A 57,671-nucleotide genomic window follows, 5' to 3' on the forward strand; every position below is an offset into this window, starting at 1 on the left:
AAGGAAGCAAGCCCCTTGGCGATATCGGCGCTCGATATGCCGAGCCGGTTGGCAACGGCAATCGCCGCCGTGGCGTTGGAAATATTATGCCGGCCGGGCATCGGCATGACCAGCCCCTTGAGCTCGATCACCTGGCCGGTGCGGCGGCGGCGGATTTCGACGTCGAAGATCGAGCGCGTGCCGTCGATGCGCACATTCGTGAAGCGCACGTCGGCCTGCGGATTCTCGCCATAGGTGATGATCTTGCGGTCCTCGATGCGGCCGACCAGCGACTGCACCTCCGGATGGTCGAGGCACATGACGCCGAAACCGTAGAACGGCACATTCTCGACGAACTGCCGGAAGGCGGCGCGCACCGCATCGAAATTGCCGTAATGGTCGAGATGTTCCGGGTCGATATTGGTGATGACGGCGACATCGGCCGGAAGCTTCAGGAAGGTGCCGTCCGATTCATCGGCCTCGACCACCATCCACTCGCCCTCGCCCATGCGGGCATTGGTGCCGTAGGCGTTGATGATGCCGCCATTGATGACGGTCGGGTCGAGCCCGCCGGCTTCGAGCAGCGTCGCGACCAGCGAGGTGGTCGTCGTCTTGCCATGCGTGCCGCCGATGGCGATCGCATTGCGGAAGCGCATGAGCTCTGCCAGCATTTCGGCGCGGCGCACCACCGGCAGCAGCTTTTCGCGCGCGGCGATGAGCTCCGGATTGCTCTTCTTGATCGCCGTCGAGACGACGACGACTTCGGCGTCACCCAGGTTTTCCGCCCGATGGCCGACGGACACCTCGATGCCCTTCTCGCGCAGGCGCTGGACATTGGCGCTGTCGGCCTGGTCCGATCCCTGCACCTTGTGGCCGAGATTGTGCAGCACCTCGGCAATGCCGCTCATGCCGATGCCGCCAATGCCGATGAAATGGACGAGACCGATCGCCTTTGGCAGTTTCATGCGCGTGTCCTCTTGAATTCCGCAATTGTCCGTCCGGCGGCAATAGCCTCAACCATGTCGGCAAGCAAGTTCGCGGCATCGGGTTTGCCGGCGAGTTTCGCCGCCGCTGCCATGTGCGAAAGCTTTTCCGGATCGTTCATGACAGCCGTCAGGATCGCCGCGATTTTCTCCGGCGATAGTTCCGACTGGGCAATCACCTTCGCCCCGCCGGTCGCAGCGAGTGCTGCGGCATTGGCCGCCTGATCGTGATCGAGAGCATGCGGGTAAGGCACGAGCACCGCCGGCCGGCCGATGACCGAGATTTCCGAAACCGTCGAGGCGCCCGAACGGCAGATGACGAGATGCGCTTTCGCCAGCCGTTCGGCCATGTCGGTGAAGAAGGGAGCGATATCGGCCCCCATCTCCAGCTTGGCGACGCAGCCGCTGACCATTTCCATATCTTCGGGACGCACCTGCTGGGTGATACGCAGCCGCACGCGAAGCGCATCGTCGAGCAGGCTGATCGCCGTCGGCAGCGCCTTGGAGAAATATTGCGCGCCCTGGCTGCCGCCGAAGACGACGAGGTTGAAGGCCTCACCGGGATGCGATGGCGTGTAAGGTACCTCGGCCGCGGCGATGATCGCCGGGCGGACCGGATTGCCCGTGGTCACCGTCTTGTCCGGGAAAGCGGCGCCGCCTTCGGGCAGAAAACCGCCGGCGATGGCCTGCACGCGGGTTGCTAAGGCCTTGTTGGCGCGGCCCATCACGGCGTTCTGCTCATGGATCATCGAGGGCACGCCGAGCCGGGTGGCGGCAAGCAGCGGCGGCACGGTGGGATAACCGCCGAAACCGACGACGATCACAGGCCGCAGCCGCTGGATCAGCTTCTTCGCCGCGCGCATGCCGCTCCACAGGGTCCACAGCGAACGGGCGACGGCAACCGGGTTCTTCGAGCCGATCGTCGCCGACGGCACGACATGGATTTCCTCGGCCGGGAACTTGCCGGCGTAACGCTCGGCCCGGCTATCCGTGACGAGATGCACCGAATAGCCGCGCTCCTTCAGCTTGAAGGCCAGCGCCTCAGCCGGGAATACATGGCCGCCGGTTCCCCCGGCGGCAAGCAGCACGATGCCTTTACTCATGGTCCTCTACTCCGCCGGCATGCCGTGCGGGACGCGGAAGAGGCTCCGGTCCTGCGCACGTTTTTCCGGTCGATGGCGCGTCAGCGCCAGAATGAAGCCGGCAGTGACGCAGATCGCCACCATGGACGAGCCACCGTAGGAAATCAGCGGCAGCGTCATGCCCTTGGCCGGCAGCAGTTCGAGATTGACGCCGATATTGATGATCGACTGGATGCCCATCTGCAGCACCAGGCCGGCGACGGCGAAACGGTTGAAATCGTTGCGCTCGCGATAGGCATGCGAGAGGCCGCGCAAGACCAGCACGGTAAACAGCGCAACGAGCGCCATGCAGAAGACGATGCCGAACTCCTCGGCCGCGACCGAGAAGATGAAGTCGGTATGGGCATCCGGGATGATGCGCTTGACGATACCTTCGCCCGGTCCCTGGCCGAACCAGCTGCCGCGGATGATCGCTTCGCGGGCGGTATCGATCTGGAACGTGTCCCCCTCGCCGGTCATGAACTTGTCTATTCGGCCGGCGACGTGCGGGAAGACGTAATAGGCGCTGAGCAGGCCGCCGGCGCCCCCGATGCCGAGCAGCATGATCCAGATCCACGGCATGCCGGCCATGAAGAACATCCCGCCCCAGACGGCCGTCGTCAGGATGGTCTGGCCGAGGTCGGGTTGCGCGATGAGAAGGGCGGCGACGATGCCGAACAGGATGATGGCGAAGAGATTGCCGGGGATTTCCGGCTGGCGCGCATGTTCGGCAAACAGCCAGGCGCAGACGACGACGAAGGCCGGCTTCATGAATTCCGACGGCTGGATGGAAAGGCCAGCGATCCAGATCCAGCGCCTGCCGCCCTTGACCTCCTGGCCGACGAACAGCACCAGCACCATCATGGCGATCGAGATGATCAGGATCAGGATCGCGGTTCGCCGCACCTGGCGTGGCGTCAGGAACGACAGCCCGAGCATGACGGCGATCGAGGGGATCATGAAGGCTGCGTGGCGCTTGACGAAATGGAAGGGTTCGAGCCCGATGCGCTCGGCAACCGCCGGAGAAGCCGCGAACGACAGCATGAAACCGATGCCCATCAGGAAGATGAACATCGCCAGGAAGAAGCGGTCGATGGTCCAGAACCAATCGGCCAGAGGCCCACGCTCCGCACGGCTTACCATGTCATTTCTCTCCTGTTGCCGGACCGATCAGCATCGCAATCCCGTCAAGCGCTGCCACGTGGCCGACGAAGGCATCGCCCCTGACTTCGAAATTCTTATACTGATCGAAGCTTGCGCAAGCCGGGGATAACATCACGGCCGAAGCACCGCTTTCGTCGCGCTCGGCATCGGCTGCAGCGTGCGCGACGGCGCGCTCCAGCGTACCCGAGATCTCGTAAGGCACGGCCTCGCCGAGCGTCGCAGCGAATTCCGCCGCCGCCTCACCAATCAGATAGGCCTTGGCGATGCGTGGAAAATAGGGAGCAAGCGTCGTAATGCCACCTGCCTTCGGCAGACCGCCGGCGATCCAGTAGATGCGATCGTAGCTCGAGAGCGCGGGTGCGGCGGCATCGGCATTGGTGGCTTTGGAATCGTTGACGAAAACGACGCGGCCACGCTGGCCGACCGGCTGCATGCGGTGTTTCAGTCCCGGAAACGAGGCGAGCCCGGCGCGGATGTCGGCGGCGGAAACTCCCACGGCAAGGCAGGCGGCGACGGCGGCGGCGGCATTCTGCGCATTATGGCTGCCGCGCAGCGTCTGGATGCCGTCGAGATCGGCGAAAGGCAGCATGGCGCCGCCGGCGGCCTGGATGAGCCTCGTGCCCTCGGCATAAATGCCGTCAGCCACCACGTTCCGGCGCGAAATGCGGACCACCTTGACACCCGCCCGCTCGACGCGGTCGGCGATCAAGACAGAATGGCTGTCGTCGGCACCGACGATCGCGACATCGCTGCCGGCGACCAGCCGTTCCTTGATATCGGCATAATGCTGCATCGTGCCGTGACGGTCGAGATGATCGGGCGTCAGGTTGAGCAGGATTCCGGCCGAAGGGTTCAGCGTCGGCGCCAGATCGATCTGGTAGGAGGAGCATTCGACGACGTAGTAGCGCCCGGTCTTCGGCGGATCGAGCGTCAGCACGGCCGTGCCGATATTACCGCCGAGCTGCGTGTCGTAGCCTGATGATTTCAGGATATGGGCGATCAGCGCCGTGGTGGTCGACTTGCCGTTGGTGCCTGTTATGGCGATGAAGGGGCAATCGGGCGCATGGACGCGGCGCTCGCGCACGAAGAGCTCGACATCGCCGACGATATCGACGCCCGCCGCGCGCGCAAGATCGACGGTCCAATGCGGCTTCGGATGGGTGAGCGGCACGCCGGGCGACAGCACGAACAGCGCCTGCTGGCTCCAATCGATGGTGTGCAGGTCTTCCGTCCGGATGCCTTCGGCCGCGGCCTTGGCGACGCTGTCGGGATTGTCGTCCCAGGCGGTCACATCGGCGCCGCCTGATATCAGAGCCCGGGCGGTGGCAAAGCCGGAGCCGCCGAGCCCGAAGAGCGCGACCTTCCTGTCCTTGAGCGTCGTGACCGGGATCATCGCCGCCTCACCGCAGCTTCAGCGTCGAGAGGCCGAGCATGGCAAGGCCGACGGCGACGATCCAGAAGCGGATCACCACCTGGCTTTCGGTCCAGCCCTTCTTCTCGAAGTGATGATGGATCGGCGCCATCAGGAAGACGCGCCGGCCGGTCATCTTGAAGAAGCCGACCTGGATGATGACCGAAAGCGTTTCGATGACGAAGAGGCCGCCGATGATCGCCATGACGATCTCGTGTTTGGTGGCGACGGCGACGGTGCCGATCGTGCCGCCGAGCGCCAGCGACCCGGTGTCACCCATGAAGATGGCGGCCGGCGGCGCATTGAACCAGAGAAAGCCGAGGCCGGCGCCGATGACGGCGCCAAGCACGACGGCAAGCTCGCCGGTGCCGGGCACGAAATTGATCTGCAGGTAGTTGGCAAACACCACGTTGCCGGCGAGATAGGCGATGACGCCGAAGGAGGCGGCGGCGATCATGACAGGCACGATGGCAAGCCCGTCGAGGCCGTCCGTCAGGTTGACGGCATTGCCGGCGCCGACGATGACGAAACCGCCGAAGACGACGAACATGATGCCGATATTGATCATGAAGTCCTTGAAGAAGGGAAACGCGATCGAGGAGCCGAAGGTCGAACCGGCAATTCCCGAGGCAAGAGCGGTGCGCATCATGAAATAGACGGCGATGCCGGCAATGACGAATTCGATGCCGAGACGCGCCTTGCCGGAAAAGCCCATATGGCTCTGCTTCGTGACCTTCAGATAATCGTCGTAGAAGCCGATCGCACCGAAGCCCAGCGTCACCAGCAAGGTGGCGACGACGTAGACGTTGGAAAGATCGGCCCAGAGCAGCGACGCGCCGACGATGCCGGCGAGGATCATCAGCCCGCCCATGGTCGGCGTGCCGGCCTTCTTGAAATGCGTCTGCGGCCCGTCGGCGCGGATCGGCTGGCCCTTGCCCTGCCGGATGCGCAGCGAGTTGATGATCGTCGGTCCGAACAGGAAGACGATCAGCGCTGAGGTGAAGAGAGCGGCCCCTGTGCGGAAGGTAATATATCTGAACAGGTTCAGAAACTTGAAATATTCCGACAGTTCGACAAGCCAGATCAGCATTCAGGGCCCCTTGTTTACCCGATCAAAGTTCGCGTTGCGTGTCGGCAAATGACGGGAACTTGTCAAGGAGCGCGGCGACGATCTTGCCGAAACCGATGCCCAGAGACGATTTCACCATCAACACGTCGCCTGGCGCGACCGAGTTCAATACATAATCCGTCAATTCGCTCGTGTTCTCGCGATATTCGACATGGACGCTCTCCGGCAGCGATTCCTTGAGCGCAGCCATCTCGGCTCCAGCGAGCCAGACATATTCGATGCCGGCAGCAAGCAGCGGCACGGCGAGGTCGGTATGGACCTTCTGCGCATAGTCGCCCATCTCCAGCATGTCGCCGAGCACGGCGATACGGCGTCCGCGGCCGGTCGGCTCGGAGGCAGCCAAGAGTGCGATCGCCGCACGCATCGAGGCCGGATTGGCATTGTAGCTCTCGTCGATCAGCGTGAAGCTGCCGCCGCCGATCGAAAGCCGGTGGCGCTTGCCCCTGCCCTTTTCCGGCTTCAGCGTCGCAAGCGCTTCGATCGCCTTCTCCATGTCGGCGCCGACGATCCTGACGACCCCGAGGGCTGCCAGCGCATTCTCGGCGATATGGCGGCCGGGCGCGCCGATCGCGACCTCCAGCGTCTCGCCGCCGATCGTCAGCCACAGCGTCGAATTCTCGTCGGAGCCATTGAACTCTGCGAGCCGGAATTCGGCCTTGGCATGCTGGCCAAAGGAATGGATATGCTCGATGCCGAGCGACTGCGCCGTGCGGTCGAGGAAATTGAACTGGTCGTTGTCGCGGTTGAGCACAACATGGCCGCCGGGTTCAAGTCCTTCAAAGATCTCGGCCTTGGCGGCGGCGATTTCCTTGATGTTCTTGAAATTGCCGAGATGCGCCGGCGCGATCGTCGTGATGATGGCGACATCGGGACGGATCATCGCCACCAGCGGCCGGATCTCGCCAGGATGGTTCATTCCGACTTCGAAGACGCCGTAATCCGTATCCGCAGGCATGCGCGCCAGCGTCAGCGGCACGCCCCAATGATTGTTGAAGGAGGCGACGGAAGCATGCACCTTGCCGGAAGGCGACAGCACATGCCGCAGCATTTCCTTGGTGGTCGTCTTGCCCACAGATCCCGTCACCGCGATGATCCGGGCCTTCGAGCGCTCGCGCGAGGCAAGGCCGAGACGGCCGAGTGCCGCAAGCACATCTTCCACGACGATCATCGGCACCGTCAGCCGACCCATGGCCGGAAGCCTCGCCTCGCTGACGACAAGAAGGGAGGCACCGTTCGCCATCGCCATCGACGCGTAATCGTGACCGTCGACACGATCGCCCTTGATCGCGAAGAAAGCCTCTCCTGGAGTAATCGAGCGGCTGTCGATGGAAATGCCGGTGATGCCTTCGGGCAGAGTGCCGAAGGGGCGCCCCGCCATCGCTGCGATCATGTCTTCGGTCGTCCAGAGCCAGCTCAAGATTTCAGTTCCTCCAAGGCCTTGCGCACCTCCGCATGATCGGAAAACGGCAAGGTGACGCCGCCGATCGTCTGCCCCTCCTCATGCCCCTTGCCGGCGACGATCAGCGTATCGCCGGATCTCAGCATGCTGACCGCCTCGCGGATCGCCGTGGCGCGATCGGCGATTTCCGAGGCGCAGCCGGCTGCCGCCATGATCTCCGCCCGGATCGAAGCCGGTTCCTCCGAACGCGGATTGTCGTCGGTGACGATAACGACGTCGGCAAGCCGGCAGGCGATTTCGCCCATGATCGGCCGCTTGCCGCGATCACGATCGCCGCCGCAGCCGAAGACGACGACGACGCGGCCGGTGGTGAAGGGCCGGACCGAGCCCAGCACGTTTTCCAGTGCATCCGGCTTGTGGGCGTAGTCGACATAGGCGAGAGCGCCGTCTTTCGTATGACCGACGAGTTCGAGACGGCCGGAGGCGCCGACGAGCTTCTCCAGCGCCGCCATCGCAACCTTCGCGGCCACGCCGGTCGACATGGCAAGCGCTGCCGCAACAAGCGCGTTGGCGACCTGGAAATCGCCGGCCAGCGGAATGTCCACCTCGAAGATCTCGCTGCCGATATGGATCTCGGCCGTCTGCTTGTGGCGGAAGTGCTCGACGCGCTTCAAGGAAAGATAATTGCCCTTTCGCCCGACGGTACGAACGTCGTGACCGGCATCGGTCGCTGCCTTGATCGCCTGCGCCGACCATGGATCGTCGGCGAAGATCACCGCCGGCGACCCCTTCGGCAACAGCGTATCGAAAAGCCGCATCTTGGCGGCCATATAGGCCTCGACGGTCGGATGATAATCCATGTGGTCGCGGCCGAGATTGGTGAAGGCGGCGGCGGCAAGCTTGACGCCGTCGAGCCGGCACTGGTCGAGGCCGTGGCTGGAAGCTTCCATGGCGGCATGCGTCACGCCTTCTTCGGCGAGTTCCGCCAGCAGCTCGTGCAGCGACACCGGATCGGGCGTCGTCAGCGAGCCATATTCGTTGCGCGTCGGCGAGACGACCCCCGTAGTACCGATCATCGCGGCCGCATGGCCCGCATGCGCCCAGATCTGCCTGACGAAGGAGGCAACGGAAGTCTTGCCCGCCGTGCCGGTGACGGCGACCATGGTATCGGGCTGCCTGCCGTGGAAACGCGAGGCGGCGATGGAAAGGAAGCGGCGCGGTTCCTTGACCGCAAGCACCGGGATGGAAGCATCGATAGCTTGAGAGGCGATCGCGACAACAGCGCCGCGGCCGGCGGCATCCGCGATGAAACCCACGCCGTCCGCCTTGGTGCCGGCGACTGCGACGAAGGCATTGCCCGGCGTCACCTTGCGGCTATCCGAAGACAGGCCTGAGATATCAATCAAGCCTGCCGGGCCTTCGAGCTGTGCTTCAAGTTCCGGAAACTGATCTCCGGCCAGGTCTCGCAATTTCATCGAATGCACTTTTCTCTCTTGAAGCCGGTTCACCCCTCGCGAATCGGCGTCGATATTCATTCACACTCAATAAGACACCAGCAAGGCCGAACCGCCCTCCCCGAATTTCGGCTCGATGCCGAGAATGGGGGCTGCGCGGCTGATGATCTCACGAGCGATCGGGCCGGCAGTACCGGCAGAGATCGTTCCGCCATATTGCTTCTCACCGGTCTTCGGCTCGTCGCAGAAGGTGATCACGGCGTATCTGGGATCATTGATCGGGAATGCGGCAATGAAGGAATTGAAATTCAGCGTCGCCGAATAACGCCCGTTCACCACCTTGTCGGCGGTACCGGTCTTGCTGCCGACGGCAAAGCCCGGCACGCGGGCGACACGTCCGGATCCCTTGTATCCGTTGAAGTCGAGGAGATAGCGGATGTTGTCGCTGGTCGACTTCTTGATCACCTGCGTGGCGATCTGATCGGCCTGTTCGCGCGTGCGCGGCAGGAACGTCGGCTCGATCAGCTTGCCGCCATTGACGAGGGCGGCGGCGGCGACCCCTGTCTGCAGGGCTGTCGTCGAGACGCCGTGGCCAAAGGAAATCGTGATCGAATTGATCTTCTTCCAGACACGCGGCTGGCTCGGCATCTTCACTTCGGGCAGCTCGGTCTGCATCTTCGTCAACAGGCCGAACTTGGTCAGATAGTCCTTCTGCGCGTCGATGCCGACGATGTCGATGACGCGCGCCGTACCGATATTCGAAGAATACTGGAAAATCTCGGGGACGGTCAGCCAGCGGCGCTGCCCGTGAAAATCGTGGATGGTGAAGCCGCCGATATAGATCGATTTGCTGGCGTCGAAACTGTCGGTCATCTTGACCTTGCCGGTGTCGAGCGCCATGGCCAGCGAAAAGGTCTTGAAGGTCGAACCCATTTCGAAGGTGCCGTTGGTCATCCGGTTGAGCCAACCTTCCTTGGCGCCTTCCTGCGGATCGTTCGGATCGAAATCCGGCGCCGACGCCATCGCCAGCACTTCTCCCGTGTGCACGTCGATGACGGCGGCTCCCGCCCCCTTGGACTGGAAGTTGTTGACGGCGTTGACGACCGCGTCGCGGACGATGTTCTGCACGCGCAGGTCGATCGAAAGCCGCACCGGCTCGAGCGGCTGGTCGCTGGTCATGCCGACCGAGGCGAGGTCGGCAAGTCCCTGGTCGTCGATATATTTCTCCATGCCGGCGACGCCGCGGTTGTCGATGTTGACGTAGCCAAGGATATGCGCGGCGGTCGAGCCGCCCGGATAGAAACGGCGCTTCTCCGGACGGAAGCCGATGCCGGGAATGCCGAGCGCCAGGATCTGGCTCTGCTGCTTCGGCGTCAGCTGCCGGCGCAGCCAGGCAAAATGCGAGGTCTTGACCGAGAGCTTCTTATAGGTGTCCCTGACGTCGAGTTCGGGCAGCACCGTTGCAAGTTTCTCGACCGCCTCATCGGCATCGACGATCTTGTTGGGCTCGGCAAACAGCGAGACGGTGCGGATGTCGGTCGCCAGCACCTCGCCGTTGCGGTCGAGAATGTCGGGGCGCGAGGCCATCAGCCGGTCGGGCGGCAGGATGCTGGAGACGACCTCCTGATCCTTCATCGCATATTCGACGAGACGTCCGCCGATAATGACGTAGACACCCATGAAGCCAAGAATCAGCAGGCCGACGCGGCTTTTCGCCTGTCCTGATTTTTTCTTGCGCGATCCCTCGATCGCCAGGCCGGCGGGCGAAGGACCGCCGAACCGGTTATAGACGCCGGCGGAGAAATGCGCCTGGCTCTTCAAAACCATGATGCGGGAAAGAAACGACATTATTCCACCGACCCCGTTTCGATCTCGTCTGCGCCTGCGTCGTCCTCCGCCCCGCCATCAGGCGCCACTGCGCCGTGCGGCTCCGCCGCGCCACGCGGCGCAGGCTGGGGAATGGGCTGTATCTTGGAGGTACCAGTCGCGCCTTTGGCGCTGGCCACGGCCGCGCCGTTGGCTTTGGCCTCCGTCACGTCGGGCACGGGAACCTCGGATTTCAGCATCGGCAATTCCTTGGCATGCACCAGCGCCGTCGACGCCGTCGGCTGCAGCTGCAATTCGTCATTATAGGCCTTGACCAGCCGCTCCAGCCGGTTCGGCTGCGATTGCAGCGCCCAGTCGGCCTTGAGGAGGTCGATCGTATCCTTCTCGAGCTTGATCTCGGCTTCGAGGCGATGAACCTCCTCGAGCTTCAATTCGGCGCGATGTTTGATCGTGTAGGTCACGGCGGCGGTGGCCGTCATGACGCCGATGAGCACGAGATCGAAGGTTTTCAGCATATCAACCACCAAGCTTTCCGAGGCTGGCAAGATTGGGAAACCCGAAGAGCGACATATCCGCGGCCTCGGCCGCAGCGTCCGTCCTCAGGCCGGCGCGCAGCTTGGCGGAGCGGGCGCGCGGATTGATCTCCGCCTCCGCCTCGCTTGCCGAAACCATCGGCTTGCCGATGGCCGCAAAGGTTGCCGCCCGTTCATGCGCGACCGGCAGATGCCGCGAACCCGACGCCTTGCCGGCGCGGTCGGAGAAGAATTTCTTGACGATGCGGTCTTCGAGCGAATGAAAGGTGACGACGACGAGCCGTCCGCCGGGTTTCAGCGCCGTCTCCGCCGCAAACAGCGCTTGCGCCAGCTCGCCAAGCTCGTCGTTGACGAAGATGCGCAGCGCCTGGAAGACGCGCGTTGCCGGATGGATCTTGTCCTTCATCTTGCGCGGCGTGACGAGCTCGATGAGACCGGCGAGATCGCGTGTCGTTTCGAACGGCTTTTCGGCGCGGCGCTTCTCGATCGCATGGGCGATGCGCGGCGCCTGGCTTTCCTCGCCGAGAAAATGGAAGATGCGGATGAGATCGGCGACCTTGGCGCGGTTGACGACATCGGCGGCCGAAACGCCTGTCGCCGACATGCGCATGTCGAGCGGTCCGTTTTTCTGGAAGGAGAAGCCGCGTTCCGCCTCGTCGATCTGCATGGAGGAGACGCCGATATCGAGCACGACGCCGTCGAGCCCGCCTCGCGGCGCATGATCGGCAAGATGCGAGAACTGCGAATGAATAAGCTTGAGACGGCCGCCATGGGCCGCGACCATTGCTTGACCAGCCGCAATCGCCGTGGGGTCGCGGTCGAGCGCGATCACCTCGGCGCCGGCCGCCAGGATGGCCGAGCTGTAACCGCCCGCACCGAATGTACCGTCGAGGATGAGTTTGCCGGAAGCCGGCGCCAGCGCTGTAAGGACCTCTTCGAGAAGAACGGGAACGTGACGAACCGATCCGCCACCGGCATCAGTTGAACCTCCGCCAGGATTCGCCACCATTCCGTTTCCTCGTTCTTTCAGGAACGCTTGCCCGCCAGCTTGCGTTCCCCTCGTGCCTGCGCCTGCGCAGCCACAAAAGCCTGCGGCTGCCACAGCTGAAAATGATCCGCCCGACCGACGAAAGTCACTTCGTCCGAGATGCCGGTAAAGCCGCGAATGAAATCCGTGACCATCAGCCGCCCCTCGGCGTCGAGCTTCATGAAGACCCCGCCTCCATGAATGAGAAGCGACATCTCGTTCGCATCCGGCGAAAACGGATCCTCCGCAGCAATCTGCCGTTCGAATCTCTCGAGAAGATCCGGACCGCCGACGCTGATCGCCGGAAACACAAAATCCTGAAAGCAATAGAGCTCCTGGACATTGCGCTGCGCCAGCACGGAACGGAACGCCGACGGCACGGAAACCCGGCCCTTGGCATCGATCCTGTTGGTCGCGTTCGATAGGAAGCGGCTCATTACACGAAACATCCGTTCCCGCAGGGATCCGGACAAAAAGACGCCCGAAACTCCCAATATCAGACACAGCTTCGCAAGCCGGATGAGCAAAAACCCGTCCGACGCTTCCGGAGAGGAAGACGCCTTTGCTTTGCGATGAATGGGCAAATGATTGCCCTGGTGCAGTGCGCATTTGGGATAGCATGGGACCATATGGGCGTCAATGGGATGCGCCCGTTTTGCAATAGACGCATGATCAAAAATTTATAAGCCGTTAAGTTTAACAAAGGGTTAGGATCACCCTCCCGCAGGAGGCGCGCAACCACACTTTCGCAAAAAGAATTTCCACTCGCGGGGTTGCATGAGCATCCGCTTGAAATCATTCGATTTCAGAGACTTATATGGAAGTGATGTCTGAAATCGTGGGTTTTCCGCGCCACAAAAGTTAATCGCCAGTTGGCCTGTAAGCCGGGTTCTGTATGGCTCCGGCGTGAACCGGAACGTGGCAGCCATTCCTCTGGGACAGCGCTCGCACGCTGCCTCGCGCAACCCACCCGGATGACTGGCCTGGAAACCGGCCGGAAGGCCTTTCGGCCCGCCGCGTCATCCCTATTCGGTCTTGCTCCCGGTGGGGTTTACCGTGCCATTTCCGTTGCCGGAGATGCGGTGGGCTCTTACCCCACCCTTTCACCCTTACCTGTCATGACAGGCGGTTTGCTTTCTGTGGCACTTTCCCTGAGGTCGCCCTCGCCGGACGTTATCCGGCACCGTGTTTCCGTGGAGCCCGGACTTTCCTCACCCTACCGCCTTTCGGCATTGGTAAAGCGCGGCTGCCCGGCCAACTGGCAGGGGTCCCATAAACGAGAGAGATGGCAATTGCTATCGAAATCAAAAATTATTTATCGAAATTGCGGTGTGAAATCCGTGGAGTAGCCTTGTTCGCTGATTCTGCCCGACAAAAGCAGCTCAGCCCCAAGCCGGCCGATTTCGTCGGAGCTCTTGGCCGACGTGCCGGCGCAGCCCGTCAACACCGCGATCTCAGGCGACGAGGTGTAGCCGATCATCGGATAGCCGCTTTCCGTCTGCGACACGACGCAGGCCGCCGTCGATATCGAAAGCGGCGCCAGATCAGGCACCAGACCGGCAACGATGCGCTGCAGATGCGCGCGCACGCTGTCGCGCCCTTCCGTCTTGAACCAGGCACGCATTTCCGTATCGTCACCGAGTGTCACATCGTCAGGGTCGCCACCGATCTTCAGGTAATATTTGCCGTCGGGATAAAGGATCGGCGGCAGCAGGTAGATATGGATGTCGGGCGTATCGACAATGAGCGACGGCATGGCGGCCAGGCGCGCCGCCTCCGTCTCGCTCACCTCGAACAGCGTCACGGTCCGGGCATAAACCGTCATGGCAACCGGCCGCGACAACAGATTCTCGGCAATGGAAAATCCGCCCGCCGCCAGCAGCACCTTTTCAGCACGATAGGTCAGGCCGCCTGATGTCTTGACGACGGCAAAGCCGCCCTCGCTGCGGATCGAGACGACGTGGTTGCGAATAATGGTGGCGCCCGCCTTTTCAGCCAGCAGCGACTGCGCCTTCACCAGCTTGCGCGGGCCGATATGGCCGGCCCCTCTCACCTCGAAGACACCGGCGCCATCATCAGGAAAGGCGAAGAAGGGAAAGGCAGCCTTCAGGCCCGCTCCATCGAGAAGGCGGGTCTCGACGCCGAGCGAGACGGCCGCCTGCCGGGTTCTCTCGAGATAATCGCTTGCCCTCGGCGCGACGACGACGCAGCCGACCTCACGATAGAAGTCGATGCCGCTGTCGCGGGCGATCTCGCCATAACGGCCGATCGAGCGGTTGGCGAGCAGCGCCCAATTGCGGTCGGGATCGATGGTGCGGGTGATGCGCCCCTCGTCGTAGTGGCTGGCGAAGACGCCCTGATGCGCCTTGCGATCACCAGGTTCGTCCGGGCCGATCACCGCGACGCCGTCCGCCTGCCGCGCCAGATGCCGCGCCGCCGCCGCCCCCATCAGCCCGCGGCCGACGACGATATATTTGAAATCGACTGCCATAATGTCCTCCTAGGCGAAAACGGGCGTCAGTTCGCGGCCGAAATCCTCATCCCCGAGCTGCCCTTCCGCCAGCAGCACCGCTCCGAGGCGCCCGAGTTCGTCGGAGGATTTGGCCGCAACGAAATTGCCGCCGGTCAGCACCGCAATACGCGGCGACTGCGTATATCCTACATAGGGATAACCGGTCGGCGTGAAATTCGCCACGCAGGGCGCCGAGGTCACGCGGCAGCCGGCAAGCTCCGGCATCAACTGCAAGGCGACACGCGAGAGATGATCGCGCTCAGCGGCGCTGCCGTCGGAACGGAACCACGCGCCGGCATCCTCCAACCGCTCGAAAGAAAGCGCCTCGGTGTCGCCGCCGAGTTTCAGATAGGTTTTGCCATCGGGATAACGCACCGGCGGCAGGATATAGATGTGATCCTCTTCCCGGTCACCGAGCACGATCGTAGACGGCATGTCCGCGAAAACAGCCATCTCGCGTTCACCGATCTCGTAGAAGGCCACCGTGCGCGCCATGACCCTGGTATCGACCGGACGCGGCAGCAGGGCATGGAAATTGCTGAAACCGCCGGCGGCCACCAGCACGCGCTCGGCGTTGTAGCATCTGCCGCCGGCTGTCACCTCGACATGGGAACCGGCATCACGCACGGATGTCGCGATTGCCTCGATCAGCGAGACGCCGCCCTGTTCGGCAAGCGTAACCTGCGCCCGCACCAGCGCCCGTGGGTTGATGTAGCCGGCGCGTCTGCGCTCGAAATATCCTGTGAAATCAGGATCGATGGCAAGATAGGGAAAACGTTGGCGAAGTTCCGACGGCGCGATGGTCTCGATATCGCTGCCGAGCGTCCGGCTGACGGACAGCGCCCGGTTGATATAGTCCTGCTCATCCGTCGGGGTCGGGCCGGCAAAAAGGCAGCCGACCTCAGAATAGAAGGAAATGCCGCTCTTTGCCTCGATCTCGCGGTAGCGGTCGAGCGCGCGGGCGGCGAAGCTTCCCCAGGCCAGATTGCCATCGAAGGTGCGGGTGATGCGGGCTTCGTCGTAATGGCTGGCGAAGACGCCATGATGGGCCTTGCGCTCTTCCGGCTCGCGCGGGCCGATCAGCGCGATGCCGTCGGCCATTGAGGAGAGATGCCGTGCGGCGGCGGCACCCATCATGCCGCGTCCGATGATGATGAAGCTGAAATCGACTGCCATGTCCCACCTTGTTTTCAAGGCGGAATATCACGGCAAGTGCGCTCCATCATACGGCAAAATTGCCGCAAGGCAATTTTGCCGGGACGCGCCGAGCTATGCTCAGTCGAGCATCGCCAGGACCTTGCCGCAATAGGTCTTCGACACCGGGTTCATGCGCGTGGCGGCATGGCCGGCATTGTATTTCAGGATCGTGTTGCAGGTCTGCCCGCCGCCGAGCTGATGGGCGGCCGCCAGATATTTCATGCCGTATTTGATGTTGGTCTCGGGATCGAACAGGCCCTTCCTCGTGCCGGAATATCCCATCATCCGCGCCGTCGCCGGCTTGATCTGCATCAGGCCGACTTCGCCGGCACTGCCGCGGGCATTCGGATTGAAATTGCTCTCGACGCGTACGACAGCCTGGGCGAGTGCGACGGGCACGTCGTATTCGGCGGCATATTTATTGATCAGCGCGGCATAGGGAATGCTGGCGGAAAAGTCGGGCATGGCATAGCCACTCTGGCGGTCGACGGTCTTCAGCGGGATGGTTTGCGCCCTGACGCCCCAATCATCATTCGCCGAGGCAAAGTTATACCCCGCCAGCAGCATGCCGAAGCACGCCGCAGCGCCAACAATCAACTTCTTCATATAGTCTCTTCACTCCGACCCAAAGAATTGCAGGACTGCGCGCCTCGCCGTCATTCGGTCACACGCGAGCAAGGACTGATCGCGTTCCGTAGCAATTCTTATCGTTTCATTTGGCGCTCATGGTTACACTTGAAAACAGCCGTGAGCGCTGTTCAGCGGGCGTCCTTAGACCATCGCAATGAGGAGATAATAGGGAAATGATGTGGCGAGGCGGTTTTCTCGCCGGCCGCGAGGAATCCGCTCCTGATATCAGGCTGTTCCGATCAGGAATAACGCGGCAGCGTCGATAGCAGCCGGTGCAGCGTGTCGATCGTCGAGAAATCGGCGATGCCATCCACCCTTTCGGGCCGGAAATGGCGCTGGAAAGCCTCCACGTCGCCCGCCATTTTTTCGGAAAATTCGCCTGTAATTTCAGTGCCGTAACCATAGAGCGACAGCATCGACTGCAGCGCTTCGACAGGCTGGCCGGCATCGCCGCATTGGAAGAACCGCCCACCGGTGATCTTTGCCGGCTCGACCCAGTGCCCGACACCCGCCCGGTGGAGCTCGGCCCAGGGGAATTTCTCGCCCGGATCGACCTTGCGGATCGGGGCGACATCGGAATGCCCAAGCACCCGTTCCGGCGCCATCGACCAACGTTTGACACAGTCGCGACACAATTCAATCACCGCGGCGATCTGCTCTTTTGGATAATCCGGGAGCCCGCCGGGATGGCCGGCATTGGCGATCTCGATGCCGATCGACAGCGAATTGATATCCGTCTCGCCGTGCCAGCTGCTTTTTCCCGCGTGCCAGGCACGCCGTATTTCCGGCACGAGCTGCACCACCTCGCCGTTCTCATGCACGAAATAATGGCTGGAAACCTGGCTCTCGGCGCGACAGAGCCAGTCGAGCGCACCATCTGCCGTCGGCATGCCGGTATAATGCAGCAGGATCATATCCGGACGGCGCCCGTCTGCCCGCTCGCCGTGGTTCGGCGAAGGCTGCACGCGGGCGCTCCTGCAATCGGCCTCGAAAGAGGTCATGCGGCGCGGCGTTCCTTCTCGATCGCCGCATAGGCCGCATTCAGCGCCGCCATGCGTTCATTGGCGATGACATGGAATTCCTTCGGCACGCCGCGCGAGATCAGCCTGTCGGGATGATGTTCGCTGACGAGGCCACGGTAACGGCGGCGGATGGTCGGGAAATCATCCGAAGGCGAGACGCCGAGCACCTTATAGGGATCGCCGCCGGACGAGACGTGGCGGGCGGCGATCTGCTCGAAGCGGGTTTCGCTCATCTGGAAGATCTCGCCGATATGGTGCAGGAAATTCAGTTCCTTCTCGTGGATCAGCCCATCGGCTTTGGCGATGTGGAAGAGGCCGTCGAGCACGTCTTCCAGCACCGGGCAATTGGCCGCACAGGTAACGCAGAGCGTGGAGAGCCGTTCGGCATAGGCTTCGTAGCCGGCGACATCCTGGCGAGCGAGGTTGTAAAGCCTGGCGACGTTCTTGGCCTGATCCTCAGGGAATTCGAAGATTTCGCGGAAGGCTTCGACCTCCTTCTCGCTGACGATGCCGTCGGCCTTGGCCATCTTGGCCGACAGCGCGATGATCGCCACGGAGAAAGCCACCTTACGCCGGGTCTCGGGATCGCCTTCGAAAACCGTACGGATAGCCTCGACCACCGCAGACAACGCATTGCCCGCGGTATTGCCAATGGCATTCAACAGTTTTTCCCAGAAGGACATCGAAAATCTCACAGACTTGTCAACTTATAGCAAACAGCTTGACCAAAGAATCGCAGCCTTTGCAAGGCGACTATTGGTCGTAGGGCCGAACACAGTTTTCACGATTTGGTAATTGTCGCACCGCAGCAAACGATTCACGGCGCCCGCTTTCATCTCGTATGGCAACGGCTGACGATCGCCGGCGTATCGCCCGTGCAGGTGAATCCGGAGTGCGCGACGGAAATTTCCACAACAGTTCCCGACACGCAGATCGGGCTTGAAACGATTATATCATTACTTCCTGCCATCTTCGCGGCCCAACTCGGCATAAAGGCGCATTTTTCGTAAATTCTTTACTTTACAGGCCCCTTTCCCTGCCGCATCCATGCGTTAGCTAACGCCACCGCACCGAAACGCCATAGGAGGGATCATGGCCAAGCAGAAAGTCGCAATGCTGACCGCCGGAGGCCTGGCACCCTGTCTTTCTTCCGCCGTCGGCGGTCTCATCGAACGCTATAGCGACGTCGCGCCCGATCTCGATATCGTCGCCTACAAGTCCGGATACCAGGGCGTGCTCACCGGCGACAGCATCGCGATCACCCGCGAGATGCGCGAAAAGGCGCCGCTGCTGCACCGTTACGGCGGCTCGCCGATCGGCAACAGCCGCGTCAAGCTCACCAATGCCGCCGACTGCGTCAAGCGCGGCCTGGTCAAGGAAGGCGAGAACCCGCTGCGGGTCGCCGCCGAACGCCTCGCCAATGACGGCATCACCATTCTCCACACGATCGGCGGCGACGACACCAACACCACAGCCGCCGACCTTGCCGCCTACCTCGCCGCCAACGGCTACAATCTCACCGTCGTCGGCCTGCCGAAGACGGTCGACAACGACGTCGTCCCGATCCGCCAGTCGCTCGGCGCCTGGACGGCCGCCGAAGTCGGCGCGCATTTCTTCGACAATGTCAGCAACGAGCAGACGGCCGCACCCCGCACCCTCGTCATCCATGAAGTCATGGGCCGCCATTGCGGCTGGCTGACGGCCGCCACCGCCCGCGCCTATCTCCAGCGCACCAGCCGCAACCAGTATGTCGACGGCCTGATGATGGATGCGCATCTGAAGAGCATCGACGCCGTCTACCTGCCTGAGATGGCCTTCGACCTCGACGCCGAGGCCGCCCGCCTGAAGGAAAGCATGGACCGCAACGGCCACGCCACGGTCTTCGTCTCGGAAGGCGCCTGCCTCGACGCCATCGTCGCCGAGCGGGAAGCCGCCGGCGAAACCGTCAAGCGTGACGCCTTCGGCCATGTGAAGATCGACACGATCAATGTCGGCGCCTGGTTCCAGAAGCAGTTCGCCAACCTCCTGAATGCCGAACGTTCCCTTGTGCAGAAATCAGGCTATTTCGCCCGCTCGGCGCCGGCCAACGGCGACGACCTCAGGCTGATCCAGAGCATGGTCGATCTCGCCGTCGAAAGCGCGCTCAATAAAGTCTCCGGCGTCACCGGCCATGACGAAGCGCAGAACGGTAAGTTGCGCACTATAGAATTCCCGCGCATCAAGGGCGGCAAGGCTTTTGACCTGTCGACGGCATGGTTTGCCGAAGTCATGGACAATATAGGTCAGAAATACAAAGAAGCGTGATTGACGGATGGTTAATATGATGTCTTTGCTTGTTCCTGAGGAATAGGAGGAGACACCATGTCATTTGAAGCCTGGCTCGCTTTTGCGGCGGCATCGGCCATCATGCTGGCCATACCGGGGCCGACGATACTGCTCGTCGTTTCCTATGCGCTCGGTCATGGGCGCAGGACGGCGTTTGCGACGGTGAGCGGCGTGGCGCTTGGTGACTTCACCGCGATGACGGCTTCCCTCTTCGGTCTCGGTGCCGTTCTGGCCGCCTCCGCCACCCTCTTCACCGTGTTGAAGTGGATCGGCGGCGCCTACCTGATCTATCTGGGAGTCAAGCTCTGGCGGGCTCCCATCATCGGCGAACCGGTTGCCGACAACGACAATCTGCCGGAGGAAAAGTCGCTCAAGATCTTCCTCCACGCCTATGTCGTCACCGCCCTCAATCCGAAGAGCATCATCTTCTTCGTCGCCTTCGTGCCGCAGTTCCTCAATCCGGCCCTGCCCTTCGTCGGCCAGATGGCGATCATGGAAGCGACCTTCCTCGTGCTGGCGATCCTCAACGCCTCCACCTACGCGTTTCTTGCCCATACCGCGCGTGGACTGATTCGCAAGGCGAGCATCCAGCGCGCCGTAAACCGAACGGGAGGCACCCTGCTGATCGCTGCAGGCGCCGTAACCGCCGGGTATCGCCGTATTGCAGCATAGAAATATTCCGTGGTTGCCGGAATGCCACGAATAGGTTAATGGGGTCACCAGGGCTTAAGGTTTTTGGTAACTTTTATACGCTGCCGGGGCGGCGCGATTTCACGAAAGTGGCGGAATGGTAGCGATCGGATTATCCGGCCTGAAACGCAGTCTTGTCGTTTCCACGATACTCTGCGGTGTGATGACGGGATGCACGAGCGTCGAATACACATCGCAGGCCGAACTGACTGCCGCCCAGACCGTGGTGCCGATGCCGAAACCCGGCGAAGACGAAACACTCGCCGCGATCCCGACAGCCGAAGGTGCTGCCGGTCAGGCGGTTGCCGGCGCCACGATTCCCCAGCCATCCCCCTCCCTGACTGCGACGGCGATGCCAACCGTAACAGCCTCTCAGCCTGCAGACCTCGCCATGCAGGCAGGCATACAGCCTGCAGCCTATGCGCAGATCCCGCTGACGCCCGAGATGACGGCAATCCAGTCCGTCGTGCCGACGCCGCGTCCGGGAACGCCGGCACAGCCGACGACGCAGCTTGCCTTTGCCGCGACACCGCAGAACAGCGCGCTTGCAGCACTTGCCGCCGTCGACACCACGCCGCGTGCCAGCATGGACTACGGTTTCGACGAATCCGGGCCGATCGATCCGCCGACGGCGCCCCCGATGTTCAGCGACGACGACAGAGACGACGCGCCGACAGTGGAGAAGAGCTTCGTCACCAAGCTCATCCAGAAATACTCGAAGATCTACGAAATTCCCGAGACGCTGCTCCACCGCATCGTCCATCGCGAGAGCCGCTACAATCCGAAGGCCTACAACAAGCGCGGCTATTTCGGCCTGATGCAGATCAAATACAACACCGCCAGATCAATGGGTTATGACGGTGCCCCTGGCGGGCTCTTCGATGCCGAAACCAACATCAAATATGCCGCCAAATATCTGCGTGGCGCCTGGCTCGTCTCCGACAGCAAGGAAGACGATGCCGTCCGCCTCTATGCGCGCGGCTATTATTACGACGCCAAGCGCAAGGGCATGACCGACATCGCCCAGGGTAATTACTGACATCGAGCAATTACTGAGACGGCGATCGCAGCCTATGGCTGCGGCTGCGCCTGTTGCCGCGACCCAGCCTGCTGTTGTGGCTCCTCCTCTTGCGGCAAGGCCGCTAGGATCTTCTTGAGAAGCACCTGCGGCTGATAACCGAGCCAGCTCGGCGTCAGGCCGAGCCGGACGACGACCAGATTGGCGGAGGGCACGATCGCCATGCTCTGCCCGTCATGCCCCGTCAACCAAAACGTATCCTCCGGCAGTCCGAACGCCGCGCTTGAGCCGCCAGGAGCGAGCCAGGCCTGGCCCTGCGTATAACGTCCGTTCGAAGCCACCGTCGGAGTGCGCATGGCGCCGACGAACCCTTCCGGCAACAGCCGCCGGTCATTCCACACGCCGTCTTGCAACAGGAACTGCCCGAAGCGCGCCCAGTCATGCGCCGTCGCATAGAGATAGGAGCTGCCGGCAAACGTGCCGCGCGCATCGAGTTCGAATACCGCACTCGTCATGCCGAGCGGCGAAAACAGCGCGTCGTGCGGATAGGAAAAGGCCGCCTGTGGATTGCCGACCCTGTCCATCCAGATGCGCGACAACAGCACGGCCGTGCCGCTCGAATAGCGGAAGCGCTGGCCGGGCGGCGCCTCCATCGGTGCATTGGCCGGCAGCGACACCATGTCTGGATCGAGATAGAGCATGCGCGTCACATCGGCGACATCGCCATAGTCCTCGTTGAAGGCAAGGCCGCTCTCCATGCCGAGCAGGTCCGACACCTTGATCTTGGCGCGCTCATCCTTCTGCCACTGCGCCAGCAGTTCGTCGTCGTCGAAGGAGATTTTGCCGTCGAGCATCAGCCGGCCGAGAATCGCAGCGTTCACCGTCTTCGTCATCGACCAGCCGATCAGCGGAGTCTTCGCCGAGAAACCGGGGCCATAGGCTTCAGCGACGACGCGGCCATTGTGCACCACCACGATCGCCCGCATTGCCGGGCCGGCAATTCCGGGATCGGCAAGCAGTGCGGCAATCCTCCCGTCCGCCGGATTGCCGGTGCCCTCGCCCTCCGGCCACAAGGCGTCGCTCGTCTCCATTTTAACAGGCGCATCGAAGGGCACGGCCTTCGCCGCCGCCTCGAAATCGCCGTCCGGCACGCTCGTACAGCCGAAGGCGCCGCGATAGAGCGCATAACTTGGCGCAAACAGCCCCATGAAGCGCGCCGTCACCCGTTCCTTGTCGTGGTCAACGCTGACGCGTATCAGCCGCAGCAGCGGATTTCCGGGCGCCTGAACGTCGTCATGGAGCACATCCTCGGCCCCGCGACCGGCGATGAAGACGTTGGAGCAGACGATCTTGGCGGCGTAACCGTCACCGACACGCAGCAGTTCCGGCGGCTGAATAAAAAGCCAGCCGGCGGCGACGAAGACGACGAGAACGACAAGGAGAGCAAGCGCCTTCAGGATACGCAGGACAAATCGCATGGCATTCCTCCATGCCGGGAGAGAAGCAGGAATCGCAGGCGCCGAAAAGGGGCCAAAGCCAAGAAGGCCTGTCGTCCCGATCACTTTCCCAGGAGAGCCATCCCGGTCGGTCTTCCGAGCCGGTCGAAGTCTCCGAAGAACGGCGCCCCACAGCCCACGTCATCAAACTGTAGCAGAGGCGCGCTACACGCCCTGAACGCTAAAAAGGTGACAGACTCATGTCAGAATTTGCACCGGATGCCGGCTTCCGCAAGAACCGGAAACTCAAGGACGCCCTTCTCCGCCACAAGGCTTTTTCGAAGGACGGCTTTTCCGAACGTCTCTTCGGTCTTCTCTTCTCCGGCCTCGTCTACCCGCAGATCTGGGAGGATCCGGATCTCGACATGCAGGCGATGGAGCTGAAGCCCAACCATCGCATCGTCACCATCGGCTCCGGCGGCTGCAACATGCTCGCCTATCTCTCCAAGGCGCCGGCCTCGATCGACGTCGTCGACCTCAACCCGCACCATATCGCTCTGAACCGCCTGAAGCTTGCGGCCTTCAAACATCTTCCCGGCCACGCCGATCTCGTCCGCTTCCTGGCCATGCCGAACGAGAAGTCGAACAGCCGCGCCTATGACCAGCATCTCGCTGCCCGCCTCGATGAGGCGACCCGCAGCTACTGGAACGGCCGCAAATTCGGCCGTCGCCGAGTCACCGTCTTCGACCGCAACATCTACGAAACCGGCCTGCTCGGCCGCTTCATCGGCGCGGCCCACCTTCTTGCCCGCCTGCACGGCGTCAATCTGCGCGAAATGACCAAGACCCGCTCGATCCGCGAGCAGCGCCAGTTCTTCGACGAGCAGATCGCGCCGCTGTTCGAAAAGCCGGTCGTGCGCTGGATTACCGGCCGCAAGAGCTCGCTCTTCGGCCTCGGCATTCCGCCGCAGCAATATGACGAACTCGCAAGCCTTGCCGCCGATCATTCGATCGCGCCGGTGCTGAAGCACCGCCTGGAAAAGCTCGCCTGTCATTTCCCGATGAGCGACAACTATTTCGCCTGGCAGGCCTTCGGCCGCCGCTACGGCACCGAAGAGGAAGGCCCGCTGCCGACCTATCTGAAGTCGGAACACTATCAGGTGATCCGCGCCAATGTCGACCGCGTCAACGTCCACCACGCCAGCTTCACCGAGTTGCTCGCCCGCGAGCCGGCCGCCTCGCGCGACCGCTATATCCTGCTCGACGCGCAGGACTGGATGACGGACGAGCAGTTGAACGACGTCTGGCGGGAGATCACCCGCACGGCGCGCGAAGGCGCCCGCGTGATCTTCCGCACCGCCGCTGAAAAGAGCATCATCGAAGGCCGCCTGGCACCGGTGATCCGCGACCAGTGGGATTACTTCGAGGAGAAGTCGCGTGAGCTGACGGCGCTCGATCGCTCGGCAATCTATGGCGGCTTCCACATTTACGGGAAGAAGGCGTGAGCAAGGTCGGCACTGAGACGGCAGCAAAGAGCGACGAACATGCCAGCCTGATGGATGGCGTGTACCGCTATCAGCGCCATATCTACGACCTCACCCGCAAATATTACCTTCTCGGCCGCGACAGCACGATCCGCAAGCTCGACGTGCCGGAGGGCGGCACGCTGCTCGAAGTCGGCTGCGGCACCGGACGCAACATGGCCTTCGCCCATCGGCATTTCCCGACCGCCAAGCTGTTCGGCCTCGACATTTCTCAGGAAATGCTGATTTCGGCCCGCAAGACCTTCGCCACCAAGGCGACGATCCCGGACTTCCGCGTCGCCGACGCCACGGCGTTCACGCCGCGCGAATTCGGTGTCAGCGGCTTCGACCGCATCCTGATTTCCTATGCCCTGTCGATGATCCCCGACTGGGAACGCGCCGTCGATGCAGCAATCGCCGCACTCAATCCCGGCGGCCAGCTGCACATCGTCGATTTCGGCCAGCAGGAAGGCCTGCCGGGCTGGTTCCGGCGCATGCTGCAGGCCTGGCTTGCGAAATTCCACGTCACTCCGCGGCCCGACTTGCGCGAGGTCCTGGAAGCGCAAGCCCATGAAAACAACGCGAGATTGCTGTTCGATACCGTTGGCGGCGGTTATGCCTGGCGGGCGGCCATTATCAGCAAGCGCTGATAATTCGCTTGAAACTAACCGATTTTTTACGTTGATATGGTGAAAAGAGGGTTATTCCTCTGCCGACTCGTCTTTTTCGAAGGTCAGGCTGTGGGGCAAAGAGATCATTCGAGTTACGACGGGACGCCCATGCGCCGGCTTTTGTTTTGCGTTTTGCCCCTGGCTATCATGCTGGCCGGCTGCACCTCTTCCGGTTACGACTATCTCGAAACGGCGTCGATCAAGCCGAAGACGCGTTTCAAGGACACCGATCCGCAGGATTTCGGCCCGAAGCATCCGCAGCAGAACCAGATCCACGGCATCGACATCTCCAAATGGCAGGGCGATATCGATTGGGGCACGGTCAAGAATTCCGGCGTCGCCTTCGCCTTCATCAAGGCGACCGAAGGCAAGGACAGGGTCGATCCGCGCTTCGACGAATATTGGCGTGAGGCCCGCGCCGCCGGCATCCCGCACGCTCCCTATCATTTCTATTATTTCTGCTCTTCGGCCGATCAGCAGGCAGACTGGTTCATCCGCAACGTGCCGAAGGAGGCCATGCGCCTGCCGCCGGTGCTCGACGTCGAATGGAACGCCGAATCGAAGACCTGCCGCTACCGTCCCGATCCGGAAACCGTACGCGCCGAAATGCAGCGTTTCATGGACCGGCTGGAGGCCTATTACGGCAAGCGCCCGATCATCTACACCTCGGTCGATTTCCACCGCGACAATCTCGCCGGCTACTTCCAGGATTATCATTTCTGGGTCCGTTCGGTGGCAAAACACCCTGAGGTGACCTATACCGACCGCCGCTGGGCCTTCTGGCAATATACCTCCACCGGCGTTATCCCCGGCATCAGCGGTCCCACAGATATCAATGTCTTTGCCGGCAGCGCAAAGAACTGGAACAACTGGGTCGCGGCCGTTTCCAAGGATAGAAATTCTTAGTAACGTCCTGCGATGTTTCTTGCTTCCGTCACATTCATCTGTGAAAGCGACGGCAATCTTTTTGATATAAGGACCGTATCCATGCACCGCTCGCTCGCAAGCCGCTCTGCACTCGCCCTTCTGTTTGTCCTCGCCCTCGCAGGCGGCGCGGCCGCCCAGCAGGCCACGGACGCAGCCCCGGCAGCGCCCTGCGGCGGCGATCTCTCCGCCTTCCTCGAAGGTGTCAAGAAAGATGCGGTCGCAGCCGGCGCCAGCGCGGCGGCCGCCGACGAGGCTTTTGCCGGCGCCGAGATCGACCCCAAGGTGCTGAGCCGGGATCGCGCCCAGGGCGTCTTCAAGCAGACCTTCCTCGAATTCTCCCAGCGCACCGTCAGCCAGGGCCGCCTCGACATCGGCCGCCAGAAGATGAAGCAATATGCCGACGTCTTTGCCCGCGCCGAGCAGGAATTCGGCGTTCCCCCGGGCGTCATCACCGCTTTCTGGGCGATGGAGACCGATTTCGGCGCCGTCCAAGGCGATTTCAACACCCGCAACGCCCTGGTGACGCTGGCGCATGACTGCCGCCGCCCGGAACTCTTTCGCCCGCAGCTGATCGCCCTGGTCGAGATGGTTCAACACGGCGACCTCGACCCCGCCACCAATACCGGCGCTTGGGCCGGCGAGATCGGCCAGGTGCAGATGCTGCCGCGCGACATCATCGCCTATGGCATGGACGGCGATGGTGATGGCCATATCCGCCTGAAGCAGAGCAGCCCGGACGCCATTCTGACGGCGGCCAAATTCATCCAGCATCTCGGCTTCGAGCGCGGCCAGCCCTGGCTGCAGGAAGTGACCCTGCCCGATAACCTGCCCTGGGAGAAATCCGGCCTCGGCGGCACGATGAAAGCGGGAGAATGGTTTGCGCTCGGCGTCAAGCCGCGTGACGGCAATACCGCCTTCGGCAACCTCGAAGGCGACCTCGTCCTGCCGCAGGGCCGCATGGGGCCGGCCTTCATCGCCTATCCGAATTTCAAAATCTATCTCGAATGGAACAAGTCGTTTATCTACACGACGTCTGCCGCCTATTTCGGCACGCGTCTTTCCGGCGCCGAGCCCTATCTCAAGGGCGTGCCGGAACAGGGGCTCGCCAGCGACCAGATGAAGGCGCTGCAGACCAAGCTGCAGTCGCTCGGCCATGATGTCGGCGAGATCGACGGCATCCTCGGCTCCGGCACGCGTGTCGCGATCCAGAAGGAACAGCAGCGCCTCGGCATGCCGGCCGACGGCTGGGCGACGCCTGCCCTTCTCAACGCCCTCTGATCCCCGCTGACACCTTGCCGCCCGTTTCGCAAGAAACGGGTGGCGCGATCCGCCTGCTGCGCTAAAGCTTCACGCCGAAAACCGGTGCCGGTTTTCGGCGAAACGAACGGCTTGCGGTGGAGGAACCGGCGTGGACAGCAGAATGAATGCCTGGACCTGGGGCCTGCTGGTCCTGCTCGGCCTGATCTGGGGCGCCTCCTTCTTCTTTGCCCGCATTGCCGTCCAGCACGTGCCGCCCCTGACCCTCGTCTTCCTCAGGCTGCTGCTGGCAGCGCTGGCGCTGCATGTCTATGTCGCCGGCCGTTTCGACCTCTATGCGATCCTGAAGGCCCGATGGCGCGAGTTCCTGATCCTCGGGCTCATCAACAATGCTCTGCCGCACGCGCTGATCTTCTTCGGCCAGACCCGCATCGGCGCCGGCCTTGCGGCGATCCTGAATGCGACGACGCCGATCTGGACCGTGCTCATCGCCAACCACTTCACCTCGGACGAGAAACTGTCCCCGGCAAAGATCGTCGGCTGCCTCGTCGGCCTCCTCGGCACGATCGTGCTGATCGGCCCCGGCATCTCGGCTGGTGGCGAAGCGCCGCTCTGGGCGCTGATGCTTCCCGTGCTTGCCGCCATCTCCTATGGCTTCGCCGCCACCTATGGCAAACGCTTCAGGGATGTTCCAGCCCCTGTCACCGCAGCCGGCCAGTTGACCGCGTCCTCGCTGATTGCACTGCCGCTGTCGCTGCTCACCGATCGCCCCTGGGCGCTGGCCGCACCGCCGCTTGAAGCGCTGCTTGCCATCCTGGCGCTGGCGCTGTTGTCGACCGCCTTCGGCTATATCCTCTATTTCCGGATCATGGCGGCGGCCGGCGCCACCAACGCCTCGCTTGTCACCCTGTTGGTGCCGCCGAGCGCCATCTTGCTCGGCGTGCTTTTCCTTGGCGAAAGGCTTGCACTTGGCGAATTTGCCGGTATGGCGCTGATCGGTTTCGGCCTCGTCATTCTCGACGGCCGCGCCTATCGCCTGCTGCTGAGAACCGCCTGAACCGGTTGCGAATTCCGCATGTTTTCAACCGGTTGCCGGTCCGCCATGTTTTGGGCGCATAAGTAAATCCGAAATCGCCTGATTTAACGGCATGTTAAAATCTGTGAACAAAAATTCATCGAAAATTATCGATTTATTTCAGAGGCTTACCGAAACTGCATTCGACTTATCCACTGATCCCTTCTGCAGCGCAGCATAAAATCCGCTTTCCAACCGACATATTTCAGACATATTATTGGCCGGTTAACGCGAGGAGACAGACATGGGACTCACGCAATCCTTGAATGTTCTGTTGGTCAGTGCAGCGTTTGCTTTCGTTTTGTCCATGCTCTTCATCTGAGCCGGCCGACGAAAGCGTAACGACTGATAGTGCCTAAACTCCCCAGTAGCTGATCAATCCGCCAACGAAAAAGCGCATGTCCCGCCCGACATGCGCTTTTACTTTTGAACATCCCGAAAGGATCAGGCGGCTGCGCCCGCACTTTTTGTTTCCCGGCGCGACACGCCGAGATTGTCGAGCACGGCGGAAACCAGCGGCGCACGGTTCATCGTATAGAGATGGAAATCATGGATGCCACGCCGGACGAGATCCTCGATCTGCTCGGCAGCGACATCGGCTGCCACCTTCGCCCGCTCCTCGGGCTTGTCGTCAAAGCCGGCGAAGCGCTCGTCGAGAAAGGCGGGGATGATCGTGCCGCAGGCCCCAGCAAAACGCTTCAACTGCGTCAGGTTCTGGATCGGCATGATGCCGGGCACAACAGGGATCGAGATGCCGGCGCCGCGCACCCGCTCCAGGTAACGCTCGAAATTGTCGTTGTCGAAGAAGAACTGCGTCAGCGCCCGGTTGGCGCCATTGTCGGCCTTGCGCTTCAGCATGTCGATATCGGCGGCCGTATCGCGGCTTTCCGGGTGTTTTTCCGGATAGGCGGAGACCGAAATCTCGAAATCGCCGATTTCCCTGAGGCCGGCCACCAGCTCCGCCGCATTGGCGTAACCGCCGGGATGCGGCTGGTAGGGCGCGCCGGCGCCGCCGGGCGCATCGCCACGCAGCGCCACGAAATGCGTCACGCCGACTTTGCGGAAGGTGTCGACCACCTGATGCGTCTCCTCCTTCGTCGCGCCGACGCAGGTGAGATGAGAGGCGGTGGCAAACGGCGTCTGCGACAGGAAACGCGTGACGGTCGACAGCGTCGGCGCCTTGGTGGTGCCGCCGGCGCCATAGGTCACCGACACGAAATCCGCGTCCCAATCCTGCAACTGGCTGACAGTATGCCAGAGCTGCCCTTCCATCTCTTCCGATTTCGGCGGGAAGAATTCGAACGAGATCCTGATGTTGCGGCCGCGTGCTTCGTTTTTCAAAGCCATGTCATATCCTCCCGGCAAATGTAGGTTCGGCGCCTTCGTTCGTCTGCGAAGCCATGAGGCGCCTCGGATCGCGCGCGAGCCAGACGGTGACCGTCAAGCCCTGCCCGCTTTGCTGACCCGGATGAAGATCGACGGCCTGCTCGACGTCGAGCCCGGCCTTGCGCAGCCAGTCGGACATCGCCTGGTGCGAAAAGCCGAGACGGACATGCGCATGTTCGTCGCGGAGATATTCGAGCGTGTGCGGCGCCAGGTCGATGACCACCAGCCGGCCGCCCGGCCGAAGCATGCGCGCCGCTTCCGCGATGGCAATTTCCGGCTGATCGAAGAAATGCAGCACCTGGTGGATCGTCACCAGGTCGAAATCCTGCCCCTCGAACGGCAGGTTCAGGATATCGGCATGGCGCACGGTGGCCTTGGTGATGCGGGACTTGTCGAGATTGGCGCGCGCCACGCTCAGCATGTCGCGGCTGGCATCGACACCGATGGCGCGGCGGTAAAGCCCGGACAGCAGTTCGAGGATGCGGCCGGTGCCGGTGCCGAGATCGAGCAGCGAATCGATCGGCTGGTTGCCGAGCAGCCGGATGACGGCGGCGTCGACTTCCTCATCGGCGGCATGTAGGCGGCGAAGCTCGTCCCATTCGGCCGCGTTGCGACTGAAATAGGCCTGCGCCCGCTCGGCCCGCTGGCGCTTGACCTGCGACAGCCGCTCGCCGTCGCGAAGGATGGTCGGATCGTTCTCGGAGACATGCTTCAGCAGCGCCCGCACCAGCAAGGCCGCCTTGCCGTCCTGCTTGAGACGGAAATAGGCCCAGGCACCCTCCTGGTATCGTTCGATCAGTTCGGCCTCGCCGAGCAGCTTCAGGTGACGGGAGATGCGCGGTTGGGATTGGCCGAGAATTTCGGTAAGATCGGTCACCGTCAGATCGCCACCGTCAAGAAGAGCCAGAAGACGCAGGCGCGTGGGTTCGCCAGCCGCCTTCAAGACGTCTACCAGCGCATCCAGTCCAAGCTTCAGAGGTTCGCTCATCTTCGATCCAATCAAGATATAAAGATATCTTTATGTGATTTGAAATGCCGTGGCAAGCGACAATTCGCACTCTCCGCGAAATTGCCTGCTCAAATTGCGACAGAGATCGACATGAAAAAGCCCCGGCCGAACCGGGGCTTTCGCAAGGAAAAAAGATGGATCAGCGCGTCAGGCGCTTATGGGCCTGGCTGCCCGGGTTGAGGGCATCGGGACCAAGGCGGCGCACCTTGTCCTGTTCATAATCCTCGAAGTTGCCTTCGAACCATTCGACATGGCCATCGCCTTCGAAAGCGAGAATATGCGTCGCCAGACGGTCGAGGAACATGCGATCGTGGCTGATGATGATGGCGCAGCCGGCGAAATTCTCCAGCGCGTTTTCCAACGCACCCAGCGTTTCGGTATCGAGGTCGTTGGTCGGTTCGTCGAGCAGCAGAACGTTGCCGCCGGCCTTCAGCATCTTGGCGAGGTGAACGCGGTTGCGCTGACCACCGGAGAGATTGCCGACCTTCTGCTGCTGATCGCCACCCTTGAAGTTGAACGCGCCGCAATAGGCGCGGGAGTTCATGTCGAACTTGCCGAGCTTGATGATTTCGGCGCCACCGGAGATTTCCTCCCAGACCGTCTTGTCGGCCGCGAGCGCGTCGCGGCTCTGGTCGACATAGCCGAGATGCACGGTCTCGCCGATGCGGATCGAGCCGCCATCCGGCTTTTCCTGGCCGGTGATCATCCTGAACAGCGTCGTCTTGCCGGCGCCGTTCGGGCCGATGATGCCGACGATGCCGCCCGGCGGCAGCTTGATCGACAGGTCATTGATCAGCGTCCGGCCCTCGAAGCCCTTGGTGATGCCTTCCATCTCGATGACCACCTGGCCGAGGCGCTCGCTGACCGGGATGATGATCTGTGCATCGCCGGGACGCTGTTTTTCGGCGGCATCCACCAGCTGCTCGTAGGACTTGATACGCGCCTTGGACTTGGCCTGGCGGGCCTTCGGGCTGGAAGCGATCCATTCCTGCTCGCGGCTGATCGCCTTCTGGCGCGATGCTTCTTCGCGATTTTCCTGCAGCATGCGCTTGGCTTTCGCCTGCAGATAGGCCGAGTAGTTGCCTTCGTAGGGAATGCCGCGGCCACGGTCGAGTTCGAGGATCCAGCCGGTGACGTTGTCCAGGAAGTAGCGATCGTGGGTAATCATCATCACGGCGCCCGGATAGTCGCGCAGATGCTTTTCGAGCCAGGCGATGGTTTCGGCGTCGAGATGGTTGGTCGGTTCGTCGAGCAGCAGCAGATCCGGCTGCGACAGCAGCAGGCGGCAGAGCGCGACGCGGCGGCGCTCACCACCGGATAGGCTGGTGACATCGGAATCGCGCGGCGGGCAGCGCAGCGCTTCCATCGCCATTTCGACCTGGCTTTCCAGGTCCCAGAGGTTCTGGCTGTCGATGACGTCCTGAAGCTTGGCGCCCTCTTCCGCGGTCTCGTCGGAATAGTTCATCATCAATTCATTGTAGCGATCCACGATCGCCGTCTTCGAGGCAACGCCCTCCATGACGTTCTCGAACACCGTCTTGTTGGGATCGAGGTGCGGCTCCTGCTCGAGGTAGCCGACCGTCGCACCTTCGGCGAGCCAGGCTTCGCCGGTATACTCCTTGTCCTGGCCCGCGATGATGCGCAACACGGTGGATTTACCCGCGCCGTTCGGTCCGAGGATACCGATCTTGGCATCGGGGTAGAAAGAAAGATGGATGTTCTCCAGGATCTTCTTGTTGCCATAGGCCTTGTTGAGGCCGGACATATGATAGATGAACTGACGTGCCATACTGCGCTGCTCCGGGCGGGAAACTTCGATTGTGCCGCTATGTAGGCGAAACAGCGCCTGCGGGCAACGCCGAAACCCGGTTTACTCCGGATTTCCGGTCAAAAGCCCGCAGCGTCGACCACACCTTCGTCGCAGCCGAAGGAGGTTTTTCCCGCGCCCTGGATCAGATCGGCAAGCCCGGCACTTTTCGCCGATGCCGCCCCGGCGGCTTCCGAAAGCCCGATCGTCAGCTCGCTGATCATCCGGATATTGCCGGCCCGCCGGCAGCTCATCTTGACGCGGTCGCCAGCGCCAGGCCCGAAGCTCTTGTCGAAAGCCGCCTTGATCGCGTCGGCCTTGACAGGCTTGCCGATATTGGCGGCGAAGAGCTCGCGCACCGCCGAGGCATTGAGCGCGCCGACCAGATGCACGCCGACGCCGAAATAGTCGTCCGCGCTCATTTTCGTGCAGGTGCCGTGCTTCGTCCATTCATGCCGTTCCAGGCCGGATTGCGTGCCGGGCATCGCTTTTGCCAGCGCCGTCTTCGTCTCGGCCGAAAGCACGACCTCCGGCAATGTGTTCCAGTTGCCATCCTTATCGGCGGCCTTCTGGTCGGCGCTGACGCCGCAATAATCCTGGCGCATCGGCCAGAGCCCGTGCAACGAGAAGTTCGTCGCGTCATGGCGTTCCACGGCCTGGGTCGCGCATTCGGCCTTTTTCTGGTTCGTCTGGCAGAAGGCGGGCTGCCAGCTCGCCGCCAGAATGAAACGGGTGCGCCCACCGCCCTCCTGGGCCGTAGCGGCGCCGGAAACAACCATCGACAAGGCAAACGCCAGGGTACGCAATTGCATGCTGCTCATTTCAACCCCCAAAAGAACAATACGGGAACAAATAAGCACGAAGCTCAAACGGGCGCAACCCTGAATCGCAGCAACGTCGTATTTTGTTATCGGATAAACCAAACCCCCATGTTGCTTTTATCAGGCAATCTGGTCTGTTGCCGCAGGGAGGATCCATATGTTTGCTGAAACGCAGAAGCTCGCCGTAGTGGGGGCGTCGCTGGCTTATCACCATGCTGAAGCTACTGGTCCGGCCCGCGGCATCCTGTTGATATCGCATGGCCTCGCCGAACATTCGAAACGCTATCGCGCCTTTGCCGAGACGATGGCGGCGCGCCGCTATCATGTCTATGCCCATGATCACCGCGGCCACGGCGAAACGACGGCGCCCGATGCTCCGATCGGCCGCTTCGCCCGACGAGGTGGCGTCGAAAGGGTGATCGGCGACCTCATCGCCATGCGCGGCCATGCGGCATCCCGCCATCCCGGCCTGCCGATCATCCTCTTCGGCCATTCGATGGGCGGCCTCATCGCCCTCAATGCAGCCGTCACCGCTCCGGCCGACTTCGACGCCGTCGCCGTCTGGAATTCGAATTTCGCCGTCGGCCTCGCCGGCCGCGCCGCCCAGGCGATCCTGCTGGCCGAGCGCATGCTGAAGGGCTCCGACGTGCCGAGCGGCCTGCTGCCGAAGCTCACCTTCGGCGCCTGGGGCAAATCCATTCCCGGCCGCCGCACCGAGTTCGACTGGCTGTCGCACAGACCCGATGAAGTCGACAAATATGTCACCGATCCGCTTTGCGGCTTCGACGCCTCGGTCTCTCTCTGGCTCGATCTCTTCGAGCTGACCTTCCGCGGACCGCAGAAAATCCATCTCGACCGGCTGCCGCGCGATATGCCGGTTCATCTGGTCGGCGGCGGAGAAGACCCGGCGACGGAGCGGGGAAAAGCCGTGCTCTGGCTGTCAAACCATTTGAAGGGCCTGGGCTTCTCCCGTATCAGCACTCAGATATATCAGGACTTGCGACACGAGACGCTGAATGAGATCGGCGCGGATGCGGCGATCGCAGCTTTCGCCGACTGGTGCGACGAGGTGGTCGCAAGATCCTGAGCGACCAATATGCTGAGTACGGGGATTTCATCATGAGCAGCACCTCCGCCCGCCCCGTTTCGTCCGCCTCCGACGTGACGACGGGGCTTGCGCTGATGGTTCTTTCGGTGATGGTCTCGCCGCTCATCGATATCTTCGCCAAGCTTGCCATCACCACCGTGCCATCCGGGGAGATCACCGCCGGCCGTTTCGTCGTCCAGGCGCTCTGCATGCTGCCGCTTGTGATATGGCGGCGCAGCTTCGCTGATTTCTCCTGGCGCCAGAGCCTCTTCCATGCCATCCGCGGCGCGATCATCACCATCTCGATGATCTCCTTCGTCACCACGCTGAAATATATGGCGGTCGCCGACGCGATCGCGATCTTCTTCGTCGAGCCGATCATGGTGACGATCCTCGGCGGCATCTTCCTGAAGGAGACGATTGGCTGGCGACGTTATACCGCCTGCGGCGTCGGCTTCTTCGGGGCGATGCTGATCATTCAGCCAAGTTTCGAAGAGGTCGGCTACATCGCGCTTCTGCCTGTCGTCAGCGCGCTCTGCATCGCCATCTTCGTACTGATGACCCGCGCCCTCTCGCGCAGGGAAGACCCCTGGTCGATGCAGTTCCAGATGAGCATCTGGGGCCTGCTCTTCTGTGTCCTCCTGCTTTTCCTCGGTCAGGGAACCGGTTCCGACCTCTTCGATCCCGTCATGCCGGAAGGCCGCGCCTGGTTCTATGTCGCCGGCGTCGGCGCCATGGCCGCAATCACCGGCATCGTCGGCGTCTACGCCTATCGCGCAGCACCGGCCTCGACGCTAGCGCCGCTGCAATATTTCGAGATCGTCTCGGCGACGATCTTCGCCTGGCTGGTCTTCGGCGACTTTCCGGATGCCGTCAAATGGCTCGGCATTGCCATCATCGTGGCATCGGGCATCTACATCCTCTGGCGCGAGCGCCGCTTTGCTTCAAAGCCTGTATCCGATACATCTGAGGTGACGATGGCGCCGTAGACATTGCCGGGAGGAACATGACAGAGACCGTGACGAAGAAGCCGCCGCTTGCCGGAATCCGGGTGATCGAGCTTGCCCGCGTGCTCGCCGGCCCTTGGGCGGGACAGATGCTCGCCGATCTCGGCGCCGACGTTATCAAGGTCGAAAATCCCGAGGGCGGCGACGACACGCGCCAATGGGGGCCGCCCTTCGTCGAGGGCGCCGATGGCGAGAACCTCTCGGCCGCCTATTACCACGCCGCCAATCGCGGAAAGCGCTCCGTCACCGCCGACCTGAAAAGCCCCGAAGGCCAGGATCTCGTCCGCCGCCTCGTTTCCACCGCCGATGTGTTGATCGAGAATTTCAAGCTCGGCGGCCTCGTCAAATACGGGCTCGATTACGACAGCCTGCGCAAGATCAACCCGAAGCTCGTCTATTGTTCGATCACCGGCTTCGGCCAGACCGGCCCCTATGCCAGCCTCGCCGGCTATGACTACATCGTCCAGGGCATGTCGGGCTTCATGTCGATCACCGGCGAACCGGGCGGCCAGCCGATGAAGGCGGGTGTCGCCATCGCCGATATCTTCACCGGCATCTATGCCGTCTCGGCAATCGAAGCCGCCCTGATCCATGCCCTCAAATCGGGCGAAGGCCAGTTGATCGACATGGCCCTGCTCGATGTGCAATCGGCCGTGCTCGCCAATCAGAACATGAATTACCTCGTCTCCGGCGCCGCACCGACCCGCCTTGGCAATGCCCATCCCAATATCTCGCCCTATGAGGTCGTGCCGACGGCGGACGGTTATCTCATCCTCGCGGTCGGCAATGACGGCCAGTTCCGTCGCCTCTGCACCCTCCTCGGCCTGGAGACCGTGGCCGGCGACGAGCGTTTCGCCACCAACAAGGCTCGGGTCGGCAATCGCGGCGAGGTGCGCCGCCTCATCTCCACCGAAACGCTGAAATGGCAGAAGGCGGATCTCTTGAAGGCCTGCGAGGAGAATGCCGTTCCATCAGGCGCAATCAACACGATCGAGGAAATGTTCGCCGATCCGCAGGTGCAGGCCCGCGGCCTGCGCATCGATCTTGCGGACGCCGCCGGCACCGTGATCCCCGGAGTGAGGACGCCTGTCGTGCTGTCGGAGACGCCGCTGCGTTATGACAGGCCGAGCCCGCGCCTCGGCGAACACCAGGCGGAAATTCTGGCGGAACTCGCTGAGCGTGATGGGGAGAGATCATCATGAAGAAGGCATTGTCATGAAGAAGACCGGCGGAGAACTGATCGTCGAGGCGCTGAAGGCGAATGGCGTCAAGCGGCTTTCCTGCGTTCCCGGCGAGAGCTTCCTCGCCGTGCTCGATGCGCTGCGTGACAGCGATATCGACGTTCTCGTCTGCCGCCAGGAGGGGGGCGCGGCGATGATGGCGGATTGCTGGGGCAGGCTGACCGGCGAACCCGGCATCTGCATGGTGACCCGCGGCCCCGGCGCCACCAACGCTTCCGCCGGCCTGCACATCGCCAAGCAGGACTCGATCCCGATGATCTTGTTCATCGGCCAGGTGCAGCGGGAAGCACGCGAGCGCGAGGCCTTCCAGGAGGTCGAGTTCCGCCGCGCCTTCACCGAATTCGCCAAGTGGGTGGGCGAGATCGACGATGCCGCCCGTATTCCCGAATTCGTCACCCGCGCCTTTGCGGTCGCCACCTCCGGCCGTCCCGGCCCGGTCGTGCTGACGCTGCCGGAAGACATGCTGCGCGACGAGGTCGAGGCACCCCGCGCCAGGCACTATGCCAATGTCGAGGCCCATCCCGGCCGCCGGCAGATCGACGATTTCTATATAAGGCTGCTGAAGGCCGAGCGGCCGATGGTGATCCTTGGCGGCACGCGCTGGGATGCCGATGCCGTCGCCGATTTTCAGAGCTTCGCCGAGCGTTTCCAGCTGCCCGTCGGCTGCTCCTTCCGCCGGCAGATGCTGTTCGATCACCTCCATCCCTCTTATGCCGGCGATGTCGGCATCGGCATCAATCCGGCATTGGCAAAGGAGATTAAGGAGAGCGACCTGCTGATCCTCCTCGGCGGCCGCATGTCGGAAATGCCGTCCTCGTCCTATACGCTGATCGATATCCCCTACCCCCAGCAATCGCTGGTGCACATCCATCCCGACGCTTCCGAACTTGGCCGCGTCTACCGCCCGGATCTTGCCATCTGCGCCACCTCTGCCGATTTCGTCACAACGCTCGCCGACCTGGAAGCGCCGGCCGAACCGCACTGGGCCGAGCGCACCGCGCGTCTGCACCAGGCCTATCTCGCCTGGTCGACGCCGCCGGCGACCGGCCCGGGCGCCGTCCATATGGGGCCGATCATGGAATGGCTGGAGGCCAATACGAAGCCGGAGACGATCTTCACCAATGGCGCCGGCAACTACGCCACCTGGGTGCACCGCTTCCATCGTTTCCGGCGCTTCAACACCCAAGCCGCCCCCACCTCCGGCTCGATGGGGTACGGCCTGCCGGCCGCCGTTGCCGCCAAGCGTCTCTTTCCCGAGCGCGAGGTCATCTGCTTTGCCGGCGACGGCTGCTTCCTGATGCACGGCCAGGAATTCGCCACCGCCGTCCGCTACGATCTGCCGATCATCTCGGTGGTCGTCAACAACGGCATCTACGGCACCATCCGCATGCACCAGGAGCGTGAATATCCTGGCCGTGTCAGCAGCACCGATCTGACCAATCCCGACTTCGCAGCCCTTGCCCGCGCCTATGGCGGCCATGGCGAGACGGTGGAAAGGACGGACGAATTCGCCCCGGCCTTCGAGCGGGCGCGCGCCAGCGGCAAACCCTCGATCATCGAAGTCAAGCTCGATCCTGAGGCGATCACGCCGACGCGTACGCTCTCGGAAATCGCGCAAACAAAAAGCCGGTGAGAAAACTCACCGGCCTTAAAGGATGGGGACGCTGCGACTTCAGTCGATGGCGGCCGTGACGATGAACTCGACCTTGTATTTCGGCGCAGCGAGCTTGGCTTCGCTGGTGGCGCGGGCCGGCGGATTGGCAGGATCGATCCAGCCTTCCCAGACGGCGTTCATCTCGGCGAAATCGGCGATGTCGGCAAGGTAGATGATCGTCTGCAGGATCTTCGACTTGCTGCTGCCTGATGCAGTCAGCAGGCGGTCGACTTCGGCAAGCGAGGACTTGCACTGATCGGTGACGCTTTCGCCCTCGCCGACCTGGCCCGCGAGATAGACCGTGTTGCCGTGAATGACGGCGCCGCTCATGCGCGCGCCGACGTCGATACGCTTAATGCTCATCATAGTCTCCTGAGTGAATGGAAGGTGGCGGCGCTGGAGGTCAGCGCCGGAAAATCTGCACCCGGGAATGGGGCTCAGTTACGGATATGGTGGGTCTTCTGGTAAATCGCCGTTGAGCGTGCCCCGGAACGGCAATAGCCCAGCATCGGCCGCGGGAATTCGTCGAGCGCATCGACCATGCCCTGCACGGCTTCTTCGGTCACGCCCATCGGCCCGACAGGCACATGGGCGATCTCGAGGCCGATCTCCCTAGCGCGCGCCTCGATGACGGAAAACGACGTCTGGTCGGGACTTTCGTGGTCGGGACGGTGGCAGACGATCGATTTGAACCCCAGCGCCTTTATCTCGTCGAGTTCCTCGAGCGTGATCTGGCCCGAAACCGAATATTCATCGTCGATCTGGCGAATATCCATCGTCTTGTCTCCTCAAAAATCGTGGGGTGAAGGTCTACGACGGAGGTCTGCCAGCGTCAACAACACTTCGCTCACAGAAAGGTAAAGGTCAGCGCATAGCTGCGGCTCTCGCCTGGCGCCAGCATGTTGAACTCACCGGCTGCCTCGAGCTCGTCGCGCAGCACCCAGCGATGCGACACCGGCTCGATCCCGATGATATGGGCCGGCGCCTTCTGGTTCCGCCAGACCTGAAGATAGGGCAGCGTGTCGGCGCGGAAACGCACGCTGAGCGTCCTGCCGCCGATTGCGGCGATCGGCCCGAGGCGGACCTCCGCGAAACCTTCTTCCACCGCCGGCGCCGCGACGCAGAAGATGCCGCCCGGCTCCTCGCCGAATGCCCAGGGGAAACCACCATTCTCCAGCATCCGGCCTTCGAGCCGCGTGCCGTCGTCCAGCCATTTGCCGCCAACGTTCATGTGATACATCAGGAAGGTCGGCACCGTCCGATCGCTGGTATTGACGACCCGGTCTTCGAGCAGCACCTCGCCCGTCGCCCCGTCGATCCGCCACAGCCGTTCGATGCGCTGCGGCAGTCCTTCGACAGTGGTGATGTCGATATCGGCGCGACATTCGGCATTGCCGTTCTCGAATTTCGTCCACAGCACCTTTGCCGCATGGCCAGAGGCCGATCCGTGCAGCGGATAGACTTTGCCGTCGCCCCGGCCGGGAATCGGCTGACGGTGGCGGATGTGATCCGGCCCGCAGGTAAAGAGGAAGCCTTCGAGCGAGTGATCGATTCGCGGATCGCCGTCGTCGGGAATGGCGCGTTTCGGCGCGATATCGACGCCGTCGACGATGCATCCGCCGATATCCAGCACCGATGTTTGGTCCAGCATCAGGCGCGGCCCGCTTGCGGCGGCAAATTCGATCATCACGGTCTCCTTGAGGGAATTATCGGCCTGTAGCGTTAGGTTTCACGCCTCCATTCGTCAATCGCCGCCGCTCTCATCTTGTGTTTTTGCAGCAACCGTGGATTTTGCGGAACGGACAGAAGGGCGCAAACGTTTATGAGTAAAAGGAAATCTTAGTGATTTTCATATTTTGTTCAGTACGCTTTCATAAATTCCACACTAGCGTCAAAATTCGCAGGTGTGTGTCTGCCCAGTCACTGTTCGAGGTGTGAGACGTGAATCGCTTTTTGAGATCGGCATTTTGCCTTACGGCCGTCCTGGCTGCGCTTGCAGCTGCAGCGCCGGAGGCAGGCGCGCAGCAATTCCGCGATCGCCGCCAGAGCGATATCGTGCTCGTGACGCCGACCGGCGAAATCCTCGACTATGTACCAGCAGGTTATATCTATGCTCGCGACCGCAGCGGCAATCGTGTGTTGATCGACGACTACGGCAACGTCGTTGCCACCGAGATGCGCGCCCGCGGCTATTATCCGCCGCGACCCGGCCCGCGCGAAGTCTATAACGACCAGGGCGGCAACGACCCCTATTATTCCGACAACAATCCCTATGGCGATACGCGTTATTCCGAGCGCGGCGCCGTGACCGGCGGCGTTCCACGCGATGCCGCGATCGAACGGCAGCCGCTCGACGACCAGCCCTATCCTGATGACAACAGCATCGGCAATCCGCAGCCCGGCGACGACTACGCCTCGATCGACCCCGACCAGCAGATCCCGCCTGCCGATCAGCCGAAGGCCGCACCCGAAGAGCCCGTCATCACGCTGAAGAACAAGTCGAAGCCGGAGATCGTCGCGCTGCAGGTCTTCCTCGATCGCGCCGGCATCTCCCCCGGCGTCATCGACGGCCATATGGGCTCGAACGTCACCAAGGGCATCTATGCCTATGACCAGATGACCGGGTCGAAGCTCGATCCCAACGACACCGATGCCATTCTCGAAGAGCTGCGCTTGAACGGCGGCCTGCCCGTCGTCAGCTACACGATCACGCCGGCCGATGCCGCCGGTCCCTTCGTCGCAGAGATCCCGGAAGATTATTCGCAGAAGGCGCTGCTGCCGTCGCTTGCCTATACCTCGACCACCGAAATGCTGGCCGAGCGCTTCCATATGGATGAAGCCTTCCTCAAGGAGATGAACCCCGGCGCCGATTTCAGCGTTCCAGGCACGGTGATCAAGGTCGTCAATCCCGGCGAGCCGAAGACCGGTGAAGTCGCTCGCATCATCGCCGACAAGGGCCGCAAGCAGGTCTTCGCCTATGACGGCGCCGGCAATCTCCTCGCCGCCTATCCGGCATCGATCGGCTCCACCGACACTCCCTCTCCGTCGGGCTTGGTAAATGTCGAGCGTGTCGCCCTCAATCCCGGTTACACCTATAATCCGAAGATCAATTTCCAACAGGGCGCAAACGACAAGATCCTCAACATCCCGCCCGGCCCGAACGGCCCCGTCGGCACCGTCTGGATGGCGCTTTCCAAGCCCACCTACGGCATCCACGGCACGCCCGAGCCTTCGAAGATCGGCCGCACCCAGAGCCACGGCTGCATCCGACTGACCAACTGGGATGCCACCGAGCTGGCCAAGATGGTCAAGCCGGGCGTCACGGTCGAATTCGTCGATTGAGCCGCTTCATTTCGCTGATAGAAAAGGCCGCCGGATCGCTCCGGCGGCCTTTTCGTTTCATCACGGGGAAATCAGGCCGCCGAGCGGACCAGCGGGTTTCCCATGCGGGCGGAGGCGGTCAGCCTGACCGGCAGCTTGCGCATCATTTCCTCGGCAAAACAGGTGGCGTTTTCACGCGCCTTGTCGAGATTGCTGACGCGCGTGGGGTCGATCGTGTGCAGCGTGCCGCCACAGTCGAAGATGTCGCGGAAGGCGGAGCGTTCGATAATTGCGGTGTCCAGCACCGGCACATGCCGTTCGCTGAGTAGCGACTTGACGAGTTGCAGCGCCCGCGTCGTCACCATCGAGTTGACGCGGGTGAGCACCACCGAATGGCCGATCTTGATGCCGGCCTTCTCGTCCAGATATTGCAGCAGCTCGAGCACCTGCGCGCCGCCGCGTGCATCCATCGCACAGCCCTGGATCGGGATCAGCACATGGTCGGAAAGGCCGACGGCTGTCGCAAGCAGCGGATTGCGCGCACCCGGCAGGTCGACGATGAAATAGTCGGTATTGTGCTTGTTCTCGCTGATATGCTGCGGCAGCGAGGCGGTGGTCACGAAATCGATCACCGAAAGATTGGGAACATGACCCGATATTTCGTGCCAGCGCGAAATCCAGTGCTGCGGATCGGCGTCGAGAATGGTGACGCGATAGCCTTTGCGGGCAAGCTCGGTGGCGAGCAGGAGAACAGCGGTCGTCTTGCCGGCGCCGCCCTTGGTATTTGCGAATGTGATGACAGGCATGTTCGGTCCTCGGAAGGAGATGGTGCGAGCCGGAATCGCTCTTTTACGCACCCTCGGGAGCATCGTGCGGTTAATCCATCCTTTCTAATCATGGTTAACAAATTCCAAACACGCGCGGCGAAATTGCAGCCGGTATTTTTCACATCCCTAAAATTGGGGATGCCGCCGGAATGAAAAAAGGCCGGAAAACCAAGGTTTTCCGGCCAGTCAGTTGGTCCGCTCGTATTGTCAGAAGCAGTCCTTGAACAGAGTTTTGGTATTTTCGAGCGTCATTGCGACCGGGTTGCCGCCGGCGCTCGGATCTTCGATCGCCATGGCCGACAATTCATCGATACGATCAGGCGCGATTCCCATCGCCGACAGCGTCTCCGGCACCCCGAGTTCGGAGCGGAGCTTCAGCACATAGTCGTAAAAGCCGTCGAAACCGCCCGAAATGCCGAGATAGGCGGCGGCGCGGCCGATCTTCTCCTCGATCGCCTTGCGATTGAAGCGCAGCACTGCCGGCATCACGACTGCATTGGTCATGCCGTGATGGGTGTTGTAGACGGCGCCGATCGGGTGCGACAGCGCGTGGATGGCGCCGAGCCCCTTCTGGAAGGCAACCGCGCCCATGGCGGCCGCAGACATCATATTGGCACGGGCTTCGAGGTCTGTGCCTTCCCTATAGGCGCGCGGCAGGAACTCCTTGACGAGCCGCATGCCTTCGAGCGCGATGCCGGCCGACATCGGGTGATAGAAGGGCGAGGAATAAGCCTCCAGGCAATGGGCAAAGGCGTCCATGCCCGTGCCGGCCGTGATGATCTTCGGCATGCCGACCGTCAGTTCCGGATCGGAGATGACGACGCCAGGCAGGAACTTCGGATGGAAGATGATCTTCTTCACATGGGTTTCGGAATTGGTGATGACGCTGGCACGCCCGACTTCCGAACCGGTGCCGGCCGTTGTCGGCACCGCGACGATCGGGGCGATGCCCTCTAGGCTCGCACGCGTCCACCAGTCGCCAATATCTTCGAAGTCCCAGACCGGCCGCGTCTGACCGGCCATGAAGGCGACGCACTTGCCGAGATCGAGGCCGGAGCCGCCGCCGAAGGCGACAACACCGTCATGTCCGCCGTCCTTGAAAGCCTTGACGCCGGCGTCGAGGTTCTTCTCATTGGGGTTCGGATCGACATCGGCGAAGATCGCCCGGCCGAGACCGGCATCTTCGAGGATATCGAGCGCAGTCTTGGTGATCGCCATCGAGGCGAGGCCGCGGTCGGTGACGAGCAGTGGCTTCTTGATGCCGAGGCTCTTGCAGGCGTCGGCCAGTTCCGTGATGCGGCCCCGGCCGAGCTTGACCGATGTCGGATAGCTCCAGTTTGCGGTGATGTTGCTGCTCATGCTGTGACCTTCTTCAGATGGAAAGATTTCGGACGCGTCAGATTTTGGAAGCCGATGATCGACAGCGAGCCACCGCGGCCGGTCTCCTTGACGCCGGTCCAGCAAAGCGCCGGGTCGAGATAATCCGCGCGGTTCATGAAAACGGTGCCGGTTTCGATTTCGCGGCCGAGCCGCGCTGCCCGCTCGACATCCCTGGTCCAGAGCGAGGCCGTCAGCCCGTACTGGCTGTCGTTCATTAAAGCGAGTGCCTCCTCGTCGCTCTTCACCTTCATGATGCCGACTGCCGGACCGAACGTCTCTTCGCGCATGAAGGCCATGGAGTGGTCGACATTGACGAGTATCTGCGGTGCGAGATAGGCGCCGCCGTCATCCTGAGGGAAAAGCTTGGAATCGACAAGCGCCTTGGCGCCCTTGGAAACCGCGTCAGCAATCTGCTCGCGTACCACCTTGGCGAAGCGCTTATTTGCCATCGGCCCGAGCGACGTATCGGGATCGAGCGGATTGCCGAGCTTGTAGTTCGACACCCAGGCAACCGATTTCTCGACGAAAGCGTCATAGAGCGATTCATGCACATAGATACGCTCGATGCCGCAGCAGCACTGGCCGGAATTGTAGGTCGCGCCGTCCATCAGCGTATCGACGGCCGCCTCGAGATCGGCGTCTTCCATGACATAACCCGGATCCTTGCCGCCGAGTTCGAGACCGAGGCCGGTGAAGGTGCCGGCGGCGGCCCGCTCCATCGACCGCCCGCCTTCGACCGATCCGGTGAAATTGACGAAATTGAAGCTGCCGGCGGCAATTAGCGCCGATGTGGTCTCATGGTCGAGAAAGACGTTCTGGAACACATCCTCGGGAACGCCTGCCTCGATGAAGGCCTGCACCAGCCGTTCGCCGACAAGAAGCGTCTGCGAGGCATGTTTCAGCACCACGGTATTGCCGGCCATCAACGCCGGCGCGATCGTGTTGATCGCCGTCATATAGGGATAGTTCCACGGCGCGACGACGAAGACGACGCCATGGGCTTGGCGCTCGATGCGGCGCTCGAAACGCTCGCTCTCCTCGACGACGAGAGGCGCCAGCGCATCCGCCGCGATCGAGGCGACATAGTTGGAGCGCTCGTTAAAGCCTTTGTATTCGCCGCCATACTTGACCGGCCGGCCCATCTGCCAGGCGAGCTCCGGGACGACGACATCAGACATCTCATTCAGCCGCGCAGCACCCTTCAGCACCAGCTGCACGCGCTCTTCGAGCGGCCGTTTCGCCCAGGCTTTCTGCGCCTTGCGGGCGCGCGCCACCACATCCTTGGCGGCATCGAGAGAAAGTGCGGCGCGTTCGGCATAGACCGACCCGTCAACCGGTGAAATGCATTGGATCATTGCCATGATCGATTTCCGTCCTCGTATTGATCAAAAATTTCGTCGAGGGCCATAGCCCCTCATCCGCCTGCCGGCACCTTCTCCCCGCTCGCGGGGAGAAGGGAATACACAGCACCGTTTTCCCCAACCGCAAACCCCGCACAGGCCACGTCCCCTCTCCCCGCAAGCGGGGGTCCGAAGGACGGGTCGAGACCAGTGGCTCGACCCCGGCAAGGGTTAGGGTGAGGGGCAAGCCGCCTCTGATTGCCTATTAAGCTCTTTCGAAACCGCGCGCCACTTCCCAGTCGGTGATACGACGATCGTATTCTTCCTGCTCCCATTCGGCAGTACGGGTGTAATGGTCGATCACGTCGTCGCCGAAGGCTTTGCGCAGCATTGCCGATTCCGTCATCTCAATCGTGGCTGCGCGCAGCGTGCGCGGGATTTCGCGGACACCCTTGCCGCCATAGGCGTCGCCGACGAAGGGGGCTTCGAGCTCCAGCTTGTTCTCGATGCCGTCAATGCCGGCCGCAAGCAGCGCGGCGAAGGCGAGATAGGGATTGAGATCGGAGCCGCCGACGCGGCACTCAATACGGATTCCCTTGGTCTCCTCGCCGCAGAGCCGATAGCCGGCGGTACGGTTGTCCTTGCTCCAGATCGCCTTGGTCGGCGCAAAGGTACCGGCCATGAAGCGCTTGTAGGAGTTGATGTAGGGCGCCAGGAAATAGGTGATCTCGCTCGCATGGGCCAGAAGCCCGGCGACGTAATTGTGCATCAGCGGCGACATGCCATATTTGCCGGTATGGTCGAAGAAAAGCGGCTTCTCCTCCAGGCTCCAGAGCGACTGGTGGATGTGCGAGGAACTGCCGGCGGCGTTGTAGTTCCATTTGGCGAGGAATGTGATGGCCTTGCCCTTCGACCAGGCGATCTCCTTGCAGCCGTTCTTGATGATCGCGTGCCGGTCGGCCATGGCGAGCGCATCGGCGTAGCGCACGTTGATCTCCTCCTGGCCGGCCGAAGCCTCGCCCTTGGAGTTCTCGACCGGGATGCCGGCGCCTTGCAGCCCGGTGCGGATCGCCCGCATCACCTCTTCCTCCTTGGTGGTCTGGAAGATGTGGTAGTCCTCGTTATAGGCGCTGGCGAGCTTGAGGTTGCGGTAGCCGGACGCCTGCGCCGCCTCGTAGGTCTGGTCGAACAGGAAGAATTCGAGTTCGGAGGCCATATAGGCCTTCATGCCCATATCCTCGAGGCGCTTCACCTGCTTCTTCAGGATCGCGCGCGGCGAATGGGCGACCTCCTCGTGCGTATGATGGTCGAGCACGTCGCAGAGCACCAGCGCCGTGCCGTCGAGCCAGGGAATGCGGCGCAACGTCGCCAGATCCGGCTTCATCGTATAGTCGCCGTACCCCTTCTCCCAGCTCGTCGCCTTGTAGCCGGAGACGGTCTCCATCTCCATATCAGTCGCTTGCAGGTAGTTGCAGCTGTGCGTTTCCTTCCAGGCGCTCTCGACGAAATATTCCGCCTGGAAACGCTTGCCCATCAGCCGGCCCTGCATATCCACCTGGCAGGCCAGAACCGTATCGATGCGCCCTTCGGCAACATCCTTCCTGAGATCGTCGATTGTGTAGCTGCTCATGATTGATCCGCCTGAATTGGGATTGAGAAATCGGGGCAACGAAATCGCATGCGCTCGGCCGGATGATGACCTGATGCCTTTTCGTTGAACCGGTGATGGGGCCGCAGGATGCGGCCCCGCCATTTGAGAGGGAAGCCTCGATGCTTATTTTTCGCCGCTCTCGCCGACCGCCGCTTCGGCGGCCGCGATCTCGGCCTGGCGCTTTGCCACTTCGGCGCCGATCGGCGGTCCCTTGAAGCGCCGGCTTTCGAAGCCGAACCAGACGATCCCGGTCAGCACGAGGAAGCCAACGGTAACGTAAAGCGCAGCACCGTTCGGCGGCTGAATGCCGAGAATGAAGATCAGGACCATCGAGATGATCGTGAGCACGGCAAAGAGCTTGAAGGCGCCTTCGCCGAGATTCCACGGACCCATCTTGTCCCACTTCGATGTGCCCCAGGCGAACAGGCCGAGCGTGATCGGGATCGCGAAGGAGAAGAACAGGAAGATGACGGTGCACGAAACAACGATCGTATAAACCGGCGTCTCACCGATTTTCATGAAATCGAGCGAGGTGAACCAAACGAAAAGCACCGACAGGATCGAACCGGTCCAGATCGCAGCCACCGGCGTGCGATACTGCGGGCTGACCTTCGACAGCGCCTTCGACGCCGGAAGACCGCCGTCACGCGAGAAGGCGAAGATCATGCGCGAGACCGAGGTGACGGTCGCAAGACCGCACAGCCACTGGCTGACCAGGATGGCGAGATAGAGAATGTCCTTGACGATCGGGTTGACCTGGCTGTCCATCGCCCAGAAGAACACGTTCCAGCCCTGCTTTGCCGCATCGTCCATATTCGGCAGCATCAGGACGAAGGCGCACAGCATGATATAGCCGAAAAGCGCCGACCACAGCACCGATGCGACCATGCCGCGCGGAACCGACTCGGCGGCTTTGACGGTTTCTTCCGACGTATGTGCCGAGGCGTCATAGCCGGTGATGGTGTAGATCGGCAGCAGCAGGCCGACGAGGAAGACCCAGGCGCCCGAGGTGGACGGCCAGACATTGCCGCCGGCTTCGCCGGAATAGTTGGCGAAGGTGAAGAGACGGCCGAATTCATACGAGGGTGCCGCGAGAAGGCAGACGACTGCAAGTGCGATCGAGGTCGCGAAGATGAGATAACCCGAAAAGTCGGTCAGCTTCGCCGTCAGTCCGATACCCATGTGGTTCACGAGCGCCTGCGCACCGGTGATGATGACAAGGAAGACGATGCGAACCGTCGTGGTATCCGTCAGCCCGAGATAGCTGGTGCCGAACGAACCCATGAAGAAATAATAGGTGCCGACATTGATGGCGCCGAGCACGGTGACGAGACCGAGCAGGTTGAACCAGGCGGTCAGCCAGCCGGTGAAGCGGTTGCCGAGGATCGAGCCCCAGTGATAGAGCCCGCCGGCCGTCGGATAGGCGGAGCTGATCTGCGCCATGGCAACGGCGAAGACGAGCGAGATGAAGCAACCGACCGGCCAGCCGATGCCGATGGCCGCTCCGCCGGCACCGGAGGTCGCCTGCGCCAGCGAATTGATGCCGCCGGAGAGAATGCAGATGATGGAGAATGATACGGCGAAGTTCGAGAACGAGCTCATGCGTCGTTCGAGTTCCTGGGCATAGCCCATGGAATGCAGGATGTGCACATCCTGCTTCTTATCAAGTTCGGTATAATCCGACATGACTTCCCCCTGTTCACGATCGGCCGCGGGATTGCGTGCCGGTTCAGTGCCAAATTGTCCGCGGCATTTGCGCTGTGCGGACGTTCGCAGTTAGACTGCTCCCTCGGGTCTTATTTTTATTCAGGCGTCCAGGCTTTGCTGGAGCAGCCCTTTTAGATAATCGGCCATGACCCCTTGGCCGATATCGTCTGCGATGAGGTCGTTGCGGACCTCGATCATCACATTGCGCAAGCCGTTCGAAATCCCGTGCAGGATCAGCGTATGGGTCACGCCATCCTCGGGTCCGTAAGGCTCGTTGCGTTCCGTCCTGAAGAGCGGTGCCTCAGCGGCAGCTTTCAGCATGCCGTCGGCCAGCCGACTGTCCTTGTCGTGCAATATGCCGAGTTCGACGGCCCGCTCGCGGCCGTGATAGACCGGCGTGAAACTGTGCATCGTCACGATGATGCTGTCTTGGCCCCGCGCCCGACGGTCACGGATCAATCCACGAACGGCATCGTGAAAAGGCACGTAGAGCGCCCCGGTGCGCGCCAGCCGCTCTTCCGGGGTCAAATCCTTGTTACCGGGAATGGCATAGATCTCGCTTGTCTCGGGCATCGCCCCCGGCGAGCTGGGTGGGCGGTTGCAATCATAGATCAACCGTGAAAACCGCTGATAGATGAGCGTCGCGTCAAGGGCGTCGGATAGGATGCGGGCAACCGCAAGTGCGCCTGGATCCCAAGCAATATGGCTGGAGAGCGCTTCACGCGAAAGACCGAGATCACCGAAACGTTCAGGAAGAGTGCTGGAGGCATGCTCACAGACGAAGAGCACCGGGCTCCCGCCACGGATGCGCTCGATCCCGACGCAGTCGCCGTCCGCTTCGCTGAGGATGTTCGGTCGAGCCAGCACCAAAAGCGCCACTCCTTATCCATTAATAAATTCTTATAAGAAAAGAATTCTTCAGGTTTCGATGACTGTCAAGCGTCGACTGAAAATTTCTTTTCATGACAGTAGTTGACATGGATTATGACAGCGTTGTTAACTTTGAGTGGGAAAGTGGCGCCAGACCATCCCGGGGAGCATAGTTACGTGACAGTTGCGTCGAAGACGGTTTCGGACGTCATACATTCGCATTTGGGGGTGCTGACGCGCGCCGAGAAGCAGTTGGCCGAAAGCCTTCTCGACAATTATCCGGTTTCCGGTCTCGGAAGCATCACCACGATCGCCGAGAATGCCGGCGTCTCGACTCCGACGGTCGTGCGCATGGTGCAGAAACTCGGCTTCAAGGGCTATCCAGACTTTCAGGCGCATCTGCATCAGGAGGTCGAGGCGACGATCTCGAATCCGATCGCCAAGCATGATCGCTGGGCGCAGAACGCGCCGGGCACCCATATCCTCAATCGCTTTGCCGATGCCATCATGGGCAATCTGCGCCAGACGCTGACCGATCTCGACACCGCGACTTTCGACAGCGTCGCCTCGCTGCTCTCCGACCGCAAACGCGGCCTCTATTTCGTCGGCGGCCGCATCACCGGCGCGCTTGCCGAGTATTTCTTCACCCACATGCAGGTGATCCGGCCGGCAACGACCCTGCTGTCGTCGAACTCCAGCAGCTGGCCGCAATATGTCCTCAACATGAATGCCGGCGACATCCTGATCATCTTCGACATCCGCCGCTACGAGCAGGAAATGGTGAGCCTTGCCACCGCCGCCCGCAAACGCGGCGCCGAGATCGTCGTCTTCACCGACCAGTGGGGCTCGCCCGCGGCCAAGCTCGCCAGACATACCTTCCGCGTCCGGATCGAAGCGCCATCGGCCTGGGATTCCTCCGTCGTCACCCTGTTCATCGTCGAAGCGCTGATCGAGGCCGTTCAGAATTCGACCTGGGACGAAACGAAGGAGCGCATGAAGACGCTGGAAGGCCTGTTCGAGCAGACCAGGCTTTTCCGTAAACCGGGTTAGGAGGACAAGACTAAACAGAAGAAAGACAATGACGGATTTTCACGGAAACAGACCGCGCTGTCGCAAATAGAATGTTTGTCGCAAAGGCCTGATATTCAGGGTGAAATGAACGTCATCCAAACGTCATACAAGCTTCATGTAAGCTCATTAACAGCATCGCCAGACACTGAAAACCCGAAGGAGAACAACAGTGATCTCTAACATTTCTCGACTGCTGTCGCTTTCTACTGCGATGATCGTGGCTTCGACCGCGATTGCCGCCGCTGAGCCGAGCGCTGAACTCATCGCCGCCGCCAAGAAGGAAGGCACCCTGACGACCATCGCACTTCCGCACGACTGGTGCGGCTATGGCGACGTCATTGCCGGCTTCAAGGCCAAATACGGTCTTGAGGTCAACGAACTGAACCCGGATGCCGGCTCCGGCGACGAAATCGAAGCGATCAAGGCCAACAAGGGCAATACCGGCCCACAGGCTCCTGACGTCATCGACGTCGGCCTCTCCTTCGGCCCGTCCGCCAAGAAAGACGGTCTGATCCAGCCTTATAAGGTCTCCACCTGGGATTCCATCCCGGATACCGCCAAGGATGCCGAAGGCTATTGGTATGGCGACTATTACGGCGTTCTCTCGTTCCTCGTGAACAAGGATCTCGTCAAGGAATCGCCGGCCGATTGGCCCGATCTGAAAAAGAGCGACTACGCAAACAGCGTCGCGCTGGCAGGCGACCCGCGCACGGCCAACCAGGCCGTCCAGGGCGTCTATGCCGCCGGTCTTTCCGCATCTGGCGGTGACGCAGCCAAGGCAGGTGAAGAAGGTCTGAAGTTCTTCGCCGAGCTCAACAAGAACGGCAATTTCGTGCCGGTCGTCGGCAAGGCCGCTCCCTTCGCGCAGGGCTCCACGCCGATCATCGTCGCCTGGGACTACAACGCGATGTCCTGGGGCGAAGGTCTGAAGGGCAATCCTCCGTTCGAGGTTGTCGTTCCCAAGACCGGCGTCGTTGCCGGCGTTTACGTTCAGGCGATTTCTGCCTTCGCTCCGCACCCGAACGCTGCCAAGCTCTGGATGGAATACCTCTATTCCGACGAAGGTCAGCTCGGCTGGCTGAAGGGCTATTGCCACCCGATCCGCTTCAACGATCTTGCCAAGAACAACAAGATCCCGAAGGAATTGCTCGACAAGCTGCCGCCGGCAGCGGCCTACGAAAAGGCCGTCTTCCCGACGCTCGAAGAGCAGGCCGCCGGCAAGGAAGCCATCACCAAGAACTGGGATTCCGTCGTCGGCGCCAACGTCAAGTAATCTCTGCTCCTGCCTCCCCGCCGCAAGGCGGGGAGGTTTTGTTACTCCGACGCCCCAGGATGAGCTTTTCCATGAGCACCGTTTCAACGCCGATGGCGAGCAGTGTCCCCTTGATCAACAAAGACCGTGTGATCGACTGGCTGGGCATTGCACCCTTCATCATTTTCTCCCTGCTATTCCTGATCATCCCCACGCTTTATCTTGTGGCGGGCGCATTCCTGACGCCCGAGGGCGATTTCACCCTGAAGAATATCGGCGATCTCTTTACGCCATCGATCATGAGCGCTTACTGGATCAGTATCCGCGTCTCAGTCGCCTCCGCTCTCGGCGGCGCGCTGATCGGCTTCTTCCTCGCCTGGGCAGTCGTGCTCGGCGGCCTGCCCGCCTCCGTGCGCTCGACGCTGCTGACCTTCTCCGGCGTCGCCTCGAATTTCGCCGGCGTGCCGCTCGCATTCGCCTTTCTCGCAACGCTCGGCCGTACCGGTCTTGTGACGATCTTCCTGCGCGAATGGTTCGGCTTCAATCTCTACGGCACCGGTTTCAACCTGCTGTCCTTCTTTGGCCTCACCATCACCTACATGTATTTCCAGATCCCGCTGATGGTGCTGATCCTGACGCCGGCCCTCGACGGCATGAAGAAGGAATGGCGCGAGGCATCGCAGATCCTCGGCGCCACCAACCGCCAATATTGGACGATGGTTGCCCTTCCGATCCTCTGGCCGAGCCTGCTCGGCACGACGCTGCTGCTTTTCGCCAATGCCTTCGGCGCCATCGCCACCGCCTTTGCGCTGACCGGCAGCTCGCTGAACATCGTGCCGATCCTGCTTTATGCGCAGATCCGCGGCGACGTTCTGCACAATGCCAACCTCGGCTACGCCATCGCGCTCGGCATGATCGTCATTACAGGCGTCTCCAACGTCCTTTATCTCATGCTGCGCATGCGCGCCGAACGGTGGCAGAAATGAAAGCTCAACGTCTTGGGGCCTGGATCGCCGTCATCCTGGGCGCATCCTATTTTGTCATTCCGTTGATCGGCACGATCGAATTTTCGCTGCGCATGCGCCGCGGCGAATACAGCCTCGATGCCTATGAGTCGGTCTTCTCAGACATTCAGTTCCGCGAGACCTTCGGCTATTCCATGCTGATGGCGTTATTCACCATCGTCTTCGGTATGCTGCTCGTCGTGCCGACGGCCTATTGGGTGCGGCTGCGCCTGCCGCAGATGCGTCCCGTCGTCGAATTCATCACGCTGCTGCCGCTTGTCATTCCGGCGATCGTCATCGTCTTCGGTTACCTCAGGATGTATAATTCGTCGTCCTACCTGCCCCTGACGGGTTCGACGACCGGCACCAACGCCCTGCTGGTCTTCTCCTATATCACGCTATCCCTGCCCTACATGTACCGCGCCGTCGATACCGCCATGCGCGCCATCGACGTCCGCACGCTGACGGAAGCCGCCGAAAGTCTCGGCGCCCGCTGGACGACCATCATGTTCAGATGCATTTTCCCCAACGTCATGAGCGGCGTGCTCTCCGGCGCCTTCATCACGCTGGCAATCGTCATGGGCGAATTCACCTTCGCCGCGCTGCTCAACCGTCCGGCCTTCGGTCCCTATCTGCAGCTCGTCGGTGCAAACAAGGCCTATGAGCCTTCGGCGCTCGCCGTCATCGCCTTCTCTATCACCTGGCTCAGCATGGGCCTGCTCAACCTCGTTTCCCGCTTCGGTAAAGCCCGCCCGGCAAAGGCTTAAGGTAACTGGCTCATGTCCTTTCTCACACTGACCAACATTCAGAAATCCTTCGGCCCGGTTCAGGTCGTCAAGAACTTCAACATGAACATCGAGAGGGGTGAGTTCATCTCCTTCCTCGGCCCGTCAGGCTGCGGCAAGACGACTGTTCTGCGCATGATCGCCGGCTTCGAGACACCGACCGGCGGCACGCTGACCATCAACGGCAAGGACCAGAGCGCCCTGAAGCCGAACCAGCGCAATATCGGTATGGTCTTCCAGGCCTATGCATTGTTCCCCAACATGACCGTGCACGACAATGTCGCCTTCGGCCTCAAGGTCGCCGCCGCGCCGAAGCCTGAGATTGACGCCCGCGTCAAAGAAATGCTCGGCCTGATCAAACTCGATCACCTGGCCGACCGCTTCCCCTATCAGCTATCGGGCGGCCAGCAGCAGCGTGTCGCCCTTGCCCGCGCGCTTGCCGTCAAGCCGCAGGTGCTGTTGCTCGACGAGCCGCTCTCCGCGCTCGACGCCAAGATCCGCGTGTCGCTGCGCGAGGAAATCCGCCAGATCCAGCAGCAGCTCGGCATCACCACGGTCTTCGTCACCCACGACCAGGAAGAAGCTCTGTCGATCTCCGACCGCATTGTCGTCATGAATGCCGGCAAGGCTGACCAGATCGGTTCGCCCTTCGAGATCTACAACACGCCGGCGACACGCTTCGTCGCCTCCTTCGTCGGCACGTTGAACCTCATCGAGGCCAAGGTCATCGACCCCGGCGCCAACCGCATCCAGATCGGCGATCAGGGCGTGACGCTCAAGCAGTCGGTCGCCGCCCACAAGGCTGGCGAAACCATTTCGCTGGCGCTGCGTCCGGAAGCCGGTTCCCTCTCTGACAACGTCAAAAGCGATACGGCGCTAACCGGCCAGGTCGTCTCGGCCCACTTCCTCGGATCGGTCATCCGCACCCGTATGAATGTCGGCGGCAACGTCATCTCCTTCGACATGTTCAACAGCCCGGGCATCACCCCGCCGCAGGCCGGCGAAACGGTGACGCTGCGCTTCATGGCGGCCGACCTGCTGATCATCCGCGACTGATTTCGCCGATACCGTTCACGCAAAAGGCGCCGCGAAACGGCGCCTTTTTCATTTCAGGCTGGCCGACACGTCAGCAATCGTGATGCTGTCATCACTGCAAAGCACTTGAACTCTCTCAACGCGATGCCAGAAGGTGAGCAAACCAAATGAGCCGCACCCCTCCGCTCGGTGTTTTACGCAATGGGATATGTCAATGATTACCTGCCACCTGCGTTATGTGATCGATCCGTACAAGCTTGCCGAATTCGAGGAATATGCCCGGCTCTGGATTCCGATCGTCAACAGGATGGGCGGCACCCATCACGGTTATTTCCTGCCATCCGAAGGCGCCAACGACATTGCCGTTGCCTTGTTTTCCTTCCCGAGCCTTGCCGCCTATGAGGACTATCGCACGCGCATGGCGAGTGATCCGGAATGTCAGGCCGCTTTCGAACTCGACAAACGCAACCGCAGTATCGTCAGCTATGAACGTAGCTTCATGCGGCCCGTGCTTGGCTGATCGAACTCTTGCACGCCAACGGGAAGTGAAAGGCTCCGCAACACGGGGCTTTTTCGTTCTATCATGCCCTCAGCGGATCGCCTGGTCGTCGACATCGAAGCGGTGGACACGCGCCTGATCCGGCGTCGCATAGACGATCTCGTCGGGCTCGTACTGATGCTCGCCGAACAGGCGTGCCGTCAGCAGGCCGCACTGGTCGGACTCCAGATAGATGATCGTATCGGCGCCGAGATGCTCGACATGCACGACCTTCGCCGCCCAACTCCCCTGCTCACGCGACAGCGTCATGTGTTCGGGCCGCACGCCGATCGTCTTGGCGCTGTGATCGCCGACCTTCTCGGCCGCGATGAAATTCATCTGCGGTGAGCCGATGAAGCCGGCGACGAAGACATTGGCCGGACGGTTGTAAAGCTCCATCGGCGAACCGATCTGTTCGATCGCGCCGGCATTCAACACGACGATCTTGTCGGCAAGCGTCATCGCCTCGACCTGGTCGTGGGTCACATAGATCATCGTCGCCTTCAGGCTGCGGTGCAGCCGGGCGATTTCGAGGCGGGTCTGGACGCGTAGCGCCGCATCGAGGTTCGACAACGGTTCGTCGAACAGGAAGAGTTCCGGTTCGCGCACGATGGCGCGGCCGATCGCGACACGCTGGCGCTGGCCGCCGGAGAGCTCGGCCGGCCGCCGCGCCAGATATGGCTCCAGCGACAGCATGCCGGATGCCTTGCTGACACGCTTTTCGATCTCGTCCTTTGCGGTGCCGGCCTGCTTGAGGCCGAGCCCCATATTGTCCTTGACCGTCAGATGCGGATAGAGCGCGTAGGACTGGAACACCATGGCGATTCCGCGCCTGGCCGGCGGCGTCAGCGTCTCGTCGCGGCCGTTGATGACGACGGCGCCCGACGTGACGTCCTCGAGACCGGCAATGCTGCGCAGCAGCGTCGACTTCCCGCAGCCCGACGGACCGACGAAGATGACGAATTCACCGTCCTTGACTTCGAGGTCGATGCCTTTCAGCACTTCATGCGTGCCGTAGGTCTTGCGGATGGATTTGAGTTGAAGCGATCCCACTGTCTTTCCCTTACAATCTGACCGGCTGGCCGGTACGCACGCTCTCGTCGGCGGCAAGGCAGATGCGCAGCGATGCCACCGCATCCGCCATATGGCGGTCGAGGTTCAGATCCTCGCGGATCGCCCTCAGCATGAAGGCCTGTTCCAGGTCGCAAAGCGCCTGATGGCCGGGCTCGCCGGTCATCCTCATATCCTGGTCGGGCCGGATGAACTTGCCGTCCGCGCCGGTCTCGGCCGTGTGCAGACGGATCACGGAGGTCTTGGTGTGCGTGTCGATATCGTCGGATTTGGCGTTCGGATCCATGACAATGGAAACCGCACCCTTCGGCGACATCACGTCCTTCACGAAGAAGGCGGTCTCCGAGATCATAGGTCCCCAACCGGCTTCGTACCAGCCGACCGAACCGTCCTCGAACAGCACCTGCAGGTGACCGTAATTATACATGTCGGCGGCAATCTCGTCGGACATGCGCAGCCCCATGCCGCGCACCTCGACAGCCCTGGCATCAGTGATCTGGCACATGACGTCGACATAATGCACGCCGCAATCGACGATCGGCGAGGTGGTGCGCATCAGCGACTTGTGCGTCGCCCAGGTCGGGCCGCTGGACTGTTGGTTGAGGTTCATGCGGAAGACGTAAGGCGGGCCGAGCTTGCGCGCCTCCTCGATCAGCTTCATCCAGGAAGGGTGATGGCGAAGAATATAACCGATCACCAGCTTGCGCCCGGCCTTCCCAGCCGCCGCGACCACGCGCTCGGCATCGGCGACGGTGGTCGCCAGCGGTTTTTCGACGAAGACGTCGCAGCCGGCCTCGAAGGCGGCGACGGCATAATCGGCATGGCTGTCGGAATAGGTGTTGATCGAGCAGAGGTCCGGCTTCAGCTTGGCGAGCGCCGTCATGAAGTCGGGATGGATCGTATAGCCCTGCAGCTCGGGCTCCAGCTTCGGCGTCGAGCGGTTGACGAGACCGACGATCTCGAAGCCTGGATTGTTGTGATAGGCGAGCGCATGGCTGCGGCCCATATTGCCGAGGCCGGCAACGAGGACGCGGATCGGTTTTACGGTCACTTGACGGCTCCTGACGTGATGCCGCGGATCAGCTGCCGCGAGAAGATGACGTAGAGGACGAGGATCGGCAGGATCGCCAGCGAGAGCGCCGCCAGCACCGCATTCCAGTTGGTGACGAACTGGCCGATGAAGATCTGCGAGCCGAGCGTCACCGTCTTGGTGGCCTCCGACGGCGCCAGGATCAGCGGGAACCAGAGGTCGTTCCAGATCGGGATCATCGTGAAGACGGCGACCGTCGCCATGGCCGGGCGCACCAGCGGCAGCACCAGCCGGAAGAAGATCGCATATTCGGAAAGCCCATCGATGCGCCCGGCATTCTTGAGGTCATCCGAAACCGTGCGCATGAATTCCGACAGGATGAAAATCGCCAGCGGTATGCCCTGCGCGGTATAGACGAGGATCAGCGCCGTCAGCGTGTTGACGAGGCCGGCCGCCACCATGCCCTG

Annotated in this window: 52 protein-coding genes and 1 other RNA gene (2 of these 53 cut by a window edge); 19 read left to right on the plus strand and 34 right to left on the minus strand. The window is 61.8% G+C overall.

Translation table 11 applies throughout. The features are described 5' to 3' along the window. The 17 genes from murC to FHT79_RS07305 form a co-directional block, all read right to left on the minus strand. On the minus strand, positions 1-944 hold the 5' portion of the coding sequence (gene murC, locus FHT79_RS07225; protein ID WP_063474589.1) for a UDP-N-acetylmuramate--L-alanine ligase. Its footprint begins 472 nt before the window's first position; only the first 944 of its 1,416 coding nucleotides appear in the window; the start codon lies at positions 942-944; the stop codon falls past the left edge of the window. Then, positions 941-2,065, minus strand: a complete 1,125-nt coding sequence (gene murG, locus FHT79_RS07230) for an undecaprenyldiphospho-muramoylpentapeptide beta-N-acetylglucosaminyltransferase (protein WP_047610941.1) — start codon at positions 2,063-2,065, stop codon at positions 941-943. The genes murC and murG overlap by 4 nt, the downstream gene beginning before the upstream one ends. A gap of 6 nt (positions 2,066-2,071) precedes the next feature. Further along, the gene (gene ftsW / locus FHT79_RS07235; RefSeq protein ID WP_047610942.1) at positions 2,072-3,226 is read right to left on the minus strand and encodes a putative lipid II flippase FtsW; all 1,155 of its coding nucleotides are present in this window, start codon (positions 3,224-3,226) and stop codon (positions 2,072-2,074) included. A 1-nt stretch (position 3,227) separates the two neighbouring features. Continuing rightward, on the minus strand, positions 3,228-4,640 hold the full coding sequence (gene murD, locus FHT79_RS07240; RefSeq protein WP_183903164.1) for a UDP-N-acetylmuramoyl-L-alanine--D-glutamate ligase: 1,413 nt from the start codon (positions 4,638-4,640) through the stop codon (positions 3,228-3,230). Positions 4,641-4,647: 7 nt separating this feature from the next. Further along, positions 4,648-5,748 (minus strand): phospho-N-acetylmuramoyl-pentapeptide-transferase, encoded by a 1,101-nt coding sequence (mraY, locus tag FHT79_RS07245; protein WP_003541415.1) that lies wholly within the window; start codon positions 5,746-5,748, stop codon positions 4,648-4,650. A gap of 22 nt (positions 5,749-5,770) precedes the next feature. Further along, complete coding sequence (locus FHT79_RS07250; RefSeq protein WP_063474587.1) at positions 5,771-7,204, minus strand: UDP-N-acetylmuramoylalanyl-D-glutamyl-2,6-diaminopimelate--D-alanyl-D-alanine ligase; 1,434 nt, start codon at positions 7,202-7,204, stop codon at positions 5,771-5,773. Further along, entirely contained in the window at positions 7,201-8,721 is a 1,521-nt protein-coding gene (locus FHT79_RS07255; protein ID WP_183903165.1) for a UDP-N-acetylmuramoyl-L-alanyl-D-glutamate--2,6-diaminopimelate ligase, read from the minus strand. Before FHT79_RS07255 ends, FHT79_RS07250 begins: the two co-directional genes overlap by 4 nt. 6 nt (positions 8,722-8,727) lie before the next feature. Continuing rightward, a complete protein-coding gene (locus tag FHT79_RS07260; protein WP_047610954.1) occupies positions 8,728-10,488 on the minus strand; it encodes a penicillin-binding protein 2 in 1,761 nt (586 codons plus the stop codon). Further along, positions 10,488-10,982, minus strand: a complete 495-nt coding sequence (locus FHT79_RS07265; RefSeq protein ID WP_183903319.1) for a hypothetical protein — start codon at positions 10,980-10,982, stop codon at positions 10,488-10,490. The genes FHT79_RS07260 and FHT79_RS07265 overlap by 1 nt, the downstream gene beginning before the upstream one ends. A 1-nt stretch (position 10,983) precedes the next feature. Beyond that, the gene (gene rsmH, locus FHT79_RS07270; protein ID WP_183903166.1) at positions 10,984-12,009 is read right to left on the minus strand and encodes a 16S rRNA (cytosine(1402)-N(4))-methyltransferase RsmH; all 1,026 of its coding nucleotides are present in this window, start codon (positions 12,007-12,009) and stop codon (positions 10,984-10,986) included. A gap of 17 nt (positions 12,010-12,026) precedes the next feature. After that, positions 12,027-12,464 (minus strand): division/cell wall cluster transcriptional repressor MraZ, encoded by a 438-nt coding sequence (mraZ, locus tag FHT79_RS07275; RefSeq protein WP_024320776.1) that lies wholly within the window; start codon positions 12,462-12,464, stop codon positions 12,027-12,029. Between the two features lie 427 nt (positions 12,465-12,891). Then, positions 12,892-13,289: RNase P RNA component class A (gene rnpB / locus FHT79_RS07280), an RNA gene on the minus strand. Positions 13,290-13,342: 53 nt separating this feature from the next. Continuing rightward, positions 13,343-14,518 (minus strand): FAD-binding oxidoreductase, encoded by a 1,176-nt coding sequence (locus FHT79_RS07285; RefSeq protein WP_183903167.1) that lies wholly within the window; start codon positions 14,516-14,518, stop codon positions 13,343-13,345. 9 nt (positions 14,519-14,527) lie between these two features. Continuing rightward, entirely contained in the window at positions 14,528-15,715 is a 1,188-nt protein-coding gene (locus tag FHT79_RS07290) for an FAD-binding oxidoreductase (protein WP_183903168.1), read from the minus strand. A 99-nt stretch (positions 15,716-15,814) separates the two neighbouring features. Beyond that, positions 15,815-16,342 carry a lytic transglycosylase domain-containing protein gene (locus FHT79_RS07295; protein ID WP_029868443.1) on the minus strand — a complete coding sequence of 176 codons (528 nt, stop codon included), beginning with the start codon at positions 16,340-16,342 and terminating at the stop codon, positions 15,815-15,817. A gap of 263 nt (positions 16,343-16,605) precedes the next feature. Continuing rightward, a complete protein-coding gene (locus FHT79_RS07300) occupies positions 16,606-17,367 on the minus strand; it encodes an N-acetylmuramoyl-L-alanine amidase (protein ID WP_183903169.1) in 762 nt (253 codons plus the stop codon). Continuing rightward, positions 17,364-18,071 (minus strand): DnaJ family molecular chaperone, encoded by a 708-nt coding sequence (locus FHT79_RS07305; protein ID WP_029867953.1) that lies wholly within the window; start codon positions 18,069-18,071, stop codon positions 17,364-17,366. The genes FHT79_RS07300 and FHT79_RS07305 overlap by 4 nt, the downstream gene beginning before the upstream one ends. Positions 18,072-18,480: 409 nt before the next feature. Between FHT79_RS07305 and FHT79_RS07310 the strand changes: the two genes are divergently transcribed. The 3 genes from FHT79_RS07310 to FHT79_RS07320 all read left to right on the plus strand — a co-directional run bounded on the left by FHT79_RS07310 (position 18,481) and on the right by FHT79_RS07320 (position 21,442). Then, positions 18,481-19,692, plus strand: a complete 1,212-nt coding sequence (locus tag FHT79_RS07310) for a pyrophosphate--fructose-6-phosphate 1-phosphotransferase (RefSeq protein WP_029867950.1) — start codon at positions 18,481-18,483, stop codon at positions 19,690-19,692. Between the two features lie 57 nt (positions 19,693-19,749). After that, a complete protein-coding gene (locus FHT79_RS07315) occupies positions 19,750-20,385 on the plus strand; it encodes a LysE family translocator (RefSeq protein ID WP_029867949.1) in 636 nt (211 codons plus the stop codon). Between the two features lie 115 nt (positions 20,386-20,500). After that, positions 20,501-21,442 carry a lytic transglycosylase domain-containing protein gene (locus FHT79_RS07320; protein WP_183903170.1) on the plus strand — a complete coding sequence of 314 codons (942 nt, stop codon included), beginning with the start codon at positions 20,501-20,503 and terminating at the stop codon, positions 21,440-21,442. A 32-nt stretch (positions 21,443-21,474) separates the two neighbouring features. On the opposite strand, the gene FHT79_RS07325 is transcribed toward FHT79_RS07320, so the two are convergent. Further along, entirely contained in the window at positions 21,475-22,899 is a 1,425-nt protein-coding gene (locus FHT79_RS07325; protein ID WP_183903171.1) for a serine hydrolase, read from the minus strand. Positions 22,900-23,117: 218 nt separating this feature from the next. On the opposite strand from FHT79_RS07325, the gene FHT79_RS07330 reads away from it, so the two are divergent. From FHT79_RS07330 to FHT79_RS07350, 5 genes are all read left to right on the plus strand, one after another. After that, entirely contained in the window at positions 23,118-24,362 is a 1,245-nt protein-coding gene (locus FHT79_RS07330; RefSeq protein WP_183903172.1) for a DUF3419 family protein, read from the plus strand. After that, positions 24,359-25,030, plus strand: a complete 672-nt coding sequence (locus tag FHT79_RS07335) for a class I SAM-dependent methyltransferase (RefSeq protein WP_183903173.1) — start codon at positions 24,359-24,361, stop codon at positions 25,028-25,030. Before FHT79_RS07330 ends, FHT79_RS07335 begins: the two co-directional genes overlap by 4 nt. Positions 25,031-25,159: 129 nt before the next feature. Next, positions 25,160-25,957, plus strand: a complete 798-nt coding sequence (locus tag FHT79_RS07340) for a GH25 family lysozyme (protein WP_047610975.1) — start codon at positions 25,160-25,162, stop codon at positions 25,955-25,957. Positions 25,958-26,038: 81 nt separating this feature from the next. Then, positions 26,039-27,256, plus strand: coding sequence for a lytic murein transglycosylase (locus FHT79_RS07345; protein WP_183844629.1), 1,218 nt, complete (start codon positions 26,039-26,041; stop codon positions 27,254-27,256). Between the two features lie 130 nt (positions 27,257-27,386). Then, the gene (locus FHT79_RS07350; protein ID WP_183844628.1) at positions 27,387-28,292 is read left to right on the plus strand and encodes a DMT family transporter; all 906 of its coding nucleotides are present in this window, start codon (positions 27,387-27,389) and stop codon (positions 28,290-28,292) included. Positions 28,293-28,754: 462 nt separating this feature from the next. Here FHT79_RS07350 and metF read toward each other — a convergent pair whose 3' ends face one another. From metF to FHT79_RS07370, 4 genes are all read right to left on the minus strand, one after another. Further along, positions 28,755-29,657 carry a methylenetetrahydrofolate reductase [NAD(P)H] gene (metF, locus tag FHT79_RS07355; protein WP_028756318.1) on the minus strand — a complete coding sequence of 301 codons (903 nt, stop codon included), beginning with the start codon at positions 29,655-29,657 and terminating at the stop codon, positions 28,755-28,757. A gap of 1 nt (position 29,658) precedes the next feature. Next, positions 29,659-30,684, minus strand: coding sequence for a metalloregulator ArsR/SmtB family transcription factor (locus FHT79_RS07360; RefSeq protein ID WP_183844627.1), 1,026 nt, complete (start codon positions 30,682-30,684; stop codon positions 29,659-29,661). Between the two features lie 160 nt (positions 30,685-30,844). Beyond that, positions 30,845-32,494, minus strand: a complete 1,650-nt coding sequence (gene ettA / locus FHT79_RS07365; protein WP_028755828.1) for an energy-dependent translational throttle protein EttA — start codon at positions 32,492-32,494, stop codon at positions 30,845-30,847. Between the two features lie 98 nt (positions 32,495-32,592). Continuing rightward, positions 32,593-33,333 (minus strand): ribonuclease T2, encoded by a 741-nt coding sequence (locus FHT79_RS07370; RefSeq protein WP_028755827.1) that lies wholly within the window; start codon positions 33,331-33,333, stop codon positions 32,593-32,595. Positions 33,334-33,490: 157 nt separating this feature from the next. Between FHT79_RS07370 and FHT79_RS07375 the strand changes: the two genes are divergently transcribed. From FHT79_RS07375 to FHT79_RS07390, 4 genes are read left to right on the plus strand one after another with little or no spacing between them, the layout of a single operon-like run. Beyond that, positions 33,491-34,420: an alpha/beta hydrolase gene (locus FHT79_RS07375; protein ID WP_183903174.1), complete on the plus strand. Its 930-nt coding sequence runs from the start codon at positions 33,491-33,493 to the stop codon at positions 34,418-34,420. Positions 34,421-34,452: 32 nt separating this feature from the next. After that, on the plus strand, positions 34,453-35,409 hold the full coding sequence (locus FHT79_RS07380; RefSeq protein WP_028755825.1) for a DMT family transporter: 957 nt from the start codon (positions 34,453-34,455) through the stop codon (positions 35,407-35,409). A gap of 17 nt (positions 35,410-35,426) precedes the next feature. Next, complete coding sequence (locus FHT79_RS07385) at positions 35,427-36,629, plus strand: CaiB/BaiF CoA-transferase family protein (protein ID WP_047610987.1); 1,203 nt, start codon at positions 35,427-35,429, stop codon at positions 36,627-36,629. Between the two features lie 13 nt (positions 36,630-36,642). Then, positions 36,643-38,301 carry a thiamine pyrophosphate-binding protein gene (locus tag FHT79_RS07390; protein WP_183903175.1) on the plus strand — a complete coding sequence of 553 codons (1,659 nt, stop codon included), beginning with the start codon at positions 36,643-36,645 and terminating at the stop codon, positions 38,299-38,301. A gap of 39 nt (positions 38,302-38,340) precedes the next feature. Here FHT79_RS07390 and FHT79_RS07395 read toward each other — a convergent pair whose 3' ends face one another. The 3 genes from FHT79_RS07395 to FHT79_RS07405 form a co-directional block, all read right to left on the minus strand. Next, a complete protein-coding gene (locus tag FHT79_RS07395; RefSeq protein ID WP_168333426.1) occupies positions 38,341-38,685 on the minus strand; it encodes a RidA family protein in 345 nt (114 codons plus the stop codon). A 74-nt stretch (positions 38,686-38,759) separates the two neighbouring features. Further along, complete coding sequence (locus tag FHT79_RS07400; RefSeq protein WP_047614192.1) at positions 38,760-39,098, minus strand: TIGR01244 family sulfur transferase; 339 nt, start codon at positions 39,096-39,098, stop codon at positions 38,760-38,762. Between the two features lie 71 nt (positions 39,099-39,169). Next, positions 39,170-40,009 carry an aldose 1-epimerase family protein gene (locus FHT79_RS07405; RefSeq protein ID WP_183903176.1) on the minus strand — a complete coding sequence of 280 codons (840 nt, stop codon included), beginning with the start codon at positions 40,007-40,009 and terminating at the stop codon, positions 39,170-39,172. A gap of 254 nt (positions 40,010-40,263) precedes the next feature. On the opposite strand from FHT79_RS07405, the gene FHT79_RS07410 reads away from it, so the two are divergent. Then, positions 40,264-41,664: a L,D-transpeptidase gene (locus FHT79_RS07410; RefSeq protein WP_047614197.1), complete on the plus strand. Its 1,401-nt coding sequence runs from the start codon at positions 40,264-40,266 to the stop codon at positions 41,662-41,664. Between the two features lie 71 nt (positions 41,665-41,735). On the opposite strand, the gene FHT79_RS07415 is transcribed toward FHT79_RS07410, so the two are convergent. The 6 genes from FHT79_RS07415 to FHT79_RS07440 form a co-directional block, all read right to left on the minus strand. Continuing rightward, positions 41,736-42,449 (minus strand): ParA family protein, encoded by a 714-nt coding sequence (locus FHT79_RS07415; protein ID WP_028755818.1) that lies wholly within the window; start codon positions 42,447-42,449, stop codon positions 41,736-41,738. Between the two features lie 228 nt (positions 42,450-42,677). Beyond that, positions 42,678-43,829: an iron-containing alcohol dehydrogenase gene (locus FHT79_RS07420; protein WP_029867941.1), complete on the minus strand. Its 1,152-nt coding sequence runs from the start codon at positions 43,827-43,829 to the stop codon at positions 42,678-42,680. Further along, positions 43,826-45,211, minus strand: coding sequence for an aldehyde dehydrogenase family protein (locus FHT79_RS07425; protein WP_183903177.1), 1,386 nt, complete (start codon positions 45,209-45,211; stop codon positions 43,826-43,828). The genes FHT79_RS07420 and FHT79_RS07425 overlap by 4 nt, the downstream gene beginning before the upstream one ends. Positions 45,212-45,455: 244 nt before the next feature. Then, entirely contained in the window at positions 45,456-46,820 is a 1,365-nt protein-coding gene (locus FHT79_RS07430) for a glutamine synthetase family protein (protein ID WP_183903178.1), read from the minus strand. Positions 46,821-46,964: 144 nt separating this feature from the next. Beyond that, complete coding sequence (locus FHT79_RS07435) at positions 46,965-48,527, minus strand: amino acid permease (RefSeq protein WP_047614204.1); 1,563 nt, start codon at positions 48,525-48,527, stop codon at positions 46,965-46,967. Between the two features lie 120 nt (positions 48,528-48,647). After that, positions 48,648-49,418: an N-formylglutamate amidohydrolase gene (locus FHT79_RS07440; RefSeq protein ID WP_047614466.1), complete on the minus strand. Its 771-nt coding sequence runs from the start codon at positions 49,416-49,418 to the stop codon at positions 48,648-48,650. Between the two features lie 177 nt (positions 49,419-49,595). Between FHT79_RS07440 and FHT79_RS07445 the strand changes: the two genes are divergently transcribed. The 6 genes from FHT79_RS07445 to FHT79_RS07470 all read left to right on the plus strand — a co-directional run bounded on the left by FHT79_RS07445 (position 49,596) and on the right by FHT79_RS07470 (position 55,085). Beyond that, positions 49,596-50,468 (plus strand): MurR/RpiR family transcriptional regulator, encoded by an 873-nt coding sequence (locus tag FHT79_RS07445; RefSeq protein ID WP_028755812.1) that lies wholly within the window; start codon positions 49,596-49,598, stop codon positions 50,466-50,468. A gap of 190 nt (positions 50,469-50,658) precedes the next feature. Then, positions 50,659-51,762 carry an ABC transporter substrate-binding protein gene (locus tag FHT79_RS07450; RefSeq protein WP_028755811.1) on the plus strand — a complete coding sequence of 368 codons (1,104 nt, stop codon included), beginning with the start codon at positions 50,659-50,661 and terminating at the stop codon, positions 51,760-51,762. A 71-nt stretch (positions 51,763-51,833) separates the two neighbouring features. Next, entirely contained in the window at positions 51,834-52,727 is an 894-nt protein-coding gene (locus FHT79_RS07455; protein WP_183903179.1) for an ABC transporter permease subunit, read from the plus strand. Then, the gene (locus tag FHT79_RS07460; RefSeq protein ID WP_029867940.1) at positions 52,724-53,512 is read left to right on the plus strand and encodes an ABC transporter permease; all 789 of its coding nucleotides are present in this window, start codon (positions 52,724-52,726) and stop codon (positions 53,510-53,512) included. The genes FHT79_RS07455 and FHT79_RS07460 overlap by 4 nt, the downstream gene beginning before the upstream one ends. Before the next feature lie 12 nt (positions 53,513-53,524). Beyond that, entirely contained in the window at positions 53,525-54,586 is a 1,062-nt protein-coding gene (locus FHT79_RS07465; protein WP_183903180.1) for an ABC transporter ATP-binding protein, read from the plus strand. A gap of 193 nt (positions 54,587-54,779) precedes the next feature. After that, positions 54,780-55,085 carry an NIPSNAP family protein gene (locus FHT79_RS07470; RefSeq protein WP_028755808.1) on the plus strand — a complete coding sequence of 102 codons (306 nt, stop codon included), beginning with the start codon at positions 54,780-54,782 and terminating at the stop codon, positions 55,083-55,085. Between the two features lie 69 nt (positions 55,086-55,154). On the opposite strand, the gene FHT79_RS07475 is transcribed toward FHT79_RS07470, so the two are convergent. The 3 genes in view from FHT79_RS07475 to FHT79_RS07485 are tightly spaced (at most 10 nt apart) and all read right to left on the minus strand, a layout consistent with a single transcriptional unit that may run on beyond the window. Next, positions 55,155-56,156 carry an ABC transporter ATP-binding protein gene (locus FHT79_RS07475; protein WP_028755807.1) on the minus strand — a complete coding sequence of 334 codons (1,002 nt, stop codon included), beginning with the start codon at positions 56,154-56,156 and terminating at the stop codon, positions 55,155-55,157. A 10-nt stretch (positions 56,157-56,166) separates the two neighbouring features. Continuing rightward, positions 56,167-57,225 (minus strand): Gfo/Idh/MocA family oxidoreductase, encoded by a 1,059-nt coding sequence (locus FHT79_RS07480; RefSeq protein WP_183903181.1) that lies wholly within the window; start codon positions 57,223-57,225, stop codon positions 56,167-56,169. Then, a protein-coding gene (locus FHT79_RS07485) for a carbohydrate ABC transporter permease (RefSeq protein ID WP_028755805.1) crosses the window boundary here: on the minus strand, positions 57,222-57,671 show its 3' portion. The gene runs 390 nt beyond the window's last position; 450 of the gene's 840 nt are visible here — the last part of the coding sequence; its start codon lies beyond the right edge, outside the window; it ends in the stop codon at positions 57,222-57,224. Before FHT79_RS07485 ends, FHT79_RS07480 begins: the two co-directional genes overlap by 4 nt.

The organism is Rhizobium sp. BK212 (assembly GCF_014197475.1).
Lineage (GTDB): Bacteria > Pseudomonadota > Alphaproteobacteria > Rhizobiales > Rhizobiaceae > Rhizobium > Rhizobium anhuiense.

Bases quoted from the DNA above. Each gene is read 5' to 3' on its own strand.
- mraY (WP_003541415.1), bottom strand. From the start codon at position 5,748: ATGCTGATCTGGCTTGTCGAACTGTCGGAATATTTCAAGTTTCTGAAC.
- FHT79_RS07455 (WP_183903179.1), top strand. From the start codon at position 51,834: ATGAGCACCGTTTCAACGCCGATGGCGAGCAGTGTCCCCTTGATCAAC.
- FHT79_RS07340 (WP_047610975.1), top strand. From the start codon at position 25,160: ATGCGCCGGCTTTTGTTTTGCGTTTTGCCCCTGGCTATCATGCTGGCC.
- FHT79_RS07325 (WP_183903171.1), bottom strand. From the start codon at position 22,899: ATGCGATTTGTCCTGCGTATCCTGAAGGCGCTTGCTCTCCTTGTCGTT.
- FHT79_RS07320 (WP_183903170.1), top strand. From the start codon at position 20,501: ATGGTAGCGATCGGATTATCCGGCCTGAAACGCAGTCTTGTCGTTTCC.
- FHT79_RS07395 (WP_168333426.1), bottom strand. From the start codon at position 38,685: ATGAGCATTAAGCGTATCGACGTCGGCGCGCGCATGAGCGGCGCCGTC.
- FHT79_RS07405 (WP_183903176.1), bottom strand. From the start codon at position 40,009: ATGATCGAATTTGCCGCCGCAAGCGGGCCGCGCCTGATGCTGGACCAA.
- FHT79_RS07415 (WP_028755818.1), bottom strand. From the start codon at position 42,449: ATGCCTGTCATCACATTCGCAAATACCAAGGGCGGCGCCGGCAAGACG.
- FHT79_RS07470 (WP_028755808.1), top strand. From the start codon at position 54,780: ATGATTACCTGCCACCTGCGTTATGTGATCGATCCGTACAAGCTTGCC.
- FHT79_RS07435 (WP_047614204.1), bottom strand. From the start codon at position 48,527: ATGTCGGATTATACCGAACTTGATAAGAAGCAGGATGTGCACATCCTG.
- murD (WP_183903164.1), bottom strand. From the start codon at position 4,640: ATGATCCCGGTCACGACGCTCAAGGACAGGAAGGTCGCGCTCTTCGGG.
- FHT79_RS07360 (WP_183844627.1), bottom strand. From the start codon at position 30,684: ATGAGCGAACCTCTGAAGCTTGGACTGGATGCGCTGGTAGACGTCTTG.
- murG (WP_047610941.1), bottom strand. From the start codon at position 2,065: ATGAGTAAAGGCATCGTGCTGCTTGCCGCCGGGGGAACCGGCGGCCAT.
- mraZ (WP_024320776.1), bottom strand. From the start codon at position 12,464: ATGAGCCGCTTCCTATCGAACGCGACCAACAGGATCGATGCCAAGGGC.
- FHT79_RS07330 (WP_183903172.1), top strand. From the start codon at position 23,118: ATGTCAGAATTTGCACCGGATGCCGGCTTCCGCAAGAACCGGAAACTC.
- rsmH (WP_183903166.1), bottom strand. From the start codon at position 12,009: ATGGTGGCGAATCCTGGCGGAGGTTCAACTGATGCCGGTGGCGGATCG.
- FHT79_RS07420 (WP_029867941.1), bottom strand. From the start codon at position 43,829: ATGAGCAGCAACATCACCGCAAACTGGAGCTATCCGACATCGGTCAAG.
- ftsW (WP_047610942.1), bottom strand. From the start codon at position 3,226: ATGGTAAGCCGTGCGGAGCGTGGGCCTCTGGCCGATTGGTTCTGGACC.
- FHT79_RS07285 (WP_183903167.1), bottom strand. From the start codon at position 14,518: ATGGCAGTCGATTTCAAATATATCGTCGTCGGCCGCGGGCTGATGGGG.
- FHT79_RS07315 (WP_029867949.1), top strand. From the start codon at position 19,750: ATGTCATTTGAAGCCTGGCTCGCTTTTGCGGCGGCATCGGCCATCATG.
- FHT79_RS07425 (WP_183903177.1), bottom strand. From the start codon at position 45,211: ATGGCAATGATCCAATGCATTTCACCGGTTGACGGGTCGGTCTATGCC.
- FHT79_RS07260 (WP_047610954.1), bottom strand. From the start codon at position 10,488: ATGTCGTTTCTTTCCCGCATCATGGTTTTGAAGAGCCAGGCGCATTTC.
- FHT79_RS07295 (WP_029868443.1), bottom strand. From the start codon at position 16,342: ATGAAGAAGTTGATTGTTGGCGCTGCGGCGTGCTTCGGCATGCTGCTG.
- FHT79_RS07305 (WP_029867953.1), bottom strand. From the start codon at position 18,071: ATGTCCTTCTGGGAAAAACTGTTGAATGCCATTGGCAATACCGCGGGC.
- FHT79_RS07380 (WP_028755825.1), top strand. From the start codon at position 34,453: ATGAGCAGCACCTCCGCCCGCCCCGTTTCGTCCGCCTCCGACGTGACG.
- FHT79_RS07345 (WP_183844629.1), top strand. From the start codon at position 26,039: ATGCACCGCTCGCTCGCAAGCCGCTCTGCACTCGCCCTTCTGTTTGTC.
- FHT79_RS07290 (WP_183903168.1), bottom strand. From the start codon at position 15,715: ATGGCAGTCGATTTCAGCTTCATCATCATCGGACGCGGCATGATGGGT.
- FHT79_RS07390 (WP_183903175.1), top strand. From the start codon at position 36,643: ATGAAGAAGACCGGCGGAGAACTGATCGTCGAGGCGCTGAAGGCGAAT.
- FHT79_RS07370 (WP_028755827.1), bottom strand. From the start codon at position 33,333: ATGAGCAGCATGCAATTGCGTACCCTGGCGTTTGCCTTGTCGATGGTT.
- FHT79_RS07375 (WP_183903174.1), top strand. From the start codon at position 33,491: ATGTTTGCTGAAACGCAGAAGCTCGCCGTAGTGGGGGCGTCGCTGGCT.
- FHT79_RS07255 (WP_183903165.1), bottom strand. From the start codon at position 8,721: ATGAATATCGACGCCGATTCGCGAGGGGTGAACCGGCTTCAAGAGAGA.
- FHT79_RS07300 (WP_183903169.1), bottom strand. From the start codon at position 17,367: ATGACCTCTTTCGAGGCCGATTGCAGGAGCGCCCGCGTGCAGCCTTCG.
- FHT79_RS07465 (WP_183903180.1), top strand. From the start codon at position 53,525: ATGTCCTTTCTCACACTGACCAACATTCAGAAATCCTTCGGCCCGGTT.
- FHT79_RS07265 (WP_183903319.1), bottom strand. From the start codon at position 10,982: ATGCTGAAAACCTTCGATCTCGTGCTCATCGGCGTCATGACGGCCACC.
- ettA (WP_028755828.1), bottom strand. From the start codon at position 32,494: ATGGCACGTCAGTTCATCTATCATATGTCCGGCCTCAACAAGGCCTAT.
- FHT79_RS07400 (WP_047614192.1), bottom strand. From the start codon at position 39,098: ATGGATATTCGCCAGATCGACGATGAATATTCGGTTTCGGGCCAGATC.
- FHT79_RS07430 (WP_183903178.1), bottom strand. From the start codon at position 46,820: ATGAGCAGCTACACAATCGACGATCTCAGGAAGGATGTTGCCGAAGGG.
- FHT79_RS07385 (WP_047610987.1), top strand. From the start codon at position 35,427: ATGACAGAGACCGTGACGAAGAAGCCGCCGCTTGCCGGAATCCGGGTG.
- FHT79_RS07460 (WP_029867940.1), top strand. From the start codon at position 52,724: ATGAAAGCTCAACGTCTTGGGGCCTGGATCGCCGTCATCCTGGGCGCA.
- metF (WP_028756318.1), bottom strand. From the start codon at position 29,657: ATGGCTTTGAAAAACGAAGCACGCGGCCGCAACATCAGGATCTCGTTC.
- FHT79_RS07310 (WP_029867950.1), top strand. From the start codon at position 18,481: ATGGCCAAGCAGAAAGTCGCAATGCTGACCGCCGGAGGCCTGGCACCC.